Consider the following 57,671-nt stretch of genomic DNA (forward strand, 5'->3'; position numbering starts at 1 on the left):
CCACCAAGTTCGACTTCGTCATCGAACAAACCGTCGACAACACCGTCTCGAAGTCCAGCACCTTCTCCCTCACCGCGAGCTGAACCCACCAGCACCACACGAACCACAGCACCCCCGGACAACTGCACCAGTCCGGGGGCGCAGTGGCATCCGGGGTGCAGTCAGCCCGTCGTCACCGTTGCCCCGCCGCGGGCGATGTGGACCCGTGCCGTCCCCCAGCTGTTCCCCCGGACCACGAACCGGTTGTCGGCGTCCCCGAACCGGACCGCGACAGCGAGCTCATGACGCGTCGACTCGAAGGTGTTCCCTGCGATCGAACCCCGGTTCGCGCCGGCACGGACGTTCACCCCGACCCCCGAGCCCCGGACACCGAGGATCCGGTTCGCGCGGACCACCACCGCCGCATTCGAGTGCGCCAGGCAGACGGCGTTGTCGATGCTCGCCTCGATCCGGTTCCCGTCGACGGTCATTCCTCGTGTCAGTTTCAGGAGGATGCCGGCCTCGCCGGCGGCCCCGCCACCGCCGGTCAGCACATTGCCCGAGACGACTCCCGTCGCGCGCGGGCGAGTGGAGCCGACGGTCGTCCCGGCGCCGCTCACGACGATCGCGGAGCCCGGCGAGAGCCCGGCGGACTTGGTCACGGTGTTGTCCGCGATCACCAGCCTGATCGGCGCCACGCTGGTCTGGCCCCGATCGGACGGGTCCTTCGACGGTACGGCGGCGATGCCGACCCGGCACCCCGTCACGACGTTGCCGCGGATCTCGATGTCCTCGCCGGCATGCGTGTCGATGCCCTCCCACGCGGGAACGTCTGCGATCCGGTTCCCCGTCACCCGGACCCGAGCCGACCGACGCGCCGTGGCGGTGTCCCACCGAGCATCTCGAGTGAGGGTGATGCCGTAGGAGTTCACCCGACCGCCGGGCTGCCGGACGTCACGCACCGAGTTGTCGTCGACGACGCCGTCGACGACACCGACACCCAGGATTCCGGCGTACCCGAGCCGCTCCATCGTCGTCCCGGTGACGCGGAACCGATCGCAGTACTCGAGATGGACGCCGTCGTGCGGGATGTCCTGGAACCGGCCGCCTCGGATCGAGATCCTGCGGAGCGGAGCATCGCGGCTCCCCATCACGGCGATCCCGTGTCCTGCACCACCGCTGTCGGCGCCGGCACCCGTGACCTTGGCATCGACGACCTCGACGGCAGAGGCCTGCACCACTATCGCTGTGGCGTCCGATGCCATCCGGACGGCACCGGCGCCGGTGAAGCGCAACCGGAGGGGGCTGCGGATCACCAGGCTTCGTGATCGCACCCACGCTCGGTCGATCACGAAGTCTCCTCCGGGGGCCACGGCGTCGAGCGCTGCCTGCAGCGCGTCGCCGTCGACATCGTCTGCTGCTTCCGTGACGGCCGGGCGAGGACGCAGCACGACCGTCGCCGCGAGCCCGACTCCCGCGATCGCCGCCGCCAATAAAGCGCGGCGTCGGATCCGCCCCGCCGGGTGATCGTGCCCGTCCACCGTGCTCCTCACCCGGCGGGTAGCTCGCCCGACCGCCAGCGCGACTCTACGGCGCTCGCTCTGAACTGTCCAGGTGTCTGTATTTCACAATACAAGCCATATTCATCTTCGTCTGTATGAACAATCGACCGCCGCTCACTTCTGATATGTTGCGTTGCAGTTCGGGATGACCGGACGCGGACGATCACCACGTCCGCCCTCAGAGACGAGAGAGACATCGATGACGAGACACTCACGCAGGAGCGTGGCACTCACCGCCACGGGCCTCACCGCCCTGACGATCGCGGCCACCGCCGGGCTCTCCCCGGCGAACGCGGCCGAGGTACGAGAGTCGGACCCGACACTGATCGGTCCACTCATCACCGAGACGTCGGCGTTCGCCGGCGATGCGTCGACCCCGACGTTCAGCGCCCCCTCGGCAGCCGGAGCGGGTGAGGAGATCCCGGCGAACCCCGCCGCCACCCTCGCGGCGGCTCGCGCGGCGGCGACCCGGTGGTCGATCCCCGCCCCGGGTGCGGTGACCACCGTTCGCCCGCTCTCGGCACCCGAGCTCTGCCTGACGGCGGGGACCGCGTCGATCACGAGCTACTCACCCGTCACTCTCGAGACGTGCGTTGACGGTGATGCCAAGCAGCAGTTCCGCACCGCGGCGAACACCGGCTCGAACAACCCGATCGGCACCGGGCTGCAGTCGACCTACAACCGGGGCTTCCTCGGCCTGTTCAACACTGACCGAGTCATGCGGCTCCAGTCGCAGAACGTCGCCGACCGGTTGCCGAACACCGAGGACTTCACACCGTCGTTCTCCGCGCGCATCGACTCCACCGACGTCGTGACCCGGAGCGCCCAGATCTCCGGGACGGGCACACCGGGTGCGACGGTCCTCATCGACGGCCGCACCCCCCAGACGGTCGGCCCCGACGGACGGTGGGCGGCCCGCGTCACGAACCTGCCACTCGGCTCGAGCACACTCGTGCTCGAGCAGTACGAGGGCACGGAGCGGACGGGGACGACGTCACTCGAGGTCACGCTCACCGCAGCTCCCCTGACCTTCGAAGCGGACTTCGCCCCGAATGACCTGACGGCTCCGGTGAGGGCAAGCGGAACCGCGCAGGCTGGAGCCGAGGTGCGGCTCTTCGACCGAGGCGGCGCGCAACTCGGTGAGACCACCACCGCCGACTCCGACGGCGAGTGGAGCACCACGATCCCGGCTCCCGACGCGGGCGGGGTTCTCCGCGTGACGGCTGCGCAGTTCATCGACGGCACTCGGGACACCGTCAACGAGGTCACACGCGACGTCGACTACGGTGCAGCCGTCACCGTCACAGCGCCGGAGGGCGGCTCTGCCCACAGCGGGGGCTCCGTCGCGATGTCCGGCACCGGCGAGCCAGGCTCGACCGTCCGGGTCGTCGAGGTGACCGCCGACGGCGAGCGCGTCGTCGGCCGCAGCACCGAGGGTGTCCTCCCCAGCGGCCGCTGGTTCGTCGACACCGACGACCTCGACCGTGCCGAACACGTGTTGCGTGTCATCCAGGGGTCGAAGGGGGCGAACACGACCACTGCGGACGTGACGATCAACCCCGGTGAGAGTGGACGGCTCACGCCGGTCCGGGTCACCGCCCCGGACACCGTCACCCCCGGGGTGCTCAACCTGATCTCGGGTACCGGGGAACCGGGTGCGTCCTACCGCGTCCTGAACGCGTCCGGTTCGCAGATCGTGCCGGGCACGTTCGAGGTGGACGGCGACGGCAACTGGTCCTTCCAGCGCGTGGTGACGGCCACCGCGACGAGGTTCGACTTCGTCATCGAGCAGACGAAGGGCGATCAGGGGCCGGAACGGTCCGAGGTCTTCAGCCTCGCCGCGAACCAGGGGATCACTCCCGTCAACGTGGACACCCGTGCCGTCGACCCCGGAACGCTCAACACGTTCGAGGGGACCGGCCCGGCCGGGGCCACCCTGACGGTGCTGAACTCCTCCGGCACCCAGATCGTTCCGGGAGCGGTGACGGTCAGTCCCGAGGGCACCTGGAGCTTCGAACGAGTGGTGTCGAGCGGTGCATCGAAGATCGAGTTCAAGTTCGCGGTGTCGGTCTCCGGATCAGCGTACGAGACCTCGTTGTTCACGATCCACGCGAACACACGCTGACCGATCCTGCGCTGACGCACGATGCCCCCGGGGACCACGCGGTCACCGGGGGCATCGTGCGTCAGCGCGCGTTGCCCTCGGCTGTCATCTGCAGCGCCGAGGTGCCGACGGCAGCGTTCACCGGCACGCGGACGATCGGGTTCCAGCGCAACATCGACTGCGGCGGCAGCGAGAACCCGGCAGCCGTCTGCATCGAGAACGTGATCGTTCGACCGTCAGCACTCGGCGTGCCGTTGCGGAGCGCGAGGGCGGTGCTCGATCGCCAGTCCTCACCGGGCTTGCGGTACGAGACCGCGAGCGTTCGCTGCCCCGGCACGAAGACGGTGCCCTCGGGACTCCGCATCGTGATCGTCGACGTGATCGAGGTGATCTGGGCGTTCACGGACAGTTCGGCCGGAACCGCCATGTCAGTGCCGCGACGCAAGGCGACGGGCTCGCCCTCCAGCCCGCTGATGACCTGCCACCCGGGGATGGCCTCAGGTTCGACCGCCACCAGGTGGTGCCCGTCGATCCGGAAGACCTGCGGAGCGCCGCCATCAGCGATGGCGACGTCGGCACCGAAGGCCGCGAGCTGTGCCGGCTGTGCGTGCGTGACGACGAGCATCTGACCATCGCGGTACGCACGACCAGCGAACACCGGATCGAGGACCGCACCGGTTTCGTTCCCGCGCACGATGCCGGTCTCGACCACGCTGCCGTCAGGGTCGCGGAGCTCGATCTGCAAGTAGGCACGGCCGGACCACGAGGTGTGCGAGCTGTACGACGTCGACGGACGCCAGCCGAGCGCCCCCGCCCCGTCGAGCCACAGTGCGCCGACCACGCGGTTCGCCTGACCGCGCGCGACGATGGAGTCGCCGCCGACGGCGTCCGTCGTCAGGATCAGGGCATCCTCGGTGCCGTCGTCACCGCGGAGCCGGACGGCGATCCGCCCCTGACCCGGACCGACGCTGTCAGCAACGGCCGTCGCGTCGACGGCAACCGCCGTGCCGCGACCGCTCGTGGTTCCGAGTCCGGTGATGGTCGGCACCGCGACCTCATGCCTGCCCACGGGCACTGCCGCGACCGCGGCTGCCAGGACACCGACCGGCGGGTCGTACCCGGGGATGATGTGCTCGACCACGCGCTCGCGCGAGTCGACGTTGTCCCAGATGCGCTGCTCGAGCGCCGGCAGCGCGCTGAGCTCGGTTCGCGTCGTGTCGGACACCGGGAACCCCAGGGCGTCGTAGAACGGCGCGAGGTCGCGATCGGCAACCTGGGACGCGACCCGGACGAACAGGGCGTGCTTCTGGTCGACGGTCATCACGTTCGGGTTCGTGAGTGCACTCTCGACACGCATCGCGGCGAAGAACCGCGGCAGGAACGCGTCCCCGAAGGCCCGGCGCAGCTGCTCCCAGGCGAGCAACCGGATGCGGTCGTTCGCCTTCGTCCAGTCCCGCTCCTCCGAGGCGAAGTAGCGCTCGAACATCGCGGTGCTCTCGTCCCAGCGACTCCCGAACCCGAGACCGTCCTGCACGGCGAGCGACGAGATGTTCGTGATGGTCTCGGCGGTACCGGGGAACGAGTTGATCGACGACTCGTACGTGTGGCCGATCTCGTGCCACAGCGCCCACTGGTCGTTCAGCGGCGCACGGAACAGGTCGCCGCCGGCGCCGGTGCTCACCTGGAACATGATCCGGCCGCTCCCCGCGTTCGCGTACCCGCCGCCGGTGTCCGGCGAGACGATGTGGATGCGGTGCCGGTGCTTGTGCGAGGTCCCGACCGCGTCGTCGTGGAGCCCGTAGGTCTCGTTCGTGAGCTCGACGACGCGGTCCCAGTTCGCCGTTCGGGCGACCAGGTCGTCCCCGGGGATCACGGTGCCGGTCTTCGGCTTCTGGAAGTCCCCGAACATCCGCTCGGACACGATCTCGACGAAGGGCGCATCGGCCCACCGCTCGAAGTCGGCCGCGAACGACTCCGGCGTGCTCTGCCCGCGCACCCAGGTGGGCACGGGTTCTCCCCCGGAGATCGTCGCCGTCGCGGTGCCGTCGGGAGCCGTGCTCACCAGGGACACCATGCCGTCCTGGACCGCCGTGACCTCGTTCACACCAGGCGTGAGGGGCGTGCGACGGTACCCGACGTCGCGTCCGTCGTTGTGCGCCGCGTACGTGCCGATGAGCCCGATCGCCACCTCCATCGCCGGAGCGCCCGGAGGAACGGTGACCGTCACCGTCTCACCCGACTCGACGAACCGGCCGGCGGGCTGCAGGTCGCTGTGCGGGAACCGACGCCCCTCGGCGGTGGCCGCCGCCGATGCGCTCCCGATGCCGTGGACCAGGACCTTCGTCTCTGCGCCGTCGTCCGCGTGCTCGATCGAGGTCGCCGACGGCGCGCGGGTCTGCTCAGCCGTGGCGGGCGCGGTCGTCCCGCCACCGACGATCAGCGCGATGGCGACGAGGGCAGCAGGAAACAGGACAGATCGGTGCATGTGTCATATATTACATGTGCCATCGAATCGGCCAATCGTTTGGTGTCGTGCGCGCCCGAGAAAGGGGAACATGCGTGCCGGGCTGCGGTGCAGCGCCGGCCCCACCCTCAGAATCGTGATAAATTTCACATATGAATACACATCGCCTGTCCCGCCCGCTTGCCGCCCTCGCCGCTGGCGCAGCTCTCGCCGCACTGATCTCCGCGACTCCGACCATGGCGCACGCCGCTGACGCAGGCGTATCCAAACCGACCGAACAGATCAACCTCGTCGTTGAGCGACAGTCCGACGTCTTCATGTCGTTCAACCTCCGCGCAGACGGCGCCGTGGCCGTGGTGCCGGGCATCTCGGGCACCTTCGACGCAGCCGCCGCGTCGGCCGCGACGGTGTCCGCTCCGACCATCGGCGAGATGGGCAAGGTTGTCTTCGAGAATGGCAAGTGCCTGCAGGCCTTCGGTCCCGCGTCGAACGGCTGGACGCTCGTGTCCAATTCCTGTGACGAACGAGGCACGCTTTGGGAGCGGACTCCTTCCGGCGCTCTGAAGGTCGTCGGCGAACAGCCGCGCGCGATGGAGTACTTCGGCAACGCGAACGGCATCACGAAGCGGGCCGTCACCGGCTTCGAGTATCCGGTCGGACTCTCGTCGACGCGCTGACCAACCCGATCGTGAACGACGGGCCCGACGCTCCTGGAGCGTCGGGCCCGTCGCCGTCCGTCAGCGCGGTCCGCGGTAGAGCACGATCTGCGTGTTCCGCTGCGGCCGCATCCCCGCCCGAAGCGACACCGCCGCACCCGTGGTCGTCGCCGCGAACACGCGCGCACCGGGCCGGTTGATGAGCTGGTCCGCCAACGCGGTCTCGAGCTCGCGCACCCGATCGCGCAGGTCCTTGTTCTCGTTCTCCAGGTCGAGTACCCGCCGGATCCCCTCCAGCGACACCCCCTCGGAGCCGAGGCGCGCGATCTCGCGCAGCTGCGCGACGTCGCGCATCGAGTAGCGGCGGGAACCGCCGCGCGTGCGGCCCGGCACCACCAGGCCGAGCCGGTCGTACTGCCGCAGCGTCTGCGGGTGCATCTCGGACAGCTCCGCGGCGACCGCGATCGCGAAGACGGGCGAGTTCTCGTCCATGTCGGTCATCGAGTGCTCCTTCCGTCGTTCGCGTGGATTGCAAACCAGCCTGGAGGCTCGGTGCGGCTTCCTGACGGAGCCGCGCCGTTCCTCTCCCCACCGGCACGGCCGGCCCGCCGCTTCGCGACGGGCCGGTACCGGCGGCGTGGGCCCAGGCCGGGTCTACTGCTGTGGTTGCGTGACGCTAGTCACGCGCCTTGGCGAGGATGTCCTCGCGCGGGTTCTCGTCGGGCAGCGTGGCCGCGAGTGCCTCGACGGCCTCGCGCTGTTTGTCCGACAGGTGCGACGGCACCGCGACCTGGACGGTTGCGAGCAGGTCGCCCGTGCCGTTCTTCGTCGCGACACCGCGGCCCTTGACGCGCAGGACGCGACCCGAGGGCGTGCCGGGAGCGACCTTGAGCTTGACGGGCTCGCCGCCGAGGGTCGGCACCTGGATGGTGGCGCCGAGCGCCGCCTCCGGGAACGTCACGGGGACGTCCACGCGCAGGTTCAGCCCGTCGCGCTCGAAGACCGGGTGCTTGCGGACCGTGACGGCGACCACCAGGTCACCGGCCTCGCCCCCGTCGGGGGAGGGTTCGCCGCGACCGCGGAGCCGGATCTTCTGGCCGTCCGCGACCCCCGCGGGGATCCGGACGTTCACCGGACGACCGTTGCCCTGCGATAGCTTGACGGTGTCGCCGGCGATCGCCGTGGTGAAGTCGAGCGTCGTCGAGGCCGTGACGTCGCGACCCTTCGTCGGCCCACCGAAACCGCGGTAGCCGCCAGAGGTCTGACCGAAGCCACCGCCGCCGAACATGCCACCGAGGATGTCCTCGAAGCCGCCGGCACCACCGGCACCACCGGGGCCACCCTGGCCGAAGCGGACACGCTGTCCACCGCCGCCCTGCTGGCCGAACATCCCACCGAAGACGTCCTCGAAGCCGCCGCCCTGGCCCCCGCCGCCCGCCGTGAAGCGGGCGCCGGAGCCCATGGCACGGACCTGGTCGTACTCCTGGCGCTGCTCCTTGTCGGAGAGCACCGAGTAGGCCTCGCTGATCTCCTTGAAGCGGTTCTCCGCCGCGGCGTCGCCCGGGTTGGAGTCCGGGTGGAACTGCCGGGCGAGCTTCCGGTAGGTCTTCTTCAGCTCGGCCTCCGACGCGTCCTTCGACACTCCGAGGACCTTGTAGAAGTCCTTGTCGAACCAGTCCTGACTGGCCACGGGTACCTACCTTCCGTTCCGGATCAGGCCGGGACCGCCACCGCGACCTTGGCCGCACGCAGGACGCGCTCGCCGAGCTTGTAGCCCGGCTCGACGACGTCCGCCACGGTCTGGCCGGTGGCACCCGGGGTCGGGAGCTGGACGATCGCCTCGTGGATGTTCGGGTCGAAGGCTTCACCCTTCTCGCCGATCTGCACGAGCTTGAACTTCTCGAAGCCCCCGCGGATCTTCTGACCGATGACCTGCATCGGGCCCTCGGCGAGGTCACCGTGGGCCTCGGCCCGGGTGAGGTCGTCGAGTGCCGGAAGAAGGGCACGGACCACTTCGGCGATGGCGACCTCGCGGTTGGCCTCGCGGTCGCGCTCGACGCGCTTCCGGAAGTTCACCAGCTCGGCCTGCGCACGGAGCATGTCGGTGCGCATCTCGGCGACGAGGTCGCGGTCCGCCGCGGACAGGCTGTCCTCGGCGATGCCACGAGCGGCGTCGTCGAGCAGGGCCTGGTCCTCCGGGGAGAGGTCGTTCGCCGCGTCCGCTGCCGGGCCGCCGGCGGCGGGGCCGTCCGTCGGTACTTCGACGTCGGGCCCCTCCGCCTCGATGAGGTCCTCGGGCTCGGCCGCGTTCGTGGCGTCGCCCTCGACCTGGGGCTCGTCCTCGGGCACGTTGTCCTTGGGATCCGTCATCGTTACTTCTTGTCCTTGTCGTCCTCGTCGTCCACGACCTCGGCATCGACGATGTCCTCGTCGTCCTGCGCCGGCTGCTCACCAGCGGGCTGCTCGCCACCGGCGGCTGCGCCCGCATCCTGCTGCGAGTAGATCGCCTGACCGAGCTTGCCCTGCGACTCGTTGAGCTTGTCGAAGGCCGTCTTCACGGCGTCCTCGTCCTCACCCGCGAGCGCGGACTTGAGCGCATCGACATCGGCCTGCACGTCGGACTTGACGTCCTCGGGGAGCTTGTCGTCGTTCTCCTTGATGAGCTTCTCGATCGAGTAGACGAGCTGCTCGGCCTGGTTGCGACGCTCGTTGGCCTCACGACGGGCCTTGTCCTCGGCCGCGTGCTCCTCGGCTTCGCGGACCATGCGCTCGATGTCCTCCTTCGGCAGCGACGAGCCGCCGGAGATCACCATCGACTGCTCCTTGCCGGTGCCCTTGTCCTTTGCGGACACGTGCACGATGCCGTTCGCGTCGATGTCGAAGGTGACCTCGACCTGCGGCACGCCACGGGGAGCCGGCGCGATGCCGGTGAGCTCGAAGGTGCCGAGCGGCTTGTTGTCGCGGGTGAACTCGCGCTCGCCCTGGAAGACCTGGATCGCGACCGACGGCTGGTTGTCGTCAGCGGTCGTGAAGGTCTCGCTCCGCTTGGTCGGGATCGCGGTGTTGCGGTCGATGAGCTTCGTCATCAGGCCGCCCTTGGTCTCGATGCCGAGCGACAGCGGCGTGACGTCGATGAGCAGGACGTCCTTGCGCTCGCCCTTCAGCACGCCGGCCTGCAGGGCGGCGCCGACGGCGACGACCTCGTCCGGATTGACGCCCTGGTTCGGGGACTTGCCACCGGTGAGCTGCTTGACGACCTCGGCCACGGCGGGCATGCGGGTCGAACCACCGACGAGCACCACGTGCGCGATGTCGCCCACGGAGACACCGGCTTCCTTGATGACGTCGTTGAACGGCTTCTTGGTGCGGTCGAGCAGGTCGGAGGTCATCTGCTCGAACTGTGCGCGCGAGATGGTCTCGTCGAGGTTCAACGGGCCCTCGGCGGTGAGCGTCAGGTACGGGAGCTGGATGTTCGCCGACATCTGCGACGACAGTTCCTTCTTCGCCTGCTCGGCGGCTTCCTTCAGACGCTGCTTCGCGATCTTGTCCGTGGACAGGTCGACGCCGTGCTCGTCCTTGAACTTCTTGACCAGGTAGTCGACGATGCGCTGGTCCCAGTCGTCGCCACCGAGACGGTTGTCGCCCGAGGTCGAGCGCACCTGGATCGTCGAGAAGTCGTCGTCCTTGCCCACCTCGAGCAGGGAGACGTCGAACGTGCCGCCACCGAGGTCGAAGACCAGGATGAGCTCGTCTTCCTTGCCCTTGTCGAGGCCGTAGGCCAGCGCAGCCGCGGTCGGCTCGTTGATGATGCGCAGGACGTTGAGGCCAGCGATCTCACCGGCGTCCTTCGTGGCCTGGCGCTCGGCGTCGTTGAAGTACGCCGGCACGGTGACGACTGCGTCGGTCACGTCCTCGCCGAGGTACTGCTCGGCGTCGCGCTTGAGCTTGCCGAGGGTGCGGGCCGAAATCTCCTGCGGCGTGTACTTCTTGCCGTCGATCTCGGTGGTCCAGTCGGTGCCGACGTGACGCTTGACCGACGCGATGGTGCGGTCGACGTTCGTCACGGCCTGGCGCTTGGCGGTCTCGCCGACCAGGACCTCGCCGTCCTTCGTGAAGGCGACGATCGACGGCGTGGTGCGGAGGCCCTCGGCGTTCGCGATGACGGTGGGCTCGCCGCCCTCGAGAACGCTGACGACCGAGTTGGTGGTTCCGAGGTCGATGCCTACTGCACGTCCCATGTGTTGACTCCTCTTGCTTGGTGTAAGTCCGAGGACTTGCGTCCGATGGACTCAACTCTACCCCGGACGGGAGGCGCGTCAACTCTGAGAGCGGAAACTTGCGTTGGTCACACTCAACTCTCAGGACCGGGCTTGGCGTGGCGGGTGTCCGTACGTTGGTATGTCACGTGATATTCTGTATGTACATACGGCGCCAGCTGGGCTGGTGCGTGCGTATCTCCCTTCCCGAACGGCCGCGCTCTGCGGCCCGTCCTGAAAGATGCACATGTCTCACAAGAAGAGGGCCTCGACTGCCCTCAAGTCCATGGGTGCGGCCGGACTGGCCGCAGCCACCATCGTCAGCGGCCTCTCCTTCGGCGCCCCCGCCGCCTCCGCTGCTCCCGCGCCTACGTTGAAGGCTTCAGAGAAAGGCATCGGCACCCAAGCGACCGACATCGGGCAGGCCCGAATGGTGTGGAAATCCGGGAGTTCGTGGTATGCGCTTACCCGCAGCACGGGCCCTCAGATTCCGATGGCGTACACGACTGAGGCTGCGGCGAATAAAGCGTCTATCTACTCGTTGACCGTCGAGTTGAACTCGAACGGAACGTTCCGATTCCGCTCCGGCAAATACTGCGCAGTCGACAGGTACGACGCAGCAACCCTGCGGGCGAATATGTTCGACCCTCGATTCGTCTGCGGCTCCGGTGCTGATACATGGGAGCTGGCATCTGGTGGAAAGGTGAGAAACACCGAGACGGGTCGCTTTGTCGGCCCGACTGTGAGCTATCTCCCGACCAACGCCCCACGTCTCCACACGATGGGAACCGGAAGCGGCTACCAGTTCCCGGGGATCGAGAAACTGATTGCGGACGCCCAGAAGCCATTGTCTGCTGATGTCTCGAAGGTGAACAACATCGCGAAGAGTGCGGTGGTGTCGGGGACGGCGACGCCGGGTGCGAAGATCACGATCGGCGACCAGACCGCCGATGTCGGCACGGACGGCAAGTGGTCGATGACGGCGACCGGCCTGTCAGTGGGCAAGAACGACCTGATCGCGATCCAGAAGATCAACAAGGTCGAGCACGACCGCAAGACCGTGTCCGCGACGATCATCGAGGGTGGCACGCTCGTCGGGGTCGACCAGGGGCCGATCGAGCTCGAGCGGGGCGAGAGCACCCCGGTGCCGTTCGTCGTCGAGAACCGCGAAGCACGCACGGACACGAAGGGCGCCGTCACGCTGAACGCGCCCGACGGCGCGACCTTCTCCGAGCAGGACACCGTCCAGGGCTCGTGGCGTCGCGTCGGCAACACCGCATGGAACGCGTCCACGTCGATCCCGCTGACGAATGGCCGTCTGTCGAACGACAACACGACCATCACGTTCGACGCCGACTGGGCATCCGAGCGCGCCGCGGACCAGCAGTACCGCTTCATGGTGAACGTCACGGCCGGCGCGGAAGCCCCCGAGGGATCCGGCGCGATGGACTTCGCGATGCCGGGAACCAGCAACAAGGGTGACTTCCTGGCCGAGGGAAAGACAACAACGACGATCGAGTCGGCGGAGGTCGACCTCGTCGCGAACGTCGCGTCGATCAACCACGCGGGCAAGTCCGCGGTCGTCTCGGGCACGGCGACGCCGGGCGCCAAGATCACGATCGGCGACAAGAGCGTCGACGCGAACGAGGAGACCGGCGCCTGGAGCATCACGGTCGACGGCCTCGAGCGCGGCTCGAACACGGTCCACGTCGTGCAGAGCATCGACGGCAAGGAGCACGACGCGAAGGACCTCACCGTCGTGATCAACGACGCCGCGATCACCGGGCAGGACGGCCCCGCCGTCACCCTCGAGCGCGGCGACGTCACCTCGGTCCAGTCGCTGTTCAAGACCAACGGTGTCATCAGCCGCCCGAGTGGCACGGTCGAGTTCACCGCTCCGGAGGGCACCACCTTCGCTGCGGGCCAGGACACCATCATGGGCGGTGCCAAGAAGCCCGGCGGCGAGTGGGACAACACCTACCTGCGCCTGACGAACGGTCAGCGCTCGGCGGACGGCACGAAGTACACCTTCACCTTCCAGATGGCGGCGCACTTCCGTGAGCCCGCGGACACCCTGTTCCGCTGGAACATCAACGTGAACACCCCGGCGGACGCCGAGGCGGGCACGCTCTCGATGTCCACGAAGCTCGTCGGCACCGCGGCAGAGGGTGCGTTCAACACCACCAGCACCACCGCCACCGCGATCGAGGCAGGCGCGTCCGAACTCGCGCCGATCACCCTGTCCGGTCCGGCATCGGTCACCCCGGGCCGCTCGAACACCTTCACCGGCACCGCCGAGCCGGGCGCGACCTACCGCGTCCTGAACGTGTCGGGCACGCAGATCGTCCCCGGCACCTTCGAGGTCGGCGCCGACGGCCGCTGGACGTTCAACCGCGTCGTCTCCAACGGCGCAGCGAACTTCCGGTTCGTGATCGAGCAGACCAAGAACGGCCAGGTCGCCAAGTCCGAGCTGTTCACGATCAACGCTGCGGCCCTCGCGCCGGTGACCGTCACCACGCCGGCCGCCGTCCGTCCGGGTGTCTCGAACACCTTCGCCGGCACCGCCGAGCCGGGCGCGACCTACCGCGTCCTGAACGTGTCGGGCACGCAGATCGTCCCCGGCACCTTCGAGGTCGGCGCCGACGGCCGCTGGACGTTCAACCGCGTCGTCTCCACCGGCGCGGCGAACTTCAAGTTCGTCATCGAGCAGACCAAGAACGGCCAGACCGAGAAGTCGCAGCTGTTCACGATCAACGCGGCGGCGCTCACCCCGGTGACCGTCACCACCCCGGCTGCCGTCCGTCCGGGTGTCTCGAACACCTTCACCGGGACCGCCGAGCCTGGCGCAACGTTCCGCGTGCTCAACGTCTCGGGCACGCAGATCGTCCCCGGCACCTTCGAGGTCGGCGCCGACGGCCGCTGGACGTTCAACCGCGTCGTCTCCACCGGCGCGGCGAACTTCCGGTTCGTCATCGAGCAGACCAAGAACGGCCAGACCGAGAAGTCCGCACTGTTCACGATCGAGGCCGCGGGCTTCGCTCCGGTGACCGTCGCCACGCGCGCTGTCACGCCTGGTGTGGTGAACACCTTCACCGGCACCGGTGAGCCCGGTGCGACCTACCGCGTGCTCAACGTCTCGGGTACGCAGATCGTCCCCGGCACCTTCGAGGTCGGTACCGACGGTCGCTGGACCTTCGACCGAGCCGTCTCGCGCGGCGCGTCCGAGTTCCGGTTCGCCCTCGAGCAGAGCAAGAACGGCCGGACCGAGCTCAGCGAGCTCTTCACCCTGCCGGCCGACACGAAGTAACACCCCCGGGCCCTCCCGTCACCGACGGGAGGGCCCGGCCCCTTCCCCGCGGCTCGACCGCCGCCGACTGTCCTCAGAGAGGAACCCGATGAACACCACGATCCACCGCGGCCTCGCCGCAGCCTCCATCGCCCTCGTCGCCGCGTTCGGCGTCACGGCGTGCAGCTCGTCCGACGCGAACGACCCCGCACCGACCGCCTCGAGCACCGCGAAAGCAGCCGAGACCACGTACAACGAGTGCATCGACGGCGCCGTGCAGCTCTGGGACGAGGACGAGGACTCCGACAAGACGATCACGACGAAGGACTGTGCAGCGGCGAACCTCATCAGCTCGGACCGCACCTACGAACTCGGCACGATCGGCACTATCACCGTCGAGGCGAGCAACGCCACGATCTCGGTCTCGTCGACGAAGAAGGTCTTCTTCTCCGGCTCGAACAACACCCTCACCTACAGCGGCGAGGCCCCGAAGGTCGACGACCAGGGCAAGGGGAACACGATCACGGCTGCTGGCTGACCGGAAGGCACCTGGCACCACGAAGGGGACGAGCGTTCAGCGCCCGTCCCCTTCGCCACGCCGTATTGTTCTTTCACATGTGATGTTTTATACTGATGAGCGACCCGACCGGAGGCCCTCCTTGAACTACCTCGTCGTCATCCGCGCCCTGCTCGCAGGGTGGTGGATCATCGCCGGCTCCACGCTCCTCGGAGCAGGCGCCTCGCTCCTCGTCACGAGCATCACACCGCCGACCTACCAGGCCTCGACCTCCTACTACGTCTCGGTCGCCGGCGACACGTCGGCCAGCGCCGGTGAGATCGCGCAGGGATCGAACGCCGCGCAACAGAAGATCAAGTCGTACATGCAGCTCGCGACCTCGCCCCGCGTCCTGCAGGGCGTGGTGGACGAGCTCGACCTCGACACCACCCCGGCGGCCCTCGCCTCCAAGATCACCACCTCGGTCGACGCCGGCACCGTGATCATCAAGATCGCGGTGCAGGACGAGTCCCCGAAGGCTGCGGCGACGATCGCCGGACACGTCGGTGAGCGACTCGCCGCGGTGGTGCAGCAGATCGAGCCCCGCGCCGCGGATCAGACACCGTCGGTGCGACTCGAAGAGGTCACACCGGCAAGCGAGCCGACCAACCCGATCGGCCCCCGGAAAGCAGCGGACCTCGCGCTCGGCCTGGTCGGTGGCCTCGCGGTCGGCGCGGCACTCGCCTTGCTCCGGGCCGCCGTCGACACTCGCATCCGCTCGGGCGAAGACCTCGACGTCGACGTCCCCGTGGTCGGCGACATCGCGTTCGACACGGACGCCGCCCGCCATCCGCTGATCATCCGCGACGAGGTGAACACCCCGCGTTCCGAAGCCTTCCGCAGCCTCCGCACGAACATCCAGTTCCTCCGCACGAGCGGCGCCCCGACCATCGCCGTGACCAGCGCCCGACCGTCCGAGGGCAAGACGACGACCACCGCCAACCTCGGCATCGCGCTGAGCAAGAGCGGCATGCGCACGGTGATCATCGACGCCGACCTCCGACGACCCAACGTGGCCTCGGTGATGAGCATCGAGGGCGCCGTGGGGCTCACCGACCTGCTCGTCGGACGTGCCGAGCTCGATGACGTCCTGCAGGACTGGGGCGTCGACGGTCTCGCGGTCCTGCCCGCCGGCACGATCCCCCCGAACCCCAGTGAGCTCATCGGGTCCGAGGCGATGGCTCGCGTGGTCGCCGCGTTGGCGTCCGACTACGACGTCGTCCTGATCGACACGCCCCCGGTCCTCGCGGTCACCGACTCGGCGCTCGTCAGCACGCTCGTGTCGACGACCCTGCTCGTCACCGCTGCCAACCAGACGAAGCGCTCCGACGTCCGCCTCGCGGTCGAGGCGCTCGCACGTGTCGGTCAGCAGGTCGCCGGCGTCGTCCTGACCAAGACCAAGCACAAGGCTTCCCGCAGTGCGTACTACCGCTCGGAGTACACGAGCGCCCGTTCTTCCTGACCGATGACAAGGACACGATCCATGCAGTCCCCCTCCCGCACGCGCACCCTCCGCGCGAAGCGCCTCATCGACGTCATCGCCGCGGCGGTGGCGCTCGTCGCACTCGCTCCGGTGCTGGTCGTCGTCGCGCTCCTGGTCGCAGCGCGGCTCGGACGTCCGGTGCTGTTCCGGCAGCCGCGTCCTGGGCTCCACGGCGAGACGTTCACCATCCTGAAGTTCCGCACGATGCTCGAGCCGGACCCCGCGGCGGGTCTCGTCAGTGACAGCGACCGGCTCACGCCGTTCGGTTCGTTCCTCCGGTCCACGAGCCTCGACGAACTCCCCAGTCTCTGGAACATCCTGCGCGGCGACATGAGCTTCGTCGGCCCCCGCCCCACCCTCTGCCGCTACCTCGAGCTGTACACGGCCGAGGAGTCCCGCCGACACGAGGTACTCCCCGGTCTGACCGGACTCGCCCAGGTCCGAGGCCGCAACGCCCTGCCGTGGCCGGAACGGCTCCGGGCGGACGTCGAGTACGTCGACACCGTGACCCTCGGCCTCGACCTGCGCATCCTGCTCCGCACCGTCGTCGTGGTGCTCCGCCGCGAGGGCATCGCCGCCCCTGGGCACGTCAGTTCCGACGTCTTCGAGGGGTCTGCTGCGATGACGGGCGGCCGACAGTGAGGACCGTCTGGATCGTCAACCACTACGCGCACCACCGCGAGCGGGACGGTCGCGCGACGAGGCACCAGCACCTCGCCGACGGTCTCACGGAGCACGGGTGGCACAGCGTGGTCATCGCCGCTGGCACGGATCATCCGTCCGGGCGTTCCCACATGCGGGGAGCGACGCTGCGCGAGCGCTGGACCGGCGACGGGTACGAGTTCTGCTGGCTCCGCGGGATCGACCACCGCGGTGCCGGCGTCCGCCGAGCGGTGCGTCGTGTCGCCGACATCGGGCTCTTCACCGCGCTGCTGCTCCGGCCCAGGTCGCTCCGAGGGCTCCCCCGACCGGACGTCGTGATCGGTGGCTCGTTCCATCCCCTGGCAGCGTGGGGCGCCTCGGTGCTCGCACGCCGGTTCGGCGTCGCGTTCGTCTTCGAACCACGCGACCTCTGGCCGGAGTCAGCCGTGGGTCTCGCGGGCCTGACCGAACGACACCCGGTCGTCCGGGGGCTCCGACGGCTGGAACGCACCATCGTCCGTCGCGCGGCGCACATCGTCTCCCCACTCGAGGGCGTCGGTCGGTACTACACCGACCGCGGTCAGCCGACGCCCTTCACCTGGATCCCGAACGGTGTGGCACTCGACGAACAGGCGGACGAGCCCGAGGCGCCCACCGTGTCCCAGACAGATCGGTTCACGATCACCTACATCGGTTCCATGGGACCTGCGAACGCTCTCGAGGCGGTGCTCGACGGCTTCGACCTCGCCAGCCGCCGTGCCGCCGCTCGCGGCGGACCGCGTCTGGCGCTCCGCATGGTCGGGGACGGATCGGACGTCACCGCACTCCGGGAACGCGCGTCGCGCCTCCAGGCCGGTGCCGACGTCACCTGGGACGGACGGGTGCCACAGGACCAGGCCCGCGCCATCGGCCGCCAGGCCGACTGCTTGGTCGTCAACATGCACGACCTGCCGCTCTACCGACACGGCGTCTCGATGAACAAGCAGTACGAGTACATGCTGCTCGGTCGTCCGTTGCTCGTCGGCGCACCCGTCACGCTCGAACCGGTGGCCGCCTCGGACAGCGGAGTCCACGTCCGTCCGGACGACCCCGAGTCGATCGCCGACGGGATCCTCGCGCTCGCCGCGCTGCCCGCCGCCGAACGTGACGCGATGGGAGCGCGCGGACGAGACCACGTCATCCGCGAACACGACTACCGCCGGCTGGCTGGGGTGCTCGCAGGTGTGCTCGATGACGCGGTCGCGGCCACACGACCCACCCCACAGCGGGTACGACCGCTCCGCCCCCAGCCGAGGAAGCCCAGCGAATGATCCCCGACATCGTCCACGTCTCGAGCGCACACCCGTGGGTGGACAACCGGGTGCACCTCCGCGAGGCAGCCGCCGCGGCAGATGCCGGCTACCGTGTCCGCCTCATCGCGGTCGACTCCGACCTCGGCGCGCCGGCAACGGCCGTCGACGTGGTGCGGATCCCCCGGCGAGCGCGTGTGCGGCGGATGCTCGTGTCGACGACGCAGGCGCTCGTGCTCGCGCTGCGCTCGCGCGCACCGGTCGTGCACCTGCACGATCCAGAGCTCATCTGGACGATCCCGGTGCTGCGCCTGGCCGGCCGCATCGTCGTCTACGACGCACACGAGGACCTGCCCGAGCAGGTCTGGAGCAAGGACTACCTGACGCACCCGCAGCGCGCGCTGTTCGCGTGGTTGTCGCACGGGCTGCTCCGAGCCGCCGGAACGGCGCACCGGGTGGTCACCGCGACGCAGTGGACCGGGCGCCGGTTCCCGGCGGGACGCCAGCTCACGATCCACAACTTCCCCGTCGCGCGTCCGGAGGACAACGCTCAGGTCGGCCTGGAGGCACGTCCCGCCGTGGTCGCGCACGTCGGCGTCCTGAGTCGCGACCGTGGCATCGACGCGCTTGCGTCGGCCGTGCGGCACCCGTCGTTCCCATCCGGCTGGCGCCTGGAGATGGTCGGGTCCATCGACCGAGCGACGTCGGTCGAGCAGCTCCGCGCAGCAGAGGCCACCGGTCGAGCCGTGCACCGCGGTGTCGTCGGCCCGATCGAGGCGCGCGACCTGCTGCTGCGCGCTCGGATCGGTGTGGTCCCGTTCCGCCGGACCCCGGTCACCGACCAGATCTTCCCGACCAAGTTGTTCGAGTACCTCGCAGCCGGGCTCGCCGTCATCGCGACGGACAACCCCCTCTGGCGACGCCTCCTGTGCGACGTCGATTGCGTGACGTTCGTCCCGGCCGACGACCCCGACGCCATCGCCTCGGCGGTCCGCCGCTACGCCGAGGACCCGGACCTGCTCGCACGGCACGGTGCCGCGGCGCGGCGAGCCGCCGCTCGGTTCGCCTGGGCGACAGAGGCCGAGCGACTCGTCGCGATGTACGACGAGCTCTTGCCGGGTGTCCGCGAGACACGGTCGAAGTCGACGGTCGACCGGTGACCCGCTCCCGGATCGAACGCGGCGAACTCGCGCGCCCGGTTGGACGAGCAGCGGGAGTGTTCCTCGCAGTCGGGCTCCTCGGCTTGACCATGAACTGGATCTCGGCGAACCTCGTGGCCCCGCTCTTCGCGTACCTGGGCTACGGCTTCGTGCAAGCGGCACCGCACGCCGTGCTGCTGGTCATCGTGCTCACCACGGGGGTGGCGCTGACTCTGCCCCGCGTCCTCGTTCGCCCCTCGCACGTCGTCCTCTGGACTATCTTCGTCGTCTGCGTCAGTCCGACGATGATCATGAGTGTCTCGACCGGGTACGTCTCCACGATGACGGCCATCGGGCTCAGCGCTGCGGTCGGCGCGGCGTTCGCGCTGGTGAGTCTTTGCACCCCGCGCGGCGCCACGCCCACGGACCAACGGGTCGACGCGTCCGAGGACGTGTTCGTCATCGGCTCCCGACGTCTCGACCGTGGAACCCTGACCTGGATCGTGTGCTGGGTGTACTCGCTCGTCACCTACGGATTGATGGCAGGGACCGTCGGCATCAACCTCCGGTTCGTGGCCCTCGACGACATCTACGACGTCCGAGCCGACTACGCAGCCGACGTCGGCACCGGTGGCGCGCTCGGGTACCTGCTGACCGGTCAGGCGTACGTGATCAACCCGCTGCTCCTCGCCCGGGGGATCTTCCGCCGTCGTCCCTCCTTGGTCCTGCTCGCGCTGGCGGGTCAGTTCCTGCTGTACTCGAGCACCGGCTTCAAGGCCGTCCTGTTCTCGTTCATCGCCGTCCTCGGCATGGCACTGCTGTTCCGGGGCAGGAAGCCCGCGCGGTCGATCGCATTCCTCGGAGCGCCGCTCGCGATCATGGTCGTGTCGGCGGTCGCCGACGAGGTGCAGGGCGGCATCACGTGGACGTCGGTGTTCACGCGCCGGTTCATGCTGACGCCGGGGCTGTTGTCCTCGGTCTACGTCGACTACTTCTCCGACAACCCGGTCGCCCGGTACGGGTACTCGTTCCTGAGTCCCTGGGTCGACTACCCCTACGACCTGCCGCCGCCGAAGCGGATCGCCGACTACCTGGTGCCCGGATCCGTGGGGTACGCGAACGCCAACCTGTTCGCGGACGGTTTCGCGAACCTGGGGTGGATCGGGATCTTCGTCGCCGCTGCCGCGTTGTTCGTCTGGCTCAGGTTCCTCGACCGCGCGAGCCGAGGGCTCCCGATGCGCGTCGCGGCGATGGCGGTGGTGATGCCGAGCATCATGCTGTCGAACACCTCGATCTTCACCGCGATGCTCTCCCACGGCCTGCTGATGGGCACCCTCGTCCTGCTGATCGCGCCACGGAGCGGCTGGGAGCGGGCATCGCCGAGCGGCTCGGCGACGCGACCGCGGACCGCCCGCCCCTCCGCCTTGCCCGCGGAGGGTGCGGTCCCGGAGCGGCGGGCCCGGACGGCTGGCCGCCGGGACCGCACCAAGCCCCACGGACGACGCGCGGCTCAGCCTTCGCGGACGCGGACGACCGCACCGGCTCCGGCGACCACAGCGGTCGTGGTCGCCGCCCAGTCGTTGTCCACGAGCACGAGGTCGTTCGCGGTCTGCCGACAGACCACCCCGTAGACGGTGCCGCTCCCGACGCTGCCTTCGTAGCGGTTGCCCACCATGTGTCCGCGGTTCTCGGTGGCGCGGACGTCGATCGCCACCGACGTGGCTGTGCCCTGCGAACGCAGCCCTGCGATGCGGTTGCGGACGAGTGCGATGGCGTCGTTCGAGTGGTACAGCGAGAGCCCGCGCCGAACGCCGCCGGGCACGTGGTTGTCCGCGATGACGAGTTCCCGGGTGAGGTACAGGAGCACGGCGCCGTCACGGTCGCCGTCTCCGTAGCCCGTCACGGTGTTGCGGAGGATGATGCCGTTGGCGCGTTCGGCGCCGTCGCCGACGGTCTCACCCGCCCCGCGGACGACGATCCCGGACCCCGGACCGGGTGTCGTGCGGTGGACCACGTTGTCGATGACGGAACAGTCGCGCGGGGCGTACTTGGTCGCCTTCGCGTTCGACTCGTCCTTTGAGGGGACGAGAGCGATGCCCACCCGGCAGTTCTCGATCCGGTTGCGGAGGATCTCGATGGACTGTCCACCATGGGTGTCGATGCCTTCCCACGCCGGCACGTCCGAGACGTGGTTGTCGGAGATGACGATCCGAGCGGAGCGCGGCGCACCGTCGAGCCCGGTCGTCGTGGCCCGGACGGCCTCGATGCCGTAGGAGTTCGGGTAGGGCGACGGCTGTGTGATCCGAGCGATCCGGTTGTTGCGCACCATGCCGTCGGTGCACGAGAACATCAAGACGCCGGCGTACCCGATGTCCGCGATGACGGAGTCGGCGACCGTGAAGGCCACACAGTGCTCGAGCAGCACGCCGTCGTGCGCGAATTCCCGGATGTCCGCGCCCAGGACGTGGACGTCGCGGAGCGGTCGCGCCGCGCTGCCGCTGCACCGCACACCCCGTCCGAGTCCGGAGTGGTCCGAGCCCGAACCGCGGAGCTCGGCGCCGATGATGGTGACCCCGGACGCGGTGACGAAGACGAGGTCGATGTCGCGCAGGGTCGAGAGCGAGCCGCCGGCGAAGCGCACCGTCAGGGATCGGTCGATCCGCAGCGGCTCCGTGAGCACCCAGGGCCGGGTCACGAGGAGGACACCGTCCGTGCTCGCGGCGTCGACGGCGTCCTGCAGGCGTGCGACGTCGAGATCGGAGACCGCCAACGACGACGCGGCGGCCGCGGCTGCCGAACGCACGTCGCCGGCGAGCAGCGACGTCGGGATCGCCCCGACGGCACCGACGGCACCGAGCAGTGCGCCGCGCCGCGTGATTGCAGATCCTGGTGTGGCGCGCCGGGTCACCGGCCGACCTGACCCGAGCTCGAGGTGCGGACGGAGCGGGATTGGCGGAGTGGAAGAACCATGGTGCGAAACTACGATCGCGCTCTCGCGCAAGCGAGTTCTCCACATGTTGCATACCGAGGGCGCGCTACATCGGGCTCTTCGGTGCGGTGCCGGCATCGTGGATCCGGGCTGCACGGAGCACGAGCACGAGGACCACTGCGTAGGAGAGCGACATCGCTGAGGCGAGCGTCACGAGCACGACCGGCATCGGTGCCCCGAGCGCGGACGGCACGAGCACTGCAGTGGCGCTGAGGACGAGCCGCACGACGTCCCAGGTGAGTTGCGCGCCCTGACGGTGCACCATCGACAGCACCTGCGTGACGGGCGACGCTGCGACCTGGATCGCGAACGCCGGCACGAGGATCTGAGCGTACGTGCCCGACACCGCCCACTCCGATCCGAACACGGTCGAGAACACGGCGGGTCCGAGGACCACGACGACGAGCGCCGCGAGCGCGCCGGCGGTCGCCAGCCGGACGACGAGGCGCACCACGAGGTGTCGCACCGGATCGCCCGAACGGATCCGCAGACCGAACGCCCCGGCGGCGTACTGCGCGGTCGCGTCGGCGATCATGCCGACGGGGGCCCCGAGCACCCGCATCGTGAGGGCGACGAAGCCCGCGGCGACGCTGCCGTGCACCGCCGCGATCAGCAGGCCCGGGGCCTGCTGCCCGATGACGTTCAGCATCGAGGACCACGGCGTGATGACGAGGAATCGCCGGTGGTGACGAGCGGCGGCTGAGAGCGTGCGAGCGGAGAGCGGCGCACCGGTGGTCCGTCGGAGCCTCGCCATCCCGAGCAGCGCTGCGATCCGGCCGACAGCCAGACCGCCCACCAGACCGATCGGACCGGCCGCGGCCATCGCCAGGTTCCAGACCGACTGTCCGATGCCCTGGCACGCGTTGCGCACGGCGATCGACCGGTGCTGCTGCCGCCGCGCGAGCACGGCTGAGGCGATCCGTTGCGCCCCCACGACGACGACGGTCACCGGGATCGTCCACCACAGGTCCTCGAGTGCCGGTGCGGTGAACCACCGTGCCGCATCTTCTCGGAGCGCCCAGGTCACCCCTGCGGTCCCGGCGCCGACGGCCAGCGTCGCGAGCAGCCCCAGCACGACCAGCGACCGGGTCGTCACCGTGTCGTGCGCGACGAGCACGGCGCGGTCGGTGCCGAGCGTCGCGCCGGCTCCGAGGATGCTCGCCACGGCCGTGACGACCGCGAGCGTGCCGAAGTCCGACGGGGTGTAGAGCCGTGTCAGCAGTGGTGAGATCGCCACGACGAGCCCCTGCCCGAAGACCGTGCCGACGAGGATCGTCGCGATCGCCGGGAAACGCCGTCGTGGCGAGGGGCGCACCGCGTCAGGCCGTCGGGAGGACGGCGGGAGCGCCGATCGCCGTCACGGTGGTCGACGTCCACCGGTCGACGTCCAGCACCCGGCGCCCGTCGACGACCGTCCGGACACCCGGAAGACGGGATTCGTCCCACGTGGCGTACTCGGCGTGGTCGGCCTGCACCACCGCCGCGTCCACCGGTTCACCGTCGACGTGCGGTTCGAAGCCCAGGCGGCGCAGCTCGTCGTCGGAGTAGAGCGGATCGGACACGGTCACGAACGCGCCGTGAGCACGAAGTGCGTCGACGGTGCCGAAGACCCCGGAGAACGCGGTCTCCTTCACCCCGCCACGGTAGGCGGCACCGAGGACGACGACACGCTGACCCGGCAGGTCACCGTGCAGGCGCTCGAGCACGTCGACCGCGTGCGCGGGCATGGCTGCGTTCCGCTCACGAGCAGCCCGGACGACCGTGGCGTCCGGGTCGTTCCAGAGGTACAGGCGCGGGTACACGGGGATGCAGTGACCGCCGACCGCGATACCGGGCCGGTGGATGTGGCTGTAGGGCTGGGAGTTGCAGGCGTCGATGACGGCGGCGATGTCGATCGCGTGTCGCTCGGCGAACCGCGCGAACTCGTTGGCCAGGGCGATGTTGACGTCGCGGTAGGTGGTCTCGGCGAGCTTGGCGAGCTCGGCAGCCTCGGCCGTGCGGAGGTCCCACACGCCGTTCGGCTGGCCGAGGTCGTCGCGCTCGTCGAACTGCAGGACTGCCTCGTAGAAGGCCCGGCCGCGGGCCGACCCCGCGTCGGACAGGCCACCGACGAGCTTCGGGTAGCGCCGCAGGTCGGCGAACACCCGCCCGGTCAGCACGCGCTCCGGGGAGAACACGACGTGGAAGTCCTGTCCCTCGACGAGTCCGGATCGTGCTTCCAACCGGGGTGCCCACCGCCCGCGGGTCGTGCCGACCGGCAACGTCGTCTCGTACGCGACCAGGGTGTCGCGTCGGAGGTGGTCGCCGATCGTGTCGGTCGCGGCGTCCATCCACCCGAAGTCGGGGGTCCCCTCGTCGTCGACGAAGAGCGGCACGACGACCACGACGACGTCGGCAGCGGGGATCGCGTCCGCAGGATCGGTGGTGGCCCGGAGACGCCCCTCGCCGACGACGTCTCGCAGTCCGTCGGCGAGGCCGTACTCGCCCGGGAACGGCTCCGTCGCGGCGTTCACCGCGTCGACCACACCGGTCGCGACATCGAGACCGGTGACGCGAGCACCGGATCGGGCGTACTGCACGGCGAGCGGGAGGCCGATCTTGCCGAGACCAACGACGACGACGTTCATGCTGCTGCTCCTTCGATGTGCGTGCTGAGCTGCACGGTCTGCTGGCTGCGCGACGATTCGAGGACCGCTTCGGCGACGAGCACCGTCCGGAGGCCGTCGCGGAGGGTGACGATGTCGGACGAGCGCCCGAGGACGGCGTCACGGAAGGCCTCGTGCTCCACGACCAGGGGTTCACGCTTGGGGATGGCGAACCGGGTGCTCGCGCCCTCGGAGACCCCGCGGAACGCAGCGACCTGGTCCCACTCGGTCAGGATGGTGCCGTTCTCGTGGAACGTGAGGTCGGCATCGAGGGTGTCGGCGACGAACGCCCCACGCGCCCCGGTGACGATCATCAGGCGTTCCTTGAACGGCGTGAGCCAGTTGACGAGGTGTGAGGTCAGCGTGCCGTCGGTCAGGCGTCCGGTGACGGTGACCAGGTCTTCATGGGGCCGACCGCTCTTCGTGCACGCCAGCGCCCCGATGTGCGCGAACGGTGCACGGGCGATCCACGATGTGGCGTCGATGTCGTGCGTGGCGAGGTCCTTGACCACGCCCACGTCGGCGATGCGAGCCGGGAACGGCCCCTGCCGACGCGTGGCGATCTGGTACACGTCCCCGAGTTCGCCGGCGTCGAGCCGCTGCCGGAGAGCCTGCAACGCTGGGTTGTAACGCTCGATGTGCCCGACAGCGCCGACGAGGCCCGCCTTGTCGAAGGCCTCGACCAGGCGCCCGGCGGCCGGCCCGTCGACCGCGACCGGCTTCTCGATGAGCGCGTGGACCCCGGCGGCGGCGAGCTGCAGCCCGACCGACTCGTGGTGCGCGGTCGGCACCGCCACGACGGCGGTGTCGATCCCGATCGCGAGGAGGTCCTCGACCGTCCGCACCACCGGGACGCCCTGCGCGGAGTCGTGCACGTCGCCCATGGCATCGGCGACCCCGACGAGTTCGACACCCTCGAGGGAGCGCAGGACGCGCGCGTGGTGTCGTCCCATCATGCCGAGACCGATGACGCCGGCTCGGAGCGCGGCGCTCATCGGCCGGCTCCCGCGAGCGTGTTGACGGCCTCGACGACGCGGTCGAGCTGGGAGAGTGTCAGGGTCGGGTACACGGGCAGTGCGAGGACCTCGGACGCCGCACGCTCGGTCTCGGGCAGGTCGAGGTCGTGTCCGAACGACGGGAGCCGGTGCACCGGCGTCGGGTAGTAGACCCCGGTACCGATGCCGAACTCGGAGCGCAGCGCGGCCGCGAAGCCGTCCCGGTCGGACGGCACCCGGACGACGTACTGGTGGAAGACGTGCTCGGCTCGTGGGTCGGTGGTCGGGGTGACGACGCCGTCGAGCTCGCGGGTGAAGTAGGCCGCGTTCGCCTGGCGCTGAGCGGTCCACCCGAGCACCTTGCGGAGCTGGACCCGTCCGATCGCGGCGTGGATGTCGGACATGCGTGCGTTGAAGCCGACGACCTCGTTCGCGTAGCGCTGTTCCATGCCCTGGTTGCGCAGCAGCCGGAGCAGACGGTCGACCGACGGCGTGCGGGTGGAGACCATGCCCCCCTCGCCCGCGGTCATGTTCTTGGTCGGGTAGAGGCTGAACGCTGCTGCGTCCGATCCACTGCCGACTCGCGCGTCGGCCCAGCGGGCACCGTGCGCCTGTGCCGCGTCCTCGACGACGAGCAGGTCGTGCTCCTCGGCGATCTGTGCGATGGCGGTCATGTCGGCAGGGTGGCCGTAGAGGTGGACCGGCATGATCGCGCGGGTGGACGAGGTGACGGCGGCACGGACGGCGATCGGATCGACGCAGTAGGTCAGTGGATCGATGTCGACGAACACCGGGTCGGCGCCGACGAGGCGGACCGCGTTCGCCGTCGCCGCGAAGGTGAACGACGGGACGATGACCTCATCGCCCGGGCCGATGCCCAGGGCGACCAGCGCGAGGTGCAGTGCAGCGGTACCGCTGTTGACCGCGGTGACGGAGGCGCCCTCGACGAGTACGTCGCCGAACTCGCGCTCGAAGGCCGCGACCTCCGGGCCCTGGGCCAGGCCGCCCCCTTCGAGGACGGCGTCCACGGCACGGCGTTCCTCGATGCCGATGAGGGGCTTCGCCGCGGGGATGAGTTCGAGTGGGGTGGTCAACGGATCGCCTCGATCGTGTCGGTGGTCTCGGAGTGGAGGAAACGGTCACCGGTCTCGGTGCAGACCAGCGTGTGGTCGTCGACCTGCGCCAGCCGTCGGCCGGTCCGGCTCACCCAGCCGATGCGGCGAGCCGGGACGCCTGCGACGAGGGCGTGGTCTGGGACGTCGTGGACGACGACGGCGCCGGCCGCGACCATGGCCCAACGCCCGATGTGGATCGGGGCGACGCAGAGGGCCCCGGCACCGATGGACGCGCCGTGTTCGACGACGACCGCGGTGGGCCGCCAGTCGTCGGCGTCCTGCACGGACCCGTCCGGGTTGATCGCGCGGGGTGTGTTGTCGTTGGTCAGGACGGCACCCGGACCGATGAAGACGCCGTCGCCCACGACGGCCGGGCCGTAGACGAGGGCGCCGTTCTGGATCTTGCAGCGGGCGCCGATCTGGACTCCGGCCCCGATCGTGACGCCGCGGCCGACGAGGGTCTCGGTGCCGACGATCGCCTGTGCCTCGACGTGGGTGTCGTCCCAGACTCTGGCGCCGGCTGCGACGGTGGCCGAGCTCGAGACGACGGCAGCCGGGGCGATGAACGCGGTCGGGATGGTCGGTTTCGGGGTCATGGATGCGCTTCCGGATCAGGCGCGGCGGGACCTCCGCTGCACAATCACCATACGATATTTCGGTACGGAATATCAAGTGCGATTCCGTCACTCGTGCCGGGTGTGTGCCCCGCCGGCCCGTTGCACGCCATGCATCCGCCGGTAGTGTCGACCCGTGCGATGGAGTCGAGTGAACTGGCCGTCCGTGGGCTACGTCTCCCTCGAGGACTTCGACGGACAGCGGGAACACGTCGCCCGCGTGCTCGAGGACGCTCCCCCGGCCGTCGCCGCGCTGCTGACCGTCAAGTGGACCGACTCCCGCATCGCACGGTGGGACGTCGAGCACCCGGACCTCGCACACCCGGACGACGACGACGATGACGACGACACCGGCACGACGGTCGACCTGCCCGGGCACGGCGTCCCCGACCCGGTCGTCGTGCACATCGAGGTGATCGTCCGCAACGACGAGGTGCTCGACACCCCCGACGGCCTCTGGCGCCGCTGGAACCACGCCAGGGTCACCCTCCGGCTCCGTGACGCGGTCGTCGACCCGCCGCACACCGACCCCACGGCACTGCTCGCCGGCGACGCGCACGTGCTGCGCGGCGAGCTGGAGTACCTGCACGAGCTCGACCAGTGGGAACTCCGGCTGCTCGTGTCCCCGGTCGGCGAGGTCGCGATCCGCTTCCGGAGCGTCCGCGTCGCCATCCGCAGCGTCCCCGAGTCCGTCTACTCCGACCTCGACCGACGTCCGGCCCGCGGCTGGCACGGTCCGGTGCCGGACGGATGGGTCGAGTACGCCACCGAGGTGGTGCGTGCCGCCGCGTACGGCGACCTCGGCGGCCTGCACCTGGCCGACGACGCGAGCGACGTCGACGACGTCGACCCGCGCTGGGGCTTCGCCCCGCTGCACGCCGCCGCCTGGTTCGACCGGCCCGAGATGCTCGAGGAGCTCCTGCGACGCGGCGGCTCGGTCCAGCTCACCGACACCGAGGGACGGACGCCGCTGACGCTGGCGATCGACCGCGACGCCCGCCGGGCCATCGACGTGCTCGTGGCCGCCGGCGCCGACCTGGAGGCCCGGGACAGCGACGGCAACACCCCGATCGTCCGCGCCGCCTGGGGTGGCCACGCCGCGATCGTGCGCTCGCTCGCCGCCGCGGGTGCGGACAGCAGGGCGCTCGGCTCGCGCGGCGCGACCCTGCTGATCGCCGCGGTCGACTCCGGCCACCTGGACACGGTGCGGTCGGTGCTCGCGCTCGACGTCGACGTGAACGCCCAGGACGACGAGGGATCGACAGCCTCCGACCGCGCAGAACTGCTCCGCGACCGTGCGGTCGCGGAGCAGTTGGCGCAGTACTACTCGGGGAGCTGAACGAGCGGGCGGATCACTCCGCCGTCTCGATGGCGTTCGCCTGCGCGACCTTGCCGTACCAGTGCGCGGACGGCTTCGGGGTGCGCTCGAACGTCTCCGGGTCCCACGACACCAGGCCGAAGGTCGGTCGGAAGCCGGACGCCCACTCGTAGTTGTCCAGGAGCGACCAGTGCTGGTACCCGAGGACCTCGATGCCGTCGTCGATGCAGCGGTGGATGCCCTCGAGGGCGCCCTGCGTGTACGCCTGCCGACGAGTGTCGTCGGCCGTGGCGATGCCGTTCTCGGTGATCATCAGCGGCACGCCGCCGGACAGCTCCCACGCGCTGCGGAGCCCGTCGGCCGAGGCCTCGGGGTAGAACTCCCACCCGGTCAGGGTCGTCTCGACGTCGTCCGCCACGGGCAACGGACCGGAAGCGCCGATGAAGGTCCGGGTGTACGCCTGCACGCCGAGGAAGTCGTCGCCTGCGGCGTTCTCGAGGTACCAGTCGTCGCGGGGGTACCCGTACTCGCGGAGCATCGCGTCCGCGCCGGGCTCGCCGGAGGACTTGAACGCCTGGGTCGCGATGGTCCACCCGGACTGGAGGCCCGCCACCTGTCCGAGCACCTCGCGCGACCGCTTGTGGCTGGCCAGCAGGGCGTCGGCGACGCCCAGGTCCGGGTTCGGCAGGCCGTAGGCCACCAGGTTCGCCGCGTCCTCGCCCCCGGCGAGCATCGCGGCGATGTTCGGCTCGTTGATCGTGCAGACGTACCGGACGCCGTCGGACACCACGGGGAGCGCGGCTTCGGTGTAGCGGGCGAACAGGTCGGCGGCGTCGGGTGCGCGCCAGAACCCGTCGCGCTCGAACCAGCGCGGCACCGTGAAGTGCATGAGGGTGACGATCGGCTCGAGGCCGAACTCGTGGCAGGTCTCGACCATGCGCCGGTAGTGGTCGACCTCGGCGCGGCTGACGAACCCGCGCTCCGGCTCGATGCGCGACCACTCGATGCTGAAGCGGTACGAGTTCAGCCCGAGCTCGGCGGCGATCCGGATGTCGTCGCGGTAGCGGTGGTAGCTGTCAGCGGCGTCACCGGAGGGCTCGACGATGGTGGTGTCCGGCTCGTGTTCGTGCACCCACCAGTTCGAGTTGACGTTGTTGCCCTCGATCTGGTGCGCGGCGGTGGCGGCGCCCCAGAGGAAGCCGTCGGGGAAGTTCAGCGTGGTGATGATGGGTCCTTTCAGTGCTGGCTCAGGAAGGCGTCGAAGACGGCGACGGTCCCGAGCGGGTTCTCGACCTGGGGGCCGTGGTAGCTCTCGGCGATCACCTCGTACGACGCACCGAGACGCGAGGCCATGTCCGCCTGCCACGGGATCGGCCAGGCGCCGTCCCAGATGCCGTGCGCGACGAGGACCGGCAGTCCGGTCGCGCGCAGTTCGTCGGTGGTGTCGGTGCGGTCCTCGAGGATCGCTGCGCCGCCGAGCACGTTGAGCACGCTCGTGTGGTCGAAGCGCTCGCGGACCATCCGGGCGTCGTCGGGGAGCTCGGCGTCGGGGCGGCCGGCCCAGAGCGGGTTCTGCGCGTCGAACAGCGCGCGGTTCGAGCAGGTGTCGGCGACGATCGTCTTCTCGGCGGCCTTGCGGTGCAGCCACCCGTGCGGACCGGAGCAGAACATCGTCACGTCGCGGAACGACGCCGGCGAGGCGATGGCAGCGGCGCGGACGATCACCCCGCCGAGCGAGTGCCCGATGAGGTGGACCGGGGCGCCGTCGTCGAGCAGCGCGGCGACGCGGACGACGTCGGCTGCCTCGTGGTCGAGTGTGTAGGCCGTGCGGTCGTCGGGCGCGACCGAGTCGGCCTGTCCACGTCGGCTGATCACCACCGCCGACCACCCCGCGTCGCGGAGGAGCGGCAGGAAGGTGCGCCAGTCCTCCTTCGACCCGGTGTACCCGGGCACGATGAGCACGACGCCCTTCGACACCCCCTCCGGCACGATCCGGTACGCGGTGAGGCGGCCGATCGGCAGGTCGACACCCACGACGTCGACTCCGGCAGGCGTCGGCAGGTGGCCGAACGCCGGGACCGTCGGGAAGTCGTGGAGCGTCGTCACAGCCGGCCCTCCGCCAGGGCGCGTCGGGGGTTCGGCACGGCGTCGAGCAGCGCGATCGTGTACGGGTCCTGGGGGTTCTGCAGCACCTCGGCTGTGTGACCCCGCTCGACCACGGCACCCTCGTGGAGCACCATGATGTCGTCGGTGATCAGGCGCGCGCTGAGCAGGTCGTGCGTGATGTACAGCAGCGAGACGCCCCACTGCTCGCGGAGGTCCTCGAGCAGGGCGAGCACGCCGGCGCGCAGCGTGACGTCGAGCATCGAGACCGGCTCGTCGGCGATGATCACCTGCGGGTCCGACGCCAGTGCCCGGGCGATGACGACGCGCTGCCGCTGCCCACCGGAGAGCTGGTGCGGGAGCTTCTGCGCGAACTGCTCCACCGGGGTCAGCCCCACGGTGTCGAGCAGCTCGAGCACACGACGGCGGGCGTCGCGGCCCTTGAGCCCCGTGTAGTTCGCGATCGGGCGCGACAGCGTGTACTCCACCGTGTGCAGCGGGTTGAGCGCCGCGTACGGGTCCTGGAACACCATCTGCACCTCGGACCGCAGGTCGCGCAGGCCGCGCTTGCCGAGGCGCGCGACGTCGAGGTCGCCGAACCGGACGGTGCCGGTCGTCGGCTTCTCGACCCCGGTCAGGAGCTTCGCGATGGTCGACTTGCCCGAACCGGACTGGCCGACCAGGGCGAGCGACTGCCCGGGCTCGAGGGTGAACGACACGTCGCGCACCGCACGGACGGGCTGCTCGCCGCGGCGCGGGGCCGGGTAGGTCTTCACGATGTTCGAGACGACGATCGGGTTCTTCGCCGCCGAGCGCTCACGCGACCCGACGGTGCTGAACGACGACGTGGTCTCCTGGCGCTTCTCACCGGAAGCAGCACGCTGCGACCGGTCCGGGAACCCGGGCAGGGACACGACCTCGGCACGCGGGTCGGCGTAGTGCGAGAGCAGCATCTGCGTGTACTCGTCCTGCGGGTTGCGCAGGAGCTCCTTCGAGCCGCCGTCCTCGACGATGCGTCCCTCGTGCATGACGAGCACGCGCTCGGTGGCCTCGAGCACGATGCCGAGGTCGTGGCTGATCAGGATCGCCGTGAAGCCCTCGGACTGCTGCAGCTCGATGATCGTGTCCATGACGGCGTGCTGCACGAGCACGTCGAGGGCCGTGGTCGGCTCGTCGAACACCATGAGCTGCGGTTCGAGCGACAGGGCGAGGGCGATCGAGACGCGCTGCCGCATGCCGCCGGAGAGCTCTCCGGGGAACCGGGCGAGCATCGACGTCGGCAGCTTCACCTTCTCGATGAGCTCCTTCATCCGCGCGTCCCAGCGGTCGCGCGACACGTGGCCGTGCGCCTTGAAGACGTCGATGAAGTGGTTGCGGATGGTGCGGACCGGGTTGAGGGCGTTCATGCCGGACTGCAGCACCATCGCGAAGCCGCCCTGACGCTGCTGCCGCAGTGCTTCCTCGCCGAGGTCGCGGATGTCGTGGCCGTTGAAGACGATGCTGCCGCCGTTGGTGCGCGCCGGCGGCTTCTGCAGGCGGGTCAGCGCGTAGCCGAGCGTCGACTTGCCGGAGCCGGACTCGCCGACCAGGCCGACGAACTCGCCCTTCCGCAAGCTGAAGGACACGTGGTCGACCGCCTGGACAGCCTCCTGGCCGGCCGATTCGTACACGACCGACAGGTCGCGGACGTCCAGCAGGACGCCCTGGGCGTCACCACCGTCGGACGGGAGGCCCGTGGCGGCGCCGTCCCGCGCCTCCAGGCCGTCATCTGCGTACGTTCGCGAGCCGCTCATGCGGTCGCCTCCTTGCGCTTCGGGCGCGCGCCTTCGCGCAGCCGCGGGTTGGACACGGCGTCGACGCCGAAGTTGATCAGGGTGAGGCTCATCGCGAGCAGCGCGATGCAGAGACCGGGCGCGAAGAGCAGGATCCACTGGCCGGTGAGCAGCGCGTTGGAGTTCTGCGCCCAGTAGAGGATCGTGCCCCAGCTGACGATCGACGAGTCGCCGAGCCCGAGGAACTCGAGGCCCGCCTCGGCGAGGATCGCGCTCGTGGCCGCTCCGAAGAACGAACCGACGATGAGCGACGTCATGTTCGGCAGGATCTCGCGGAAGACGATGCGGGTCGCGCCCTCGCCGGAGAACTGCGCCGCCGTCACGAAGTCGCGGCCGCGCAGGGACTGCGTCTGGCTGCGCAGGACGCGTGCGCCCCAGGCCCAGCCGGTGACCACGATCACCGCGATGATGACCGCGATGCCGCCGTTCTGCAGGTACGCCGCGATGACGATCATCAGGGGCAGACCCGGGATGACCAGGAACAGGTTCACGATGAAGCCGATGACCTCGCCGATCCAGCCGCGGACGTAGCCCCAGCTGAGGCCGATCGCGACGGCGACGAGCGTCGACAGGATGCCGGCGACCGCACCGACCATGACGGAGATCCGTGCGCCGAAGATGATCTGCGACAGCACGTCCTCGCCGGCGGCGGTGGTGCCCATCCAGTGGTCCGGTGTGGCGTCGGCGCTCCGTGCGAACCCGTTCTGGCTCGCGCCGTAGGGGGCCAGGAGCGGGGCGAAGATCGCGACCAGCACGAACACCGCGAGGATGATGATGCCGATCCGGGCCTTCGAGTTCGACCAGACGACGCCGAACTGGCGGGCGATGCTGCGCCAGCGGGACGGGGCGGTCTGCTCGTCGTGCTGGGTGCGGACGGCGACGGTCGCGTCGCCGGCGTTGGGGGTTGGGGTGCTCGTGTTGGTCATCGACGCGTCCTCGGGTCCAGGACGCCGTACATGACGTCCACGATGAAGTTGGCGATGAGCACCGACACGGTGATCATCAGGAAGAGGGCCTGCATGAGCGGGTAGTCCTGCCCGATGACGGCGTTGAACAGCAGGTAGCCGATGCCCGGGTAGCCGAACACCTGCTCGACCAGGACCGAACCGCCGACCACGCCACCGAGTGCCAGACCGAAGCCGGTCAGGTTCGGCAGGATCGCGTTGCGGGCCGCGTAGCGGACGGCCACGGTGCGGCCGCGCAGACCGTTCGCCTCGGCGAACGTCACGTAGTCGTCACCGAGCGTGTTGATCATCGCGTTGCGCATGCCGATGATCCAGCCGCCCAGGCTCGTCACCAGGATCGTGACGGCCGGCAGGACCGCGTGCTGCAGGGCGTCGCCGAAGAACGGTGCGTTCAACCCCGGTGTCGTCGTGGCCGAGTAGGCACCCGTGGTCGGGAACCAGTGCAGCACGTAGCCGAGGAAGAACAGCAGGAGCAGGGCGGTCCAGAAGTACGGGAACGTCGACATGAACGAACCCGACAGCGTCGGGAGCGAGTCGAGCCAGGTGCCGCGCTTCCACGCCGCCGCGACACCGATCAGGGTGCCGAGCACGAACGCCAGGATCGTGACGACGCCGACCAGGATCAGCGTGTACGGCAGGGCCTTCGACACGAGGTCGCCGACCGGCTGCGGGTAGAACGTGTAGCTGACGCCGAAGTCGAGCGTGACGACCTGGTGCAGGTAGCTGACGTACTGGTCCCACAAGTTGCCGGTGGGCACGCCGAGCTGGGCCTCGATGGCCTTCTTCGTGGCCTCCGTGACGGGACCGTTCTGGCTGAGCTTCGCCAGGGCGGCGTCCGACGGGCTGCCCGGCATGAGGCGCGGGAGCACGAAGTTCAGCGTGACCGCGGCCCAGAGGGTCAGGACGAACAGGACGAGTTTCTGCAGGATGTACTTCACTTCTGGTCCCCCTGCGCCTTCTGCTCCTGCAGGATCTGCTTGCCGGCTGCGCTGTCACGGAGCCGCAGCTTCGTGAAGATGAGCAGCGGCGCGGAGTCGTAGTTCTGCGGTGCCATGTACGGGTCCTTCGCGGTGGGCCAGCCGACGAACTTGCCGGTGTTGAAGAGGCCCCAGAGTCCGCCGTAGTACATGCCGATGACGGGCAGGTCGTCGTAGACGATCTCCTGCAGCTGGTTCAGGATCTCCTGCTGCTTCGCCGTGTCCGTCGTGGCCTTGTACTCGTCGAGGAGCTTCTGGGTGTCGGCGTTCTTGTACCGCTCGTAGTTGTTCACCGTCGACTTGCCGACCGGCTGGTAGAAGTCGCTGCTGAGCAGGGAGTTGAACGCCTGGTAGACGTCGCCGTTGCCCATGCCGCCCATCGCCATGTCGAACGTGCCGTTGTTGATGTTCTGCTGGTACCCGGCGGGCTGCGGGGCCTGGATCGTCACCTTGATGCCGATGGCCGTCAGGGAGCGACGGACCTCTTGCGCGGCGCGGAGCCAGTCCGAGTAGCCGTTCGCGGTCATGATGGTGATGGACAGCTGCTTGCCGTCCTTCATGATCTTGCCGCCCTGGTCGGTGTACCCGGACTTCGCGAACGCGGCCTTCGCGGCGTCGACGTCCTGCGTGATCATGCCCTGGTCGGGGATGTCCGGGTTGAGGTACTGCTCCTGGTTCGGCAGGATCAGACCGGTCTGGCCCGCTGCCGTCAGGTTGCCCTCGGACGCGGTCTCGGCGATGTCGTCACGGTTCAGCGCGAGCGAGATGCCCTTGCGGACGTTGACGTCGTTGTACGGCGCCTTCGTCAGGTTCGGGATGAGGCCGATCACGCCGCCGGCCGGGAACCACCACTGGTTCGTCTTCGACGCGGCACCCCAGGTGCCCTTGACGTCGGAGATGAACGAGTACGCCCAGTCGTAGCCGCGGGTGACGGTGTCGAGCTGCGTGTTCGTCGCCGGCAGGATGAGGTGCTTGATGGCGATCTTGTCGGCCTGCCAGTACGTCGGGTTCTTGTTCATCGAGTACTGCTGGTCGGTGTAGTTGCCGAGCACGAACGGGCCGGTGCCGACCGGGTTCGGGTCACGGAACGTCGTGGGGTCCTTCACCCCGCCCCAGTGCTGCTCGCCGAGGATGTACGTCGCGCCGATGATGTTCAGGCTCGGCACGTCGTCGCTCTTGAGGTGGAAGACGACGTGGTCGCCGTCCTGCTCGATGCTCTTGATGTGCTGCCAGGCGCCCTTGACGTCCATCGCCGGGAACTTCTTCAGCAGGTCGAACGTGAAGACGACGTCCTTCGCCGAGAACGGCGAGCCGTCGGACCACTCGACGCCCTGGCGGATCGTCATGTCGATCGTGCTGGCGTCCGGCTGGCTCCACTTGCTGGCCAGCCACGGGGTGCCCTTGCCGTCGAGCGGGTTGATCTCGATGAGCGGCTCGTACATCCACTTGGAGGCCGTGCGGGCGTTCGCGATGTACGGGTTGAAGTTGCGGTCGAACAGCGGGTTGCCGCGGTCCGCGTTGATGAGCATCGTGTCCTTGCCGATGGTGGGATCGGGTTCGGATCGGACCTGGATGCTGCAGCCGGTGGCCATGAGGGCCACGACTGCGAGCCCGGCGATGGCCGCGACGAGGCGGCCTCGACGTCGGGCGCCGTTGCGCTGTGGGGGAAGCGTCATTGCTCGGTCGACCTCCGTGTCGAATCGGTACTGGGTCAATGTATGCGCTTACATCGCGGCGCGCAACACCGGGTTTTCGTGCCGGGGTGGCACGGTGCGCGGGGCCGTCGGGCGGCGAGCGTCGCACGGTGCGAGGGGCGTCGTGCATGGTGCGAGGTTCCGTCCGTGGTGCGAGCTCGCCAGGCCCGCACCGAACACGGAACCTCGCACGGGACACTCGCGGCTCGCACGGTGCGAGGGCGAGCGAGCGACGCGCGTCACAGCGCCGGCGGGCAGCTCTCGCGCAGCAGCACCTCGACGGGCAGGCGGACGGCGCGCGGCGGTCCCTCGCGGTGGTCCAGCCGATCGACGATCGCGCGCACCGCCGCACGTCCGAGCTCCCCCATCGGCTGGTGCACCGTGGTGAGCCGCGGCGACGAGAAGCGCCCGGCGTCGATGCCGTCGAAGCCGGTGACGACCACGTCCTCCGGCACACGCAGCCCCAGCGCCACGGCGGCGTCGAGCACCCCGAGCGCCGACTGGTCGTTCGAGCAGACCACGGCCCGGGGCACGTCGCCCGACAGCAGCGACGCCGCGAGTTCCCGCGCACGCGCCCGACCGAAGTCACCGTGCACCACCCGGACCGACGACGCCGGCACTCCGTGGTCCGCCAACGCCGACCGGAAGCCCGTCGAGCGCTCCATGTCGTCCGGCGAGTCGATCGGCCCCGCGACGTACGCGAGCGAGCGGATGCCGAGCCGCCCGATCACGTGGGACGCGAGCGTCCGCATGCCCGCCGTGTTGTCCACGCTCACCGAGTCGAAGCCGTGCGACCGCCGGTCGTCGGCGAGCACCACCACCGGGATGCGCCGGGCGACGTGCTCGAGCAGGTCGTCCGGCACGGTCTGCGCCAGCACCGCGAGGCCGTCCACCCGACCGGCGACGTCGTTGACGATCACGTCGCGCGAGGACCCCCGGCCCGCGGCGACCATGAGCGCGAGACCGCGCTGCCAGGCTTCGACCTCAGCACCACGCAGGACCTCGTCGAAGTACAGGTTCGACGAGAACGGCTGCGTCACGTGCCGCCGGTCGTCAACCACGCGGACGCCACCGTCGGTGACGAGGTCGGGCCGCTCGTCGGGCACCACGTCGAACCCGGGCAGCAGCAGCCCGACGACGCCGGTGCGCTTGCCGGCGAGGGCGCGGGCGTTGCCGGAGGGGACGTAGCCGAGGCTGCGGATCGCCGCCTGGACGCGGTCGCGGGTGCCCTCGCGGACGGCGTCCGGCGTGCGGAGCACGCGCGAGACGGTCGCGATCGAGACGTTCGCGGCACTGGCCACGTCGTAGACCGTGGGAGGTGCCGTGCGTGGTGCAGCCAAGCCGTGCCTCCCGTCCGACGTCCGCTGGGTCGCACCGTGGCGGCGCGGCCGCACCATCCTAGGCATGCTCGGCGGCGCGACCTCTCCACAGGTGTGCAGATGCCTTGCGACGACGGACGCGGGCGCGCGAGACTGTTGCGACCTCAGTACGTCCCGTGAGGAAGCGCACCGGCGGGCAGGATGCCCGCGAACACCACGATGCCCACACACAGGGGAAGGACACCGACATGTCACAGGCGACACGATCCGGAAGCAAGCTGGCGAACCGCGCGAGCCACGACGAGGCCGAGGTGCGCGACGCGCTGCTCGACCGCACCGACGGCAGCGGCGGCGCGACGTTCGACCAACTCGACGCGGCAGAGGAGCGTCCGGACCGCCCGTAGCGGGTCACGTCCGGCGTGCCTGCGGCGCATCCGGGAGGCCCGGCTCGGCAGCTCCTGCCGGGTCGCGGCCGGACGCGGTCGCGTCCACCGCGCCCACTGCGTCAGCCGCGTCAGCCGCGTCAGCCGACGTTGGCCGACGTTGGCCGACGTTGACCGACGTTGGCCGGATCAGCGCTCGGCGGCCCCGATGATCGTCATGCCCGCGCCGCGCAGGCGTCGTCGCTCTTGGGCGATCCAGCCGAGCAACCGGTCGTTCGTGCCGGCGACGTGCGCGGCGACGAGGTCGGCCGCACGGTCGGCGTCCCCGTCGCGCACGGCGTCGATGATGGCGCTGTGCTCGTCCCAGGCGGCGTCGCGGGCCTCGGGCGTGCGCACCTCGATCCACCGGGTGCGCTCGAGACGGGTCAGGGCGTCGGCGATCGCGTCGGTGACGAACCGGTTGCCGCCGAGCGCGGCCAGGTCGAGGTGGAACGTCGAGCCCATCCGGATGCCGGCCTGCTGGTCCGGCGTCGGGCGCAGGGCGTCGAGGTGGCCACGGACCTCGGCGAGCTGCTCGGCACTCGCTCGTGCGACGGCGAGCCGGACGGCGGCGGGTTCGAGCACGCCACGGAGCTCGGCGAGCGAGGCGATCTCGTCGAGGTCGATCGGGGTGACCGTCCACGAGCGGCCCTCGTGCAGGATGAGCCCTTCGCGCTCGAGCCGCGACAGTGCGGCGCGCACGGGGGTCCGAGAGGCATGGAAACGCGCCTCGAGACCACGCTCCGAGATGCGTTCCCCCGGCGCGATGTCGAGCGTCAGGATCGCCGCGCGCAGGTTGTCGTAGAGCTGGGCCGTCTGCGACACCGGGGTTGCATCGGTCGTCTCGGTCACGGCACGCAAGCCTAGTAGCGGTCGGGCGGGAATGGTATACCGTTCTGGTATACCAACTGCTTCCGACGCGAAACGATGCGACCGCATGCGAACCCCGAGCCCGACCACGACCACCGCGACCCCGACCACCAGCACGATCGGTCCGCGTGCGTGGACGATGCTCGCGCTCGGGGTCGCCGCGCAGGCCGCCGGCACGCTCGTGGTGACGACGCCCGCCCTGCTCATCCCGTACCTGCACGCGAACGGCATTTCCCTGACCGTCGCCGGCGTGCTCGCCGCCGCACCGACGTTCGGCATGGTCCTGACGCTCATCGCCTGGGGTGCGATCACCGACCGGTTCGGCGAGCGGCTCGTGATCGCCGGCGGGTTGGTCCTGACGACCCTCGCGGTCGTCGGCGCCTGGCTCGCGGCGGGTGACCCGGTGCTGCTCGGCCTGGCGTTCCTGGCGGCCGGCATGACCAGCGCTTCGACGAACGCGGCGAGCGGCCGGGTGGTCGTCGGGTGGTTCCCGAAGGAGCGGCGTGGGCTGGCCATGGGGATCCGGCAGATGTCGCAGCCGCTCGGGGTCACGCTCGCGGCGGTCACGGTCCCGCAACTCGCCGAGGGGTCCGGCATCCGGGCAGCCCTCGTCCTGCCGGTCGTCCTCTGCGCCGTGCTCGCGGCCCTGTGCGCCATCGGCATCCAGAACCCGCCACGGCCGGCCCGGAACACGGCACCGGCTGCGACGACGGCGAACCCGTACCGCTCGAGCGGCTTCCTGTGGCGGATCCACGCGGTGTCGATCCTGCTCGTGGTGCCGCAGTTCACCCTGTCGACCTACGGGTTGGTGTGGCTCGTCGGCCTCGGCTGGTCGACCCCGGCGGCGGGACTGCTCGTCGGGGCGTCGCAGTTCGTCGGCGCGATCGGTCGGATCCTGGTCGGGGTGTGGAGCGACCGAGCGGGCTCGCGGGTCGGACCGCTGCGGGTCGTCGTGGTGAGCGCGGCCGTCGTGATGGGCCTGCTCGCCCTGGTCGACGTCACGCACCTGGCCGCCGGGGCCGTGTTCCTGGTCATCGCGACGAGCGTCACGGTGGCGGACAACGGCCTGGCCTACACGTCGGTCGCCGAGGCGGCCGGGCCCTTCTGGTCCGGCCGGGCACTCGGCACGCAGAACACCGGGCAGTTCATCGCGGCGAGCGCCGTCGGTCCGGGCATCGGCGCCCTGGTCACCGCGCTCGGGTTCGCGGCGTCCTTCGGCATCGTGGCCGTGCTCCCGCTGCTGGCGCTGCCGCTGGTTCCGCGCGCGGACCGTTCCCACGACTGACACGCGCGGTGCTGAGCCGCCGAGGTTCCACGACTCGCCGCACACGGTTCACCGAGGTTCCGATGAACCGCGGCGCGAGCCCCGAGGTTCCGAGATTTCGGAACCTCGGGGGCTCGGGGCTCGGAACCTCGGGGCTCGCACGGCTCCGCGAACTACGCGGGGACGACCGGGCCGACGGGCCAGCGCAGCAGCGCGGCGGCGGGAGCACCCCCGGGCAACGACGCGGCGTTGACGAGCACGAGCTCGGCATCGGTCAGCACCGCGGCCCGCACGAGCGCGCACACCGCCGGCACCGCACCGATGACCGGCGTCCCCGCTGCCTGCTCCGGAGCCGTCGCGACCCACGGCGCCCCGGCGAGCGCGAGCAGTGTGCGGTCCCCGATGGCCACGGCGTCGAGCGCGACCGTCGCACCCTGGGCCTGCTGCAGTGCCTCGACGACGGGTCCGAGGCCGGTGACGACCTGGTTGTCGCCACGGCCGACGTGTGTGCGCAGCGCGTCTTCCAGGTCGTGGCGGCGGGTGGCGACGACGCGGGCGAGTGCGGTCTCGACGTGCTCGACGAACGCCTGCTTCGAGCCGGCGTCGGCACGTGGGTCGCCCGGGAACACCGAGACGAGTGCGCGGGTCTCGGACGAGAGCGCCTTGACCAGCAGCTCGCGCGCGGTGACGTCCCCGGCGACGACGACCAGTCCGGGGCGGATCGTCCGCACGGCCTCGTCCACGGCGGCAGCTGTCTCGGAGGAGTTCTGCTTCCAGATCTCCTCGGTGTGCTGCTGCCAGTGCGGCTGCTTCCACCCGGTGCCGGCCTTGGCGTAGTGCAGGGTGTCGTTCCGGCCCGCCACCTGCTGCTCGGACGCGTCGGCTGCGACCGGGGCGTGCCCGAGGCGGTAGGCGCGGAACGCCCCGCCCTCCTTGCCGGCATGGACCACCAGGAACGGCAGGTCGACGGGACGGTGTGCGACGAGCGGCACGAGGTCCGGCACGGCTCCGACGCCGACCGACTCCGCTCCGTGCACCTGCCCGGGCAGCACCTCGCTCAGCACGACGACACCGTCGTGCACGAGCACGTACCGCGCGACGGGTGACGGGACGCCGGGCGCCTGTTCGAACTCGCCGGCGATGACGTCCACCACGTCGTCGGTCGCTCCCTGTGCGCGGAGTCCCTCTTCCACACCGCGGAGCTTGAGCGCCGCCTGTCGTCGGGGATCCTCGATGTTGCCGGAGACGTCGGCGTAGGCCCAGGCCCAGTTGCCGCCGCCCTCCAGTCGCTCTCCCAGGATCCGGTGCAGTTCGCTCGTCGCGTTGGTCGACGTCATGGCAGCTCCTCTCGGACGGTTGCCGGAGCCGATGAGCCCCGGCGCTCTCACGTGCGACCACACTCCACCTCGCCGCCACCGGGCGTCCACAGTCGGGAGCGAACACCCAGGCGCGAAACCACACCGACGCTCGGTTCTGTGGTTGGCTGAACCGGACCCCGAATCGACGACGAACCGGAGTGCGGCAATGACGCCACGACCACGACCCATCTCCAGACGACAGCTCCTGGGCTTCGGCATCGGCACGGCGGCGGCAGGGCTGCTCGCCGGCTGTGCGGTCCCCGGCTCCACCAACGTGAACAAGGCCGCTCTCGTGCCGGCCGCCGCGTCGGGCGAGACCGTCCAGCTCACGTACTGGGCCTGGCTGAAGGACCTGCAGAAGGTCTGCGACGTCTGGAACAAGACCCACCCGCACATCCAGGTGTCGGCGAACTGGATCCCTGGCGGCAACAGCGGCGGGTACCAGAAGATGTACTCCGCGCTCGCGGCCGGCGGCGGTCCGGACATCGGGCAGGTCGAGCTCCGGCAGATCCCCGAGTTCATGCTCGCCAACGGCCTGGTCGACCTCGCCCGCTACGGCGCGAAGGACTTCCAGTCGAAGTACGACGAGGCAGCTTGGGCGCAGGTGTCCTTCGTGGACGGCGTCTACGGCATCCCGCAGGACACCGGCCCGATGGGGTTCTACTACCAGACCGCGATCCTCGAGCAGGCCGGCGGCGAACCCCCGACGACCTGGGACGAGTGGCGCGACCTGGCCGAGAAGGTCCGGAAGACCGGCAAGCAGAACTACCTCGAGGTGTTCCCGGTCGCCGACGCCTCGCCGTTCGCCGCGTACGCGCAGCAGGCCGGCGCGCGCTGGTTCAAGGTCGACGGTGACGAGTGGGTCGTCGACATGACCGACGACAAGACCCTGATGGTGGCGGACTTCTTCGACGGGGTGATCGACGACGGGCTCGTCGACACCAGCGCCGGTGCCTACTCCCCCGGGTGGTACGCCTCGGCCGCGAGCGGCAAGATCGCCGCCGTGACGAGCGCGAGCTGGGGCGACGCCCTGATCGAGTCCGTGCAGGGCGGCGAGGGCAAGTGGAAGGTCGCGAAGATGCAGACCTGGGGCGACACCGGTTTCGGGTCCAGCGCGATCGGCGGTTCGACGGCAGCGGTCCTGGCGAACGCGAAGCACCCGAAGGAGGCGCTCGAGTTCATCACGTGGATGACCACCTCGAAGGAGGGCATCGACGCCATGATCGAGCACTGCGGCATCGGGTGGTCCCCCGCGGTCGACTACATCGGCGCCCAACGCGAGAAGCCGAGCAAGTGGTTCTCCGGCCAGAACTACAACGAGGACGTCTTCGTGCCGGCCTCGCAGGAGCAGAACATCGACTGGTCGTGGTCGCCGGTGACGCAGTCGGCCTTCACGAGCCTGCAGAACCAGTTCCGCCGCAAGCTCACCTCCGGCCTCAAGCTCTCCGATGCGGTCGAGCTCGCCCAGAAGGAGATCGTCCAGTCCTTCAAGGACAAGGGCCTCAGCGTCAGGACGGCACGATGAGCCAGCAGACCAGCACACGACCCGCCTTCCGCACGAGCACGAAGGCCACGAGTGCGCAGAAGCGCGCCCCGTGGATCCTGCTCGCGCCGTTCCTGGCCCTGTTCCTGCTGACGTTCATCATCCCGATCATCAGCGCCCTGTTCCAGTCGTTCACCACCGTCGACCGCGAGGGCCTGTTCGGCGAGGACGGCGTCGTCGGCAGGTTCGCCGGGTTCGACAACTACGCGATCGCGCTGCAGGACTCCGGCTTCGTCGCCTCGATCGGCCGCATGCTGCTCTTCGGCATCGTGCAGGTCCCGGTGATGATCATCGCCTGCACGATCCTCGCGCTGCTGCTCGAGTCGGCGAGCGCCCGCTGGCCGGGCTTCTTCCGTGCGATCTACTTCATGCCGTACGGCGTCCCCGGCGTCATCGCGACGATCCTGTGGTCGTTCCTGTACGTGCCCGGCCTGTCGCCGATCGTGTCCCTGCTGCAGTCGATGGGGCTGCAGCCGGACTTCCTCGGCGCCAACAGCGTGCTGTGGTCGATCGCGAACATCGTCACGTGGACCTACACCGGCTACAACATGCTCATCATCGTGGCGCAGCTGAAGTCGATCCCCGGCGAGGTGTACGAGGCCGCGAAGATGGACGGCGCCGGCCCCTTCCAGGTCGCGTGGCGGATCCAGATTCCGCTCATCGCCCCGGCCCTGGTGCTGACGACGGTGTTCTCGATCATCGGCACGCTGCAGCTCTTCGCAGAGCCGCAGATCCTGTCCACGGTCGCCCCGGCGATCGACACCGAGTACACGCCGAACTACGCCGCCTACACGAACGCGTTCGCGTTCAACGAGTACGGCGTCGCGAGTGCGCAGGCGGTCATCATCGCGCTGGCCGCGTTCATCCTGTCGTTCGCGTTCCTCGCGTTGACGAACCGCGCGCCGAAGGACGAGCGCGACCGGCGCAAGCGCGCCAAGCGTGACGGCCGGGAGGCCCGCGCCGCGCTCCAGACGCGCGCTGCGGCGGGCCGTACGGTCACCACCCAGGCCGCACCGAGCCTCCAGACCGGGTCCGGTCCGGACCACGGCACCACCGTCACGAAGGGGGCGGACGCATGACCGTCGAAGCACCGACCAAGCGGCCGGCAGAGCCGGTCGACACCACGTCGATCTCGGCGCACCAGCGCCGCAAGCTCGACCGGTCCCCGCGCTCGCAGATCGTCGTGACGGGCATCCTCGTCGTCGTCGCGCTGTACTTCCTCGTCCCGCTGTACTGGGTCGTCATCGCCGCGACGAAGACCACCGGCGCGCTGTTCTCGACGAACGGGTTCTGGTTCGGCGGCGAGTTCGCGCTGTGGAGCAACCTGCAGCAGGTGTTCACCTACGACGGCGGCATCTTCGTCCGGTGGATCGCGAACAGCATCCTGTACTCCGGCGTCGGTGCGGTCCTGGCGACCTACTTCGCCGCAGCGGGCGGCTACGCCCTGGCGAAGTACGACTTCAAGGGTCGGCAGTTCGTGTTCGGCACGATCCTCGGTGGTGTGCTCGTGCCGGGGACCGCGACGGCGTTGCCGCTGTTCCTGCTGTTCTCGACGCTGGGCTTGACCGACACGTACTGGAGCGTGCTCATCCCGAGTCTCGTCTCCCCGTTCGGCCTGTTCCTGTGCCGGGTGTACGCCGCGGCGTCGGTGGACACCACGCTCCTCGAGCAGGCACGCATCGACGGTGCCAGCGAGCTCCGGATCTTCCACACCGTCGTGCTCCGCCAGATGACCCCGGCCCTGGTGACCGTCTTCCTGTTCCAGGTCGTCGGCATCTGGAACAACTTCTTCCTGCCGCTCATCATGCTGGCCGACCAGAAGCTGTACCCGATCACACTGGGACTGAACAACTGGCGCTCGCAGGTCGACCGCCTGCCGGAGTTCTACCAGCTCACCACCGGCGGGGTGCTCGTCTCGGTCATCCCGCTCGTCATCGCCATCATCGTCCTGCAGCGCTTCTGGCGCGGGGGCCTCACGGAAGGATCGGTCAAGGGTTGACCAACTCCGCACTCGACGACCTCCACTCGACCTCGCCGGGTTCGGCATCACGGCTCCCCCCGCGGGCCGCGCTCCACACCGACGCACCCTCGCTGTCGCTGAACGGCGACTGGCGCTTCCGGTGGTCGCCGGTCGCCTCGGTGTCCGACGCGTTCGCCACCGACGCCGCCGTGGACGACGACCCCGCGTGGGGCGAGCTGCCGGTGCCGTCGCACTGGGTGCTGCACGGGCACGGGTCGCCGAGCTACACGAACCTGCAGTACCCGTTCCCGATCGACCCGCCGCACCCGCCGGACGAGAACCCCACCGGCGACCACCGCCGCTCGTTCGAGCTGCCGGCGTCGTTCGCGGCGGCAGGCCGGGTGCTGCTGCGGTTCGACGGGGTCGAGTCGCACTTCCGGGTGTGGCTGAACGGCACGCTCGTGGGCTGGTCGACCGGGTCCCGCCTGGCGACCGAGTTCGACGTCACCGAGCTGCTGCGACCGGGGTCGAACGACCTGGCCGTGCGGGTGCACCAGTGGTCGGCGGCCTCGTACCTGGAGGACCAGGACCAGTGGTGGCTGCCGGGGATCTTCCGCGACGTCACGCTGCTCGCCCGACCCACGGCGCCGATCGACGACCTGTTCGTGCGCGCCGGGTGGTCCGCCGTGCTGGGGAATGCTGCCAGCGCAGGCACGGCGGCGTCCGGTCGGCCCGCGACCGGCAGTGGGACGATCACGTTCCCGACGATGGACGCCGCCTTCCCGGTGCGGTTCGCGGTGCCCGACCTGGGTGTCGACGTGACCTGGGCGACGGCGGACGAGGTCGCGCCGATCGAGGTCGAGGGCGTCGAGCCGTGGAGCGCCGAGCTGCCGAAGCTGTACGACGCGACGGTGTCGACCGGCACCGACGCCGGGGGCGCGGAGGGCGGCGAGACGGTCTCGCTCCGGCTCGGCTTCCGCACCGTGTCGATCGAGGGCGACCGGTTCCTGGTGAACGGCGAGCGCGTGGTGTTCCACGGCGTGAACCGCCACGAGACCCACCCCGTGCGCGGTCGTGTCTTCGACGAGGAGCACGCCCGCGCGGACATGGCGCTCATGAAGCGCCACAACGTCAACGCGATCCGCACCTCGCACTACCCGCCGCACCCCCGCGTGCTCGACCTGGCCGACGAGCTCGGCTTCTGGGTGATCCTGGAGACCGACCTCGAGACGCACGGGTTCATCTTCACCGACTGGGTCGGCAACCCCTCGGACGACCCCGCATGGCAGGACGCCTACCTCGACCGCGTCGCACGCACCGTCGAGCGGGACAAGAACCACCCGTCCATCGTGATGTGGTCGCTCGGCAACGAGTCCGGCACCGGCCGGAACCTCGCGGCGATGTCGCAGTGGGTGCACGACCGCGACCCCGAGCGCCCGGTGCACTACGAGGGCGACTACACGGGCGAGTACACCGACGTGTACTCGCGGATGTACCCGTCGCTGCAGGAGACCGAGTCCATCGGTGGCGGCACCCCGACTCCCCTGCTCGGGTGCGGCCCGGCCGAGGCAGCACGGCAGCGCTCGAAGCCGTTCATCCACTGCGAGTACGTGCACGCCATGGGCAACGGCCCGGGCCAGATCGCCGAGTACGAGGCCCTGGTCGACCGGTACCCGCGCCTGCACGGCGGGTTCGTCTGGGAGTGGCGTGACCACGGGCTCCTGGCGCAGACGGCGTCCGGCGAGGACTACTACGCCTACGGCGGCGACTTCCACGAGGTCGTGCACGACGGCAACTTCGTGATGGACGGCCTGGTGTTGCCCGACGATTCCCCCACCCCGGGGCTCGCCGAGTTCGCGGCCGTCGTCGCCCCGATCCGCCTGGCGGTGTCGGAGACCACGATCCTGGTCGAGAACCGGTACCACTCGGCCTCGACCGCGGGGCTGCGGTTCTGCTGGACCCTGTCGCGGAACGGCGTCGTCGAGGCTTCTGGTCGGTTCGCGGCCGGCGTGGTGGCCGCCCGCGAGTCGGCGACGGTCCCGGTACCGTCCGAGGTGCTCGACGCTGCCGCGGCCGAACTCGCACCCGGCGACGAACTCTGGCTCGACCTGACCGCCGAACTGGCGGGCCCGACCGCGTGGGCGGACACCGGCCACGTCGTCGCACGCACCCAGCGGCTCGTCGCGAGCCGTGTGGCGGACGCACCACGGGCCTCCCGACAGGGGTGGGTCGGCGACCGTCTCGGTGACGGGACGTTCTCGGACCGCGGCGACCTGGTGTCCTGGAAGGGCCACGAGGTCGCCGGGCCCCGCCTCGAGCTCTGGCGTGCGCCGACCGACAACGACCGGCTGGCGTCGCAGGGCGGCTACGAGACGGCGGACCCGGTGCTGACGCACGGTGTCGGCGACCCGGACGCTCCGCCGTCGGCCTCGCGCTGGCGGGACCGTGGACTGGACCGGCTGACGCACCGGCTGGTGTCTGTGGCACGGACCGACTCCGGTCTGGAGCAGCGGGTGCGGGTCGCGGCGGCGAACAGCGGGTGGGGCCTCGATGTCACACACCGCTGGACCCTCGCCGAGCAAGGGCTCGTGCTGCAGACCGACGCGGTGCCGTTCGGCGCGTGGGACGTCACCTGGCCGCGGATCGGGGTGCGGTTCGACCTGCCGGCCGGGTTGGCCGACGAGACGGCCACGTGGTTCGGGACCGGGCCGCTGGAATCGTATGCCGATTCGAGCGCTGCAGCCCGGGTCGGTCGGTTCACCGCGCCGGTGCGGTCGCTCGGGGTCGAGTACTCGCGGCCGCAGGAGACCGGGCACCGGCCGTTGTTGCGGGAGCTGTCGGTCGGGCCGTTCACGGTGTCGACCGTGGGGTCGCACCGTGCGGGGTTCACCCTGTCACCGTGGACCGCGCAGCAGATCGACCGCGCTGAGCACCCGTACGAGCTGCCGACGTCGGACCACCTGTACCTGTACCTCGATGCGGCGCAGCACGGGCTCGGCAGCCGGGCGTGCGGGCTCGACGTGCTGCCGGAGCACCAGCTCTGGCCGCAGGCCTTCAGCTGGAGCGTGTTGCTGGCGTAGGGCGGGGTCTGGTCTTCCGGAACCAGGTTCCGGACACAGCACCGCGCATCGGCGTGGTTCCGTGTCCGGAACCTGGTTTCGTCATTCCGTTCCGCGCGCCCCTACGCGCCCGCGGACAGGGCGCGCAGCGCCTCGGGGTCGGCCCCGTTCAGGAATGCCGTCAGGCGCTCGGGCTCCCCTGGCTCGCCGATCGCCTCGGCCGCACGGCGAAGGGCGAACAGGGCACGGAGGACGCCGCGGTTCGGCTCGTGCGACCACGGCACCGGACCGGCACCGCGCCACCCGGCCCCACGCAGGGCATCGAGCCCGCGGTGGTACCCGACGCGGGCGTAGGCGTACGACTCGAGCGCCGCGCCACGCTCCCAGGCCTCGTCGGCGAGCAGGGCCCACGCCAGGCTGGACGACGGGTGCGACACCACCACGCTGGCGACGGGCGCATCGGCGTCGAGCGCCGCGGTCACCTCGGGTTCAGCGGGCAGCAGGGTCGACGGGTTCGTCGAGGGGTTCGGCAACAGGTTCTCCGGCATGCTCCCAGCCTGTCATCCCTTGCGCGTCCCCGTGGCCGGGATTACCGTGGGAGGCACCTCGTCGTCATCACGAGGCCCCCGGGGCGGGAGACCGACCGGCGGCACGGATGGCGGTCACGGGGGTCCCCGACGGAAGAAGACGGATTGCTGTCGATCACCGGTTCTGCTCAGCCCACGCGCTGACACCGTGATCGCGCGCCCTCCGTCGGGCGCTCCACCGCACAGCGGTGGCTGCGGTGTCGTGCGCCCAGCATCGACACCTCCGGAGGCACTCCCATGCCCAGCAGTCCATCCGTCGTCCTGCACGACGTCACCTTCACCTGGCCCGACGGCACCGTCGCGCTCGACCACCTCACCGCCGCCTTCGGGCGTGGCCGGACCGGCCTGGTCGGGAGGAACGGGGCCGGCAAGTCCACGCTGGTCCGGCTCGCGACCGGCCGGCTCCACCCCACGTCGGGCACCATCGCGACGTCCGGCCCCGTCGACCACCTGCCGCAACGCCTTGCAACCGGAAACGACGACGCCGTCGCCGATCTGCTCGGCATCCGGTCGACGCTCACCGCGCTCCGGGCCGTCCTGTCCGGTGACGCGACGCCCGAGCACTTCGAGGCGGTCGGCGACGACTGGGACCTCGAGGAGCGGGCCGCCGCCGCCATCGCGAGCGTCGGACTCGACGGCGCCGACCTGGAGCGCCCGGTGTCGACGCTGTCCGGCGGGCAGTCCGTGCTCGTCGCCGTCGCCGGGGTGCGGTTGCGCGGCCGTCCGATCGCGTTCCTCGACGAACCGACGAACAACCTCGACCGCCGGGCCCGAGGGCTCCTGCTCGACCTGGTCGACGACTGGCGCGGCACCCTCGTGGTGGTGAGCCACGACCGGGAGCTCCTCGAGCACGTCGACGAGGTGGCAGAGCTCCGCGCCGGCGCGATGACCGTGTTCGGTGGGACGTTCAGCGCGTTCGAGGAACACGTGGCCGTGCAGCAGGCCGCCGTCGAACGCGAGATCCGGGTCGCCGAGCAGCGGCACCGCACCGAGAAACGGCAGCGCATCGAGGCCGAGACGAAGATCGCCCGGCGAGCGCGCGCCGGGGTGAAGGCCGTCGAGAACATGCCGAAGGGCTACGCGAACGAGCTGCGGAAGAAGGGCGAGCAGACCGCCGGCCGGCTGCGCGTCGGGTACGCCGACGACGAGGCGGCTGCGCTCGCGACCAAGCGCGAGGCCGAACTCCGGCTGCGCGACGACGAGTCCATCCACGTCACGCTGCCCGACCCGGACGTGCCGGCGTCACGGCAGATCGCCACCGTGACGGTGCGCGGGCGGGACGTGATCGTGCAGGGGCCGGAGCGGATCGCCGTCACCGGGGACAACGGCGTCGGCAAGTCGACGCTGCTCGAACAGCTCGTCGACGCCCCGGAGGCCCGGGAGCACCCGTTGCCGGAGACCGCGGCCATCGCCCACGTCGACCGGATCGCGTACCTGCCGCAGCGGAAGGACACCCTCGACGACACCGCCACGGTGCTCGACAACGTGCGCCGGGACGCCCCGCACGTCCCCGTCGCCGAGGTCCGGAACCGACTCGCGAAGTTCCTGGTGCGCGGGGACACCGTCGACCGACCGGCCGGGGCGCTGTCCGGCGGGGAACGGTTCCGGGTGGCGCTCGCGGCCCTGGTGCTGGCGGACCCGCCACCGCAGCTGCTGGTGCTCGACGAGCCGACGAACGACCTCGACCTGACCAGTGTCGACCAGCTCGTCGACGCCCTGCGGGCCTACCGCGGAGCGCTCGTCGTGGTCAGCCACGACGAGACGTTCCTCGATCGGCTCGACCTCGACGAACGGATCGAGCTGCGGTGAGGAAAGGCCCGCAGCGCCGTCAGCGCCGTCGGGTCGGTCGGATCGCGAGCGACTCGACGGTGCCGCGCTCGGGCAGGTCGACGACGGTCCGGACCGCCGCGGCGACGTCCTCCGGTGCCAGGTAGTACGCGGTGTCGTAAGACTCCCCGAGCTTCTCGGTCAGCGCCCGCTGCATGTCCGAGTCCGTCCGACCAGGGTGCACGCTCGACACCCGCACGCCGTTCGCCCGCTCTTCTTCGCGCAGAGCGTCGGCGAAGGCCCGGAGCGCGAACTTCGACGCCGCGTACACGCCACCGCCGGGGCCGGAGTGGAACCCCGAGCCGCTGTTGATCGGCACGACGATTCCCCGTGCCGCCCGGAGTGCCGGCAGCGCCAGCCGGGTGAGCTCGGCGACCGCGAACACGTTCGTGGCGAAGACCTGCTTCCACACGGCACGCGGGGTGTCCGCGACGGTGGTGCCCTGCTCGACGCCGGCGGAGTGCACGAGCACGTCGAGCCGGTCGGGCAGCGCTGGCATGTCCCCCGCACCGAGGTCGCCGACGAACGGCGCAGCACTCGGCAGCTCGGCGACCAGGGCGGCCACCGCCTCGGCGTTCCGCCCGCCCACGAACACGTGGTGGGTGCGGCCGAGGTCGGTCGCGATCGCGCGGCCGATGCCGCGGGTGGCACCGGTCACCAGGGCGACCGGACGATCTGCGTGTGTGGAAGTCGTCACGTGAGCCAGCCTACGGAAGCCGAGCCGGGCCTCCCGTCCGGTTCCGCGATCTGTGGAGAACCGTCACCGCGACGACCGCGACGACCAGCAGGACGGCCACCGCCGCGATGCCCCACGGCGAGCCGGCGAGCGCGGCGACGACCGCCCAGAACACCGCGAGCCCGACGGTGGCGTAGAGGAAGGCCCACGCCACGCAGCCCGGCACCATCGCGATCGTGTAGCGCCACCACGCCACCCGGGCCAGTCCGGCGGCCGCGTTCATCACCGTCTGCAGCCCCACCACCACGAAGCTCACCGTGACCACCGGCAATCCCCAGCGTTCGAGGAGCGCCGAGCCGCGGCGGACCGCCGGCGAGTGCAGCCAGCCGCCCCAGCGGGAGCGCGAGGCGCCCGTCACGGCGAGCCGCGCGACCCAGTACGTGGCCTGCGCGCGGCAGAACACGATCACGAGGAGCGCGAGGACGAGCTGCCAGAACGGCAGCCCGTCGAGGAAGGCGGGCACGGTCGCACCGTAGCGCCTCCGTCCGGAGGAACGCCTCGGGCGTCAGTCGCCGTCGGCGCCCTGGCGGATCCTGATCCCCTCGAGCACGTCCTGCGCCCGCTTCTCGTCCTGCTTCTCGATCTGGCGGGTGTCGCGCTCGGGCAGCTGGATGTCCTCCTCCGCCCGGATGCCGGCCTGCAGCTGACGGCCGCGCTCGAGCTCGGCGTCGAACTCGGCGCCGAAGAGCAGCGCGTTGTTCGTGATCCAGATCCACAGCAGGAACACGATGACGCCACCGAGGGAGCCGTACGTGGCGTTGTAGTTCGAGAAGTTGCCGACGTAGAAGCCGAACCCGACGCTCGCGATGATCCAGATGAGGAGCGCGAGGATCGACCCGCCGCTGACCCAGGTGAACTTCGGCTGCTGCACGTTCGGTGACCAGTAGTAGAGCACTGCGACGGTGACGATCGCGATGATCAGCAGGATCGGCCACTGCACGATGAGCAGCACGGTCGCGGCGACGTCGCCGAGGCCGATGACGTCACCGAAGCTGCGCGCCAGCGGGCCGGAGACGAGCACGAGCAGTCCGAGCACGAGCAGCACGACGGTGACGAGCGTGACGCCGAGCATGGTCGGGCGGAGCTTCCAGATCGGCCGGCCTTCGCGGACGTTGTAGATCCGGTTCATCGCACGGCCGAAGGCGCCGACGTACCCGGAGGCCGACCAGAGCGCGCCGACGAGACCGACGATGAACGTGACCGGTGCCGCGGGCGAGCGGACGAGTCCCTCGATCGGGTCCTGGAGCAGGTCCGCGACCTGGCCGCCGCCGACGTTGCGGACGACGTCGAGCAGCGACGTGATGGTGTCCGACGGGTTGGACACGAGACCGAGGATGGAGACGATCGCCAGCAGCCCGGGGAAGAGCGCGAGCACCGTGTAGTAGGTCAGGCTCGCCGCGAGGTCGGTGCACTGGTCGCTGGAGAACTCGCGCAGGGTCTTCTTGAGCGTGTAGACGAGCGTCGGCTTCTTCAGGTCGGTGGGGCTGTCCGGCTTCCGGGAGTCGTCCGGGTCCGGCTTCTGCTGGTCCTGTGCCATCGGACTACCCTCGCGCCTTCAGTGCCTGCTTCGACCGCTTCACCGCTGCCTTGCGGTTCTTGTTCGCCCGCCGCTGGACCGCGGCGATGCCGGTCTGCTGCTTCACGCGGGCTTTGTGCGCCGGGTCACGGTCCAGGGCCTGATCGGCGGCCTTCGCCCGGGCCTTGCGACCCTTGCGGCCGGACTGCGACTGCTCCTTCGCCGAGGGGCCGTCGCCGCGCGCACCGAACGGCAGCAGTGCGGTGAACGCCGAACTCGCCGGAGGCGTGGCCAGGTGCCCGGCGGGGCGGTTGCGGATCGCGATGCCCGTGATGATCGCCGCGATGCCGGTCAGGCCGGTGATGCCCATGGCCACGAGGGGCGTGGGGTCACGGTGCCAGCGCTGGCGGGTCTTCGCAGCGGCGAGACGCGCCCTGGCGGGCAGGTTCGCACGCCGCTTGAGCTCCGCGACGGTGTCGGTCATGCGCTCACGCGTGCGGACGTTCGCGAGTTCGAGCTCGGGGAGACTGTCCTTGGCCATTCCCCAGTTTCTACACGACGGCGGCCGGGTCGCGCCCAGATGGCCGCGGCGCGGCCACCCGGTCCGTGTCGGTCCCGCGGCATCGGGCGTGACCCCAGGGCGGACGGGAGGCCCGGTGCGGGCCCGCCACGGGTCTCCCGTCCGCCACGCGCGACGCTCAGGACGGGACGACGACGTCCTCGGGCTGGCCGCTGGCGGCCGACCGGGTGGCGGCCTCCATCAGCGCGAGGCTCCGCAGGTTGTCGCGGCCGCTCGTCGCCGGTGCCGGACCGCCCTCGACCGATCGGGCGAAGGCCTGCAGCCCGCCCTGGCGGTCGGTGTGCTCGAGCACGGGCAGCTCGACCGGCTCGGCCTCGTCGTCCTGGGTGCGGCGGAGGGTGACGACGTCGCCGTCGACGGCGTTCGGCGCACCGTCGCGGCTGGTGAACCAGAGTTCGCCGTCCTCGCCCTGGATGCTCCACTCGCCGGCCCATGCCGTGCGGGGTCCACGGCTCAGCCAGCTGCCCCGGTAGCTGACGACCAGGCCACCGTCGAGCTCGATGATCATCGAGGCGATGGCCTCGTCCTGGTACTTGCTGTACGAGGGGAACGTGGCCTTGGCGAAGACCCGGACGGCCTCTTGCCCGGTGACCATCCGCAGCAGGTCGAAGTGGTGGATGGCCATGTCGTTGATCATGGCGTGCGGGAACCGGTAGTGCGGGTGCTCCTCGAACGCCAGGTCGTTGTCCCACTGCCGGAAGTCGATGTTGATCGCGGAGAGCTCGCCGACCACGTCCGCCTCGAGCATCTCCTGGACGACGCGGGGTGCCGGGTACCAACGGTAGTTCTGGCTGACCTGCAGCACGAGGCCGAGTTCCTCGGCACGGCGCACCGCGGTGACGGCTTCGTCGGTGGTGTTCGCGAACGGCTTCTCGACCAGGACGTGCTTGCCGGCCTCAAGCGCTTCGAGTGCGAGCGGCACGTGCGTGACGGCGGGGGCGGTGATGACGACGGCGTCGGCCTCGACCCCGGCGAGCGCCTCGGTGAGGGACGCGAACGCGGCGGAGGCCGGGAGCCCGAGGTCCTGCTGCACTGCCTTCAGCGTCGCCGGCACCGGATCGACGAGCCCGACCACCTCGACTTCGGACACCTCTGGGATGGCGGTGCGGGCCCAGTTGCCGCCCCACCCGCCGAGACCGACGTGGATGATCCGGACCGTCATGCGTGCACTCCTTCGTGGCTGCGGCGTCACGACTCCCGTGGCGCGTCCGACCAGTCTGTCAGTGCTGCGCGCGGCGGGCGGCGGGCGCAGCCGGCGTCGAGGTTCCACGACTCGCCGCCCGTGTGGCGTCGAGGTTCCACAGACCGCGGCTGGCGAGGGCGAGATGCCGAGATTTCGGAACCTCGACGGGCCGGGCCGGGGCGGGAGCGCGCGGCGCTCAGTGCGTGAAGGCGTAGGCGATGAGCGCCATCGTCACGATGAACCCGGCCAGGTAGTTGATCCAGAGGAACCGCTTCCACCCGGCGTTCGCGGCCTCGGCGCCCTGATCCGTGATGTTCCACCACGGCAGCACGTTGAGCGCGTACGGGATCACCACGACGGCGGCGATCGGCCCGGGGAACGCCGAGAACAGCAGTGCGACGCCGGCGACCAGGTACGCGACGAACGCCAGGCGCACCGTGGCCCGTGCACCGATGACGGTCGCGACGGACCCGATGCCGCCGGCTCGGTCGGCCAGGACGTCCTGCACCGCGCCGAACGCGTGCGAGGCGACCCCCCACAGGAAGAACGCGATGCACACGGCGACGAGCTGTCCGGTCCAGTGCGGGCCGGCGAGCGCCAGTCCGTAGATCGCGGGCGAGACGAAGTGGGTCGACGAGGTCAGGGAGTCGAGGAACGGCTTCTCCTTGAACCGCAGCCCCGGCGCCGAGTACGCGATGACGGCGAAGACGCTGATCGCGAGGACGAGCCACGACCACGGCCCGTTGCCGCTCACCGCTCCGAGCACGACGAGCGCGACCAGGAACGGCACGTTCGTGACGACGACCGCCCAGAGCGTGGTGCGGTGCACGCTCTTGTCGAGCAGCGCCCCCTCGACACCGCCCTTGCGCGGGTTCCGCAGGTCGGACTCGTAGTCGAAGACGTCGTTGATGCCGTACATCGCCAGGTTGTAAGGCACCAGGAAGTACACGACGCCGACCAGGAACGCGAGGAGCGAGAACCCGCCGCCGCCCTCGACGCCGACCCCGCTGCCGAGCAGGTACGCGGCCCCGAACGGGTAGGCGGTGTTCACCCAACTGATCGGCCGTGACGACACGAACAGCGCGCGCAGGGTCGACGGCCTGGAGGCGGTGCTGGCGTTCACTTCGTGTCCTCCGCTGGTGCTGGGGTCGGTTCGGGCGCGGGGCGCGCGCCGGTCCGGTCGAACAGGACCCACAGGCTGGGCAGCAGCACGATGGCGGACATCGCGTAGGCGAGGTCCTCGACCGGGATCGCACCGATCTTCGCACCGCTGATGAGCGAGGGGTCGTAGGCGACGATGCGCAGGGTCACGATGACGTTGTCGAACACGATCGTCATCACCAGGAGCGCGATGCCGGCGATCACGGACGTGAGCACCGCGACCCGACGCCCGGCTGCGGGCCGCCGACCGGCAGCGCGGGCTCGACGGGCGGCGACGACACCGGCGACGACGGCGACGACGGCCGTGATGCCGAAGAACGGCAGGGCGAGGAGCCCGTACGCACCGGGGCCGTTCACGAGCGCCGCCGTCCGAGGGACCGCTGCACGACGGGTCGGACGAACCCGATCAGGTCCATCGTCGAGTAGCAGAGCAGCAGCAGGAAGAAGAGTTCCTCGAGCGGGACCTCCGGGGCGAGCAGTACCCCGGTCAGCAGGTTCTGCGGCCCGATGAAGAAGATGCCAGACGCGACGCCGGCGACGTCCCACACCATGAAGAACGCCACGCCGACGACCATCACCGCAGCCGCCCGCCACGGCGCTCGCCAGAAGAACAGCCGGAAGCGGGCGTCGAGCACGGTCATGCCGATCAGCGATACGACCAGGCCGGCGAGGTACAGCCCCGGCATCAGACGGTGCCGGCCCGGTTCCGCGGGGTGCCGAGCGGCGTCGGCAGCGGCTCGGTGCTCGTGTCGCCGTGGATCCGCTTGAGCAGGACCTCTGCGCTGATCAGGCACATCGGCAGACCGATTCCGGGAATGGTCGAGGCTCCGGCGTAGTACAGCCCCTCGACCTTGGCCGACGCGTTCTTCTCGCGGAAGAACGCGCTCTGCTTGAGGGTGTGCGCCGGGCCGAGCATCGACCCGTTCCACGCGTTGAGGTCGTCGGCGAAGTCGCGCGGCCCGATCGTCCGGCGCACGCGGATGCGGTCGCGCAGGTCGGGCACGCCGGCCCGCTCCGCCAGGACGTCGATCGCGCGGTCGGCGATCTGCTCGACCTCGAAGTCGCCGGCACCGTCGATGCCGCCCTTGCCGATGGACAGATCGGCGGGCAGCGGCACCAGGATGAACAGGTTGCTGGAGCCGCGGGGCGCGACGGACGGATCGGTCTCCGACGGCGCGCAGACGTAGATCGACGCGGGGTCCGGCGCGTGCCGGTCCTTGCCGAAGATCGCGCCGAAGTTCGCCTTCCAGTCTTCGGTGAACATCAGTGTGTGGTGCAGCAGCCCGGGCGTGGGACCGTCGATGCCGAGGTAGACGAGCACGGCGCTCGGCCCCGGGTCGCGGGTCTTCCAGTGCTCGGCGCCGTGGGTGCGGTGCTCGCGGTCGAGCAACTGCATCTCGGTGTGCTGCAGGTCGGCGGCACTCACGACCAGGTCGGCCGGGGCCGTGTGCTGCACGCCGTCGCGGTCGCGGTGCACGACCCCGGTGGCGACGCCGTGTTCGACGACGATCCGTTCGACCTTCGCGCCGGCGATGATCTTCGCGCCCTCGGCACGGGCCACCCGCTCGACCGCGGCGATCACCTCGGTGATGCCGCCCTTCGGGTAGAGCACCCCGTCGGCCA

47 protein-coding genes (1 of these 47 only partly in view) are annotated in these 57,671 nt (G+C 70.2%); 16 read left to right on the top strand and 31 right to left on the bottom strand.

Going from position 1 to position 57,671, the window contains the following annotated elements:
* Nucleotides 1-161: 161 nt before the first annotated feature.
* Nucleotides 162-1,520, bottom strand: a complete 1,359-nt coding sequence (locus ITJ59_RS01225; RefSeq protein WP_194649327.1) for a right-handed parallel beta-helix repeat-containing protein — start codon at nt 1,518-1,520, stop codon at nt 162-164.
* 244 nt (nt 1,521-1,764) lie between these two features.
* On the opposite strand from ITJ59_RS01225, the gene ITJ59_RS01230 reads away from it, so the two are divergent.
* On the top strand, nt 1,765-3,666 hold the full coding sequence (locus tag ITJ59_RS01230; RefSeq protein ID WP_194649329.1) for a hypothetical protein: 1,902 nt from the start codon (nt 1,765-1,767) through the stop codon (nt 3,664-3,666).
* A 61-nt stretch (nt 3,667-3,727) separates the two neighbouring features.
* Here the strand turns inward: ITJ59_RS01230 and ITJ59_RS01235 are convergent, their stop codons facing one another.
* Complete coding sequence (locus ITJ59_RS01235; RefSeq protein ID WP_194649330.1) at nt 3,728-6,130, bottom strand: M60 family metallopeptidase; 2,403 nt, start codon at nt 6,128-6,130, stop codon at nt 3,728-3,730.
* A gap of 215 nt (nt 6,131-6,345) precedes the next feature.
* On the opposite strand from ITJ59_RS01235, the gene ITJ59_RS01240 reads away from it, so the two are divergent.
* Entirely contained in the window at nt 6,346-6,786 is a 441-nt protein-coding gene (locus ITJ59_RS01240; RefSeq protein ID WP_194649332.1) for a hypothetical protein, read from the top strand.
* Between the two features lie 60 nt (nt 6,787-6,846).
* Here the strand turns inward: ITJ59_RS01240 and ITJ59_RS01245 are convergent, their stop codons facing one another.
* The 4 genes from ITJ59_RS01245 to dnaK form a co-directional block, all read right to left on the bottom strand.
* Entirely contained in the window at nt 6,847-7,257 is a 411-nt protein-coding gene (locus tag ITJ59_RS01245; RefSeq protein ID WP_194649792.1) for a heat shock protein transcriptional repressor HspR, read from the bottom strand.
* Nucleotides 7,258-7,441: 184 nt separating this feature from the next.
* Nucleotides 7,442-8,455, bottom strand: a complete 1,014-nt coding sequence (locus tag ITJ59_RS19325) for a DnaJ C-terminal domain-containing protein (RefSeq protein ID WP_194649334.1) — start codon at nt 8,453-8,455, stop codon at nt 7,442-7,444.
* A 23-nt stretch (nt 8,456-8,478) separates the two neighbouring features.
* The gene (locus ITJ59_RS01255) at nt 8,479-9,135 is read right to left on the bottom strand and encodes a nucleotide exchange factor GrpE (protein WP_194649336.1); all 657 of its coding nucleotides are present in this window, start codon (nt 9,133-9,135) and stop codon (nt 8,479-8,481) included.
* A 2-nt stretch (nt 9,136-9,137) separates the two neighbouring features.
* Entirely contained in the window at nt 9,138-11,003 is a 1,866-nt protein-coding gene (dnaK, locus tag ITJ59_RS01260; RefSeq protein ID WP_194649338.1) for a molecular chaperone DnaK, read from the bottom strand.
* A gap of 799 nt (nt 11,004-11,802) precedes the next feature.
* Between dnaK and ITJ59_RS01265 the strand changes: the two genes are divergently transcribed.
* From ITJ59_RS01265 to ITJ59_RS01290, 6 genes are all read left to right on the top strand, one after another.
* Nucleotides 11,803-14,328, top strand: coding sequence for a hypothetical protein (locus ITJ59_RS01265; protein ID WP_194649340.1), 2,526 nt, complete (start codon nt 11,803-11,805; stop codon nt 14,326-14,328).
* A gap of 88 nt (nt 14,329-14,416) precedes the next feature.
* On the top strand, nt 14,417-14,845 hold the full coding sequence (locus tag ITJ59_RS01270; RefSeq protein ID WP_194649341.1) for a DUF3060 domain-containing protein: 429 nt from the start codon (nt 14,417-14,419) through the stop codon (nt 14,843-14,845).
* A gap of 121 nt (nt 14,846-14,966) precedes the next feature.
* Nucleotides 14,967-16,325, top strand: a complete 1,359-nt coding sequence (locus ITJ59_RS01275; RefSeq protein ID WP_194649342.1) for a polysaccharide biosynthesis tyrosine autokinase — start codon at nt 14,967-14,969, stop codon at nt 16,323-16,325.
* 21 nt (nt 16,326-16,346) lie between these two features.
* Nucleotides 16,347-16,988: a sugar transferase gene (locus ITJ59_RS01280; RefSeq protein WP_194649343.1), complete on the top strand. Its 642-nt coding sequence runs from the start codon at nt 16,347-16,349 to the stop codon at nt 16,986-16,988.
* Nucleotides 16,985-18,298, top strand: a complete 1,314-nt coding sequence (locus ITJ59_RS19330) for a glycosyltransferase family 4 protein (RefSeq protein ID WP_194649344.1) — start codon at nt 16,985-16,987, stop codon at nt 18,296-18,298. Before ITJ59_RS01280 ends, ITJ59_RS19330 begins: the two co-directional genes overlap by 4 nt.
* Nucleotides 18,295-19,437, top strand: coding sequence for a glycosyltransferase (locus ITJ59_RS01290; protein WP_194649345.1), 1,143 nt, complete (start codon nt 18,295-18,297; stop codon nt 19,435-19,437). The genes ITJ59_RS19330 and ITJ59_RS01290 overlap by 4 nt, the downstream gene beginning before the upstream one ends.
* A gap of 1,489 nt (nt 19,438-20,926) precedes the next feature.
* Here ITJ59_RS01290 and ITJ59_RS01295 read toward each other — a convergent pair.
* The 6 genes from ITJ59_RS01295 to ITJ59_RS01320 all read right to left on the bottom strand — a co-directional run bounded on the left by ITJ59_RS01295 (nt 20,927) and on the right by ITJ59_RS01320 (nt 27,756).
* The gene (locus ITJ59_RS01295) at nt 20,927-22,324 is read right to left on the bottom strand and encodes a right-handed parallel beta-helix repeat-containing protein (protein WP_194649346.1); all 1,398 of its coding nucleotides are present in this window, start codon (nt 22,322-22,324) and stop codon (nt 20,927-20,929) included.
* Between the two features lie 127 nt (nt 22,325-22,451).
* Nucleotides 22,452-23,720, bottom strand: coding sequence for a lipopolysaccharide biosynthesis protein (locus tag ITJ59_RS01300; RefSeq protein ID WP_194649347.1), 1,269 nt, complete (start codon nt 23,718-23,720; stop codon nt 22,452-22,454).
* 4 nt (nt 23,721-23,724) lie between these two features.
* Nucleotides 23,725-25,032 (bottom strand): nucleotide sugar dehydrogenase, encoded by a 1,308-nt coding sequence (locus ITJ59_RS01305; RefSeq protein WP_194649348.1) that lies wholly within the window; start codon nt 25,030-25,032, stop codon nt 23,725-23,727.
* Complete coding sequence (locus tag ITJ59_RS01310) at nt 25,029-26,045, bottom strand: Gfo/Idh/MocA family protein (protein WP_194649349.1); 1,017 nt, start codon at nt 26,043-26,045, stop codon at nt 25,029-25,031. The genes ITJ59_RS01305 and ITJ59_RS01310 overlap by 4 nt, the downstream gene beginning before the upstream one ends.
* Nucleotides 26,042-27,139 (bottom strand): DegT/DnrJ/EryC1/StrS family aminotransferase, encoded by a 1,098-nt coding sequence (locus ITJ59_RS01315; RefSeq protein ID WP_194649350.1) that lies wholly within the window; start codon nt 27,137-27,139, stop codon nt 26,042-26,044. Before ITJ59_RS01315 ends, ITJ59_RS01310 begins: the two co-directional genes overlap by 4 nt.
* Nucleotides 27,136-27,756 (bottom strand): acyltransferase, encoded by a 621-nt coding sequence (locus ITJ59_RS01320; RefSeq protein WP_194649351.1) that lies wholly within the window; start codon nt 27,754-27,756, stop codon nt 27,136-27,138. Before ITJ59_RS01320 ends, ITJ59_RS01315 begins: the two co-directional genes overlap by 4 nt.
* Nucleotides 27,757-27,910: 154 nt before the next feature.
* On the opposite strand from ITJ59_RS01320, the gene ITJ59_RS19505 reads away from it, so the two are divergent.
* On the top strand, nt 27,911-29,113 hold the full coding sequence (locus tag ITJ59_RS19505; RefSeq protein ID WP_194649352.1) for an ankyrin repeat domain-containing protein: 1,203 nt from the start codon (nt 27,911-27,913) through the stop codon (nt 29,111-29,113).
* 13 nt (nt 29,114-29,126) lie between these two features.
* Here the strand turns inward: ITJ59_RS19505 and ITJ59_RS01330 are convergent, their stop codons facing one another.
* The 7 genes from ITJ59_RS01330 to ITJ59_RS01360 all read right to left on the bottom strand — a co-directional run bounded on the left by ITJ59_RS01330 (nt 29,127) and on the right by ITJ59_RS01360 (nt 37,964).
* On the bottom strand, nt 29,127-30,320 hold the full coding sequence (locus ITJ59_RS01330; protein ID WP_416354851.1) for a glycoside hydrolase family 1 protein: 1,194 nt from the start codon (nt 30,318-30,320) through the stop codon (nt 29,127-29,129).
* 8 nt (nt 30,321-30,328) lie between these two features.
* Nucleotides 30,329-31,198, bottom strand: a complete 870-nt coding sequence (locus tag ITJ59_RS01335; RefSeq protein WP_194649353.1) for an alpha/beta fold hydrolase — start codon at nt 31,196-31,198, stop codon at nt 30,329-30,331.
* Nucleotides 31,195-32,988 (bottom strand): ABC transporter ATP-binding protein, encoded by a 1,794-nt coding sequence (locus tag ITJ59_RS01340; RefSeq protein WP_228510739.1) that lies wholly within the window; start codon nt 32,986-32,988, stop codon nt 31,195-31,197. The genes ITJ59_RS01335 and ITJ59_RS01340 overlap by 4 nt, the downstream gene beginning before the upstream one ends.
* Nucleotides 32,985-33,953, bottom strand: coding sequence for an ABC transporter permease (locus tag ITJ59_RS01345; RefSeq protein WP_194649354.1), 969 nt, complete (start codon nt 33,951-33,953; stop codon nt 32,985-32,987). Before ITJ59_RS01345 ends, ITJ59_RS01340 begins: the two co-directional genes overlap by 4 nt.
* Complete coding sequence (locus ITJ59_RS01350) at nt 33,950-34,930, bottom strand: ABC transporter permease (protein ID WP_194649355.1); 981 nt, start codon at nt 34,928-34,930, stop codon at nt 33,950-33,952. Before ITJ59_RS01350 ends, ITJ59_RS01345 begins: the two co-directional genes overlap by 4 nt.
* A complete protein-coding gene (locus ITJ59_RS01355) occupies nt 34,927-36,645 on the bottom strand; it encodes an ABC transporter substrate-binding protein (protein WP_228510741.1) in 1,719 nt (572 codons plus the stop codon). Before ITJ59_RS01355 ends, ITJ59_RS01350 begins: the two co-directional genes overlap by 4 nt.
* 257 nt (nt 36,646-36,902) lie before the next feature.
* Nucleotides 36,903-37,964 (bottom strand): LacI family DNA-binding transcriptional regulator, encoded by a 1,062-nt coding sequence (locus tag ITJ59_RS01360; RefSeq protein WP_323749361.1) that lies wholly within the window; start codon nt 37,962-37,964, stop codon nt 36,903-36,905.
* A gap of 266 nt (nt 37,965-38,230) precedes the next feature.
* Here ITJ59_RS01360 and ITJ59_RS01365 point away from each other — a divergent pair, with 266 nt between their 5' ends.
* Nucleotides 38,231-38,386: a hypothetical protein gene (locus ITJ59_RS01365; protein WP_194649357.1), complete on the top strand. Its 156-nt coding sequence runs from the start codon at nt 38,231-38,233 to the stop codon at nt 38,384-38,386.
* 168 nt (nt 38,387-38,554) lie between these two features.
* Here the strand turns inward: ITJ59_RS01365 and ITJ59_RS01370 are convergent, their stop codons facing one another.
* Complete coding sequence (locus ITJ59_RS01370; RefSeq protein WP_323749362.1) at nt 38,555-39,256, bottom strand: GntR family transcriptional regulator; 702 nt, start codon at nt 39,254-39,256, stop codon at nt 38,555-38,557.
* Between the two features lie 85 nt (nt 39,257-39,341).
* Here ITJ59_RS01370 and ITJ59_RS01375 point away from each other — a divergent pair, with 85 nt between their 5' ends.
* On the top strand, nt 39,342-40,559 hold the full coding sequence (locus ITJ59_RS01375; protein WP_194649359.1) for an MFS transporter: 1,218 nt from the start codon (nt 39,342-39,344) through the stop codon (nt 40,557-40,559).
* Nucleotides 40,560-40,711: 152 nt separating this feature from the next.
* On the opposite strand, the gene ITJ59_RS01380 is transcribed toward ITJ59_RS01375, so the two are convergent.
* Nucleotides 40,712-41,875, bottom strand: coding sequence for a hypothetical protein (locus ITJ59_RS01380; protein ID WP_194649360.1), 1,164 nt, complete (start codon nt 41,873-41,875; stop codon nt 40,712-40,714).
* 187 nt (nt 41,876-42,062) lie between these two features.
* Between ITJ59_RS01380 and ITJ59_RS01385 the strand changes: the two genes are divergently transcribed.
* Genes ITJ59_RS01385 through ITJ59_RS01400 form a run of 4 tightly spaced genes read left to right on the top strand, consistent with a single transcriptional unit; the run spans nt 42,063 to nt 48,479 of the window.
* On the top strand, nt 42,063-43,421 hold the full coding sequence (locus ITJ59_RS01385; protein WP_194649361.1) for an extracellular solute-binding protein: 1,359 nt from the start codon (nt 42,063-42,065) through the stop codon (nt 43,419-43,421).
* Nucleotides 43,418-44,518, top strand: a complete 1,101-nt coding sequence (locus ITJ59_RS01390; protein ID WP_194649362.1) for a carbohydrate ABC transporter permease — start codon at nt 43,418-43,420, stop codon at nt 44,516-44,518. The genes ITJ59_RS01385 and ITJ59_RS01390 overlap by 4 nt, the downstream gene beginning before the upstream one ends.
* Nucleotides 44,515-45,438, top strand: coding sequence for a carbohydrate ABC transporter permease (locus tag ITJ59_RS01395; RefSeq protein ID WP_228510744.1), 924 nt, complete (start codon nt 44,515-44,517; stop codon nt 45,436-45,438). The genes ITJ59_RS01390 and ITJ59_RS01395 overlap by 4 nt, the downstream gene beginning before the upstream one ends.
* Nucleotides 45,435-48,479, top strand: a complete 3,045-nt coding sequence (locus ITJ59_RS01400; RefSeq protein WP_194649363.1) for a glycoside hydrolase family 2 TIM barrel-domain containing protein — start codon at nt 45,435-45,437, stop codon at nt 48,477-48,479. The genes ITJ59_RS01395 and ITJ59_RS01400 overlap by 4 nt, the downstream gene beginning before the upstream one ends.
* 101 nt (nt 48,480-48,580) lie before the next feature.
* Here ITJ59_RS01400 and ITJ59_RS01405 read toward each other — a convergent pair whose 3' ends face one another.
* Complete coding sequence (locus ITJ59_RS01405) at nt 48,581-49,006, bottom strand: DUF3151 domain-containing protein (RefSeq protein WP_194649364.1); 426 nt, start codon at nt 49,004-49,006, stop codon at nt 48,581-48,583.
* A 276-nt stretch (nt 49,007-49,282) separates the two neighbouring features.
* Between ITJ59_RS01405 and ITJ59_RS01410 the strand changes: the two genes are divergently transcribed.
* Nucleotides 49,283-50,854 carry an ABC-F family ATP-binding cassette domain-containing protein gene (locus ITJ59_RS01410; protein WP_194649365.1) on the top strand — a complete coding sequence of 524 codons (1,572 nt, stop codon included), beginning with the start codon at nt 49,283-49,285 and terminating at the stop codon, nt 50,852-50,854.
* Between the two features lie 19 nt (nt 50,855-50,873).
* On the opposite strand, the gene ITJ59_RS01415 is transcribed toward ITJ59_RS01410, so the two are convergent.
* The 9 genes from ITJ59_RS01415 to crtI all read right to left on the bottom strand — a co-directional run.
* Nucleotides 50,874-51,569 carry an SDR family oxidoreductase gene (locus tag ITJ59_RS01415; RefSeq protein WP_194649366.1) on the bottom strand — a complete coding sequence of 232 codons (696 nt, stop codon included), beginning with the start codon at nt 51,567-51,569 and terminating at the stop codon, nt 50,874-50,876.
* A gap of 10 nt (nt 51,570-51,579) precedes the next feature.
* The gene (locus ITJ59_RS01420) at nt 51,580-52,071 is read right to left on the bottom strand and encodes a DedA family protein (RefSeq protein ID WP_194649367.1); all 492 of its coding nucleotides are present in this window, start codon (nt 52,069-52,071) and stop codon (nt 51,580-51,582) included.
* Nucleotides 52,072-52,113: 42 nt separating this feature from the next.
* Nucleotides 52,114-53,145, bottom strand: coding sequence for a YihY/virulence factor BrkB family protein (locus ITJ59_RS01425; RefSeq protein WP_194649368.1), 1,032 nt, complete (start codon nt 53,143-53,145; stop codon nt 52,114-52,116).
* A 4-nt stretch (nt 53,146-53,149) separates the two neighbouring features.
* The gene (locus tag ITJ59_RS01430) at nt 53,150-53,665 is read right to left on the bottom strand and encodes a hypothetical protein (RefSeq protein WP_194649369.1); all 516 of its coding nucleotides are present in this window, start codon (nt 53,663-53,665) and stop codon (nt 53,150-53,152) included.
* A gap of 157 nt (nt 53,666-53,822) precedes the next feature.
* Nucleotides 53,823-54,866: a Gfo/Idh/MocA family protein gene (locus tag ITJ59_RS01435; RefSeq protein ID WP_194649370.1), complete on the bottom strand. Its 1,044-nt coding sequence runs from the start codon at nt 54,864-54,866 to the stop codon at nt 53,823-53,825.
* A 217-nt stretch (nt 54,867-55,083) separates the two neighbouring features.
* Nucleotides 55,084-56,010, bottom strand: a complete 927-nt coding sequence (locus ITJ59_RS01440; protein WP_194649371.1) for a prenyltransferase — start codon at nt 56,008-56,010, stop codon at nt 55,084-55,086.
* Nucleotides 56,007-56,405 (bottom strand): lycopene cyclase domain-containing protein, encoded by a 399-nt coding sequence (locus tag ITJ59_RS01445; protein WP_194649372.1) that lies wholly within the window; start codon nt 56,403-56,405, stop codon nt 56,007-56,009. The genes ITJ59_RS01440 and ITJ59_RS01445 overlap by 4 nt, the downstream gene beginning before the upstream one ends.
* Nucleotides 56,402-56,734, bottom strand: coding sequence for a lycopene cyclase domain-containing protein (locus tag ITJ59_RS01450; RefSeq protein WP_194649373.1), 333 nt, complete (start codon nt 56,732-56,734; stop codon nt 56,402-56,404). The genes ITJ59_RS01445 and ITJ59_RS01450 overlap by 4 nt, the downstream gene beginning before the upstream one ends.
* Nucleotides 56,734-57,671, bottom strand: partial view of a phytoene desaturase family protein gene (crtI, locus tag ITJ59_RS01455; protein ID WP_228510746.1) — the 3' portion only. Its footprint extends 703 nt past the window's final position; 938 of the gene's 1,641 nt are visible here — the last part of the coding sequence; its start codon lies off the right edge, out of view — the gene reads right to left on this strand; its stop codon occupies nt 56,734-56,736. The genes ITJ59_RS01450 and crtI overlap by 1 nt, the downstream gene beginning before the upstream one ends.

This window comes from Curtobacterium sp. VKM Ac-1393 (assembly GCF_015350995.1).
Classification (GTDB): Bacteria; Actinomycetota; Actinomycetes; order Actinomycetales; family Microbacteriaceae; genus Curtobacterium.

Coding starts and splice junctions, on each gene's coding strand:
- ITJ59_RS01385 (WP_194649361.1), top strand. CDS start 42,063: ATGACGCCACGACCACGACCCATCTCCAGACGACAGCTCCTGGGCTTC.
- ITJ59_RS01240 (WP_194649332.1), top strand. CDS start 6,346: ATGGCGCACGCCGCTGACGCAGGCGTATCCAAACCGACCGAACAGATC.
- ITJ59_RS01310 (WP_194649349.1), bottom strand. CDS start 26,045: ATGAGCGCCGCGCTCCGAGCCGGCGTCATCGGTCTCGGCATGATGGGA.
- ITJ59_RS01390 (WP_194649362.1), top strand. CDS start 43,418: ATGAGCCAGCAGACCAGCACACGACCCGCCTTCCGCACGAGCACGAAG.
- ITJ59_RS01235 (WP_194649330.1), bottom strand. CDS start 6,130: ATGCACCGATCTGTCCTGTTTCCTGCTGCCCTCGTCGCCATCGCGCTG.
- ITJ59_RS01355 (WP_228510741.1), bottom strand. CDS start 36,645: ATGACGCTTCCCCCACAGCGCAACGGCGCCCGACGTCGAGGCCGCCTC.
- ITJ59_RS01265 (WP_194649340.1), top strand. CDS start 11,803: ATGGGAACCGGAAGCGGCTACCAGTTCCCGGGGATCGAGAAACTGATT.
- ITJ59_RS01305 (WP_194649348.1), bottom strand. CDS start 25,032: ATGAACGTCGTCGTCGTTGGTCTCGGCAAGATCGGCCTCCCGCTCGCC.
- ITJ59_RS01395 (WP_228510744.1), top strand. CDS start 44,515: ATGACCGTCGAAGCACCGACCAAGCGGCCGGCAGAGCCGGTCGACACC.
- ITJ59_RS01320 (WP_194649351.1), bottom strand. CDS start 27,756: ATGACCCCGAAACCGACCATCCCGACCGCGTTCATCGCCCCGGCTGCC.
- ITJ59_RS01290 (WP_194649345.1), top strand. CDS start 18,295: ATGATCCCCGACATCGTCCACGTCTCGAGCGCACACCCGTGGGTGGAC.
- ITJ59_RS01345 (WP_194649354.1), bottom strand. CDS start 33,953: ATGACCAACACGAGCACCCCAACCCCCAACGCCGGCGACGCGACCGTC.
- ITJ59_RS01430 (WP_194649369.1), bottom strand. CDS start 53,665: ATGGCCAAGGACAGTCTCCCCGAGCTCGAACTCGCGAACGTCCGCACG.
- ITJ59_RS01380 (WP_194649360.1), bottom strand. CDS start 41,875: ATGACGTCGACCAACGCGACGAGCGAACTGCACCGGATCCTGGGAGAG.
- ITJ59_RS01450 (WP_194649373.1), bottom strand. CDS start 56,734: ATGCCGGGGCTGTACCTCGCCGGCCTGGTCGTATCGCTGATCGGCATG.
- dnaK (WP_194649338.1), bottom strand. CDS start 11,003: ATGGGACGTGCAGTAGGCATCGACCTCGGAACCACCAACTCGGTCGTC.
- ITJ59_RS01375 (WP_194649359.1), top strand. CDS start 39,342: ATGCGAACCCCGAGCCCGACCACGACCACCGCGACCCCGACCACCAGC.
- ITJ59_RS01365 (WP_194649357.1), top strand. CDS start 38,231: ATGTCACAGGCGACACGATCCGGAAGCAAGCTGGCGAACCGCGCGAGC.
- ITJ59_RS01410 (WP_194649365.1), top strand. CDS start 49,283: ATGCCCAGCAGTCCATCCGTCGTCCTGCACGACGTCACCTTCACCTGG.
- ITJ59_RS01270 (WP_194649341.1), top strand. CDS start 14,417: ATGAACACCACGATCCACCGCGGCCTCGCCGCAGCCTCCATCGCCCTC.
- ITJ59_RS01245 (WP_194649792.1), bottom strand. CDS start 7,257: ATGGACGAGAACTCGCCCGTCTTCGCGATCGCGGTCGCCGCGGAGCTG.
- ITJ59_RS01255 (WP_194649336.1), bottom strand. CDS start 9,135: ATGACGGATCCCAAGGACAACGTGCCCGAGGACGAGCCCCAGGTCGAG.
- ITJ59_RS01425 (WP_194649368.1), bottom strand. CDS start 53,145: ATGGCACAGGACCAGCAGAAGCCGGACCCGGACGACTCCCGGAAGCCG.
- ITJ59_RS01435 (WP_194649370.1), bottom strand. CDS start 54,866: ATGACGGTCCGGATCATCCACGTCGGTCTCGGCGGGTGGGGCGGCAAC.
- ITJ59_RS01340 (WP_228510739.1), bottom strand. CDS start 32,988: ATGAGCGGCTCGCGAACGTACGCAGATGACGGCCTGGAGGCGCGGGAC.
- ITJ59_RS01280 (WP_194649343.1), top strand. CDS start 16,347: ATGCAGTCCCCCTCCCGCACGCGCACCCTCCGCGCGAAGCGCCTCATC.
- ITJ59_RS01405 (WP_194649364.1), bottom strand. CDS start 49,006: ATGCCGGAGAACCTGTTGCCGAACCCCTCGACGAACCCGTCGACCCTG.